Origin of the sequence: Pseudoalteromonas sp. T1lg24, from assembly GCF_002964745.1 — a bacterium.
Taxonomy (GTDB): Bacteria; Pseudomonadota; Gammaproteobacteria; order Enterobacterales; family Alteromonadaceae; genus Pseudoalteromonas; species Pseudoalteromonas spongiae.
Window position 1 is genome coordinate 705192 of sequence record NZ_PQCB01000033.1, and the last position, 57671, is coordinate 762862.

51 protein-coding genes and 1 pseudogene (2 of these 52 cut by a window edge) are annotated in these 57671 nt (G+C 40.6%); 24 read left to right on the forward strand and 28 right to left on the reverse strand.

The features are described from left to right. Positions 1-655 carry the 3' portion of a NupC/NupG family nucleoside CNT transporter gene (locus tag C2M30_RS15265; RefSeq protein ID WP_105172281.1) on the forward strand. It extends 575 nt beyond the left edge of the window, so only the last 655 of its 1230 coding nucleotides appear in the window; the start codon falls outside the window, past its left edge; the stop codon is at positions 653-655. 546 nt (positions 656-1201) lie between these two features. Here the strand turns inward: C2M30_RS15265 and C2M30_RS15270 are convergent. Both C2M30_RS15270 and C2M30_RS15275 read right to left on the reverse strand, forming a co-directional pair. Then, a complete protein-coding gene (locus tag C2M30_RS15270) occupies positions 1202-1924 on the reverse strand; it encodes a substrate-binding periplasmic protein (RefSeq protein ID WP_105172282.1) in 723 nt (240 codons plus the stop codon). A 64-nt stretch (positions 1925-1988) separates the two neighbouring features. Next, positions 1989-3470, reverse strand: a complete 1482-nt coding sequence (locus C2M30_RS15275; protein ID WP_105172283.1) for an FG-GAP repeat domain-containing protein — start codon at positions 3468-3470, stop codon at positions 1989-1991. 90 nt (positions 3471-3560) lie between these two features. On the opposite strand from C2M30_RS15275, the gene C2M30_RS15280 reads away from it, so the two are divergent. From C2M30_RS15280 to C2M30_RS15295, 4 genes are all read left to right on the forward strand, one after another. Then, complete coding sequence (locus C2M30_RS15280; protein ID WP_105172284.1) at positions 3561-5783, forward strand: exonuclease domain-containing protein; 2223 nt, start codon at positions 3561-3563, stop codon at positions 5781-5783. A gap of 225 nt (positions 5784-6008) precedes the next feature. After that, positions 6009-7409, forward strand: coding sequence for a hypothetical protein (locus tag C2M30_RS15285; RefSeq protein WP_105172285.1), 1401 nt, complete (start codon positions 6009-6011; stop codon positions 7407-7409). Then, the gene (locus C2M30_RS15290) at positions 7409-9535 is read left to right on the forward strand and encodes a LodA/GoxA family CTQ-dependent oxidase (protein WP_105172286.1); all 2127 of its coding nucleotides are present in this window, start codon (positions 7409-7411) and stop codon (positions 9533-9535) included. The genes C2M30_RS15285 and C2M30_RS15290 overlap by 1 nt, the downstream gene beginning before the upstream one ends. Positions 9536-9540: 5 nt before the next feature. Then, the gene (locus C2M30_RS15295) at positions 9541-10698 is read left to right on the forward strand and encodes an NAD(P)/FAD-dependent oxidoreductase (protein ID WP_105172287.1); all 1158 of its coding nucleotides are present in this window, start codon (positions 9541-9543) and stop codon (positions 10696-10698) included. Positions 10699-10720: 22 nt separating this feature from the next. Here C2M30_RS15295 and C2M30_RS15300 read toward each other — a convergent pair whose 3' ends face one another. Both C2M30_RS15300 and C2M30_RS15305 read right to left on the reverse strand, forming a co-directional pair. Further along, entirely contained in the window at positions 10721-10939 is a 219-nt protein-coding gene (locus C2M30_RS15300; protein WP_105172288.1) for a TIGR02450 family Trp-rich protein, read from the reverse strand. 48 nt (positions 10940-10987) lie between these two features. After that, positions 10988-11896, reverse strand: coding sequence for a histone deacetylase family protein (locus C2M30_RS15305; protein WP_105172289.1), 909 nt, complete (start codon positions 11894-11896; stop codon positions 10988-10990). Between the two features lie 228 nt (positions 11897-12124). Here C2M30_RS15305 and C2M30_RS15310 point away from each other — a divergent pair, with 228 nt between their 5' ends. Beyond that, complete coding sequence (locus C2M30_RS15310) at positions 12125-13411, forward strand: sensor domain-containing diguanylate cyclase (RefSeq protein ID WP_105172290.1); 1287 nt, start codon at positions 12125-12127, stop codon at positions 13409-13411. An 86-nt stretch (positions 13412-13497) separates the two neighbouring features. Here C2M30_RS15310 and C2M30_RS15315 read toward each other — a convergent pair whose 3' ends face one another. Beyond that, the gene (locus tag C2M30_RS15315; protein ID WP_105172291.1) at positions 13498-15507 is read right to left on the reverse strand and encodes a urocanate hydratase; all 2010 of its coding nucleotides are present in this window, start codon (positions 15505-15507) and stop codon (positions 13498-13500) included. A gap of 10 nt (positions 15508-15517) precedes the next feature. Continuing rightward, positions 15518-17017, reverse strand: coding sequence for a histidine ammonia-lyase (gene hutH / locus C2M30_RS15320; protein WP_105172292.1), 1500 nt, complete (start codon positions 17015-17017; stop codon positions 15518-15520). Between the two features lie 140 nt (positions 17018-17157). Here hutH and C2M30_RS15325 point away from each other — a divergent pair, with 140 nt between their 5' ends. Continuing rightward, a complete protein-coding gene (locus C2M30_RS15325) occupies positions 17158-18051 on the forward strand; it encodes a LysR family transcriptional regulator (protein WP_105172293.1) in 894 nt (297 codons plus the stop codon). 34 nt (positions 18052-18085) lie between these two features. Here the strand turns inward: C2M30_RS15325 and C2M30_RS15330 are convergent, their stop codons facing one another. Genes C2M30_RS15330 through C2M30_RS15365 form a run of 8 tightly spaced genes read right to left on the reverse strand, consistent with a single transcriptional unit; the run spans position 18086 to position 23949 of the window. Continuing rightward, positions 18086-18532, reverse strand: a complete 447-nt coding sequence (locus C2M30_RS15330) for a DUF2799 domain-containing protein (RefSeq protein WP_105172294.1) — start codon at positions 18530-18532, stop codon at positions 18086-18088. 14 nt (positions 18533-18546) lie between these two features. Further along, positions 18547-19005: a DUF2799 domain-containing protein gene (locus C2M30_RS15335; protein ID WP_105172295.1), complete on the reverse strand. Its 459-nt coding sequence runs from the start codon at positions 19003-19005 to the stop codon at positions 18547-18549. Between the two features lie 9 nt (positions 19006-19014). Beyond that, complete coding sequence (locus C2M30_RS15340; RefSeq protein ID WP_105172296.1) at positions 19015-20397, reverse strand: tetratricopeptide repeat protein; 1383 nt, start codon at positions 20395-20397, stop codon at positions 19015-19017. Positions 20398-20400: 3 nt separating this feature from the next. After that, entirely contained in the window at positions 20401-21087 is a 687-nt protein-coding gene (locus C2M30_RS15345; protein ID WP_105172297.1) for a hypothetical protein, read from the reverse strand. Next, entirely contained in the window at positions 21087-21494 is a 408-nt protein-coding gene (locus tag C2M30_RS15350; RefSeq protein ID WP_105172298.1) for an ExbD/TolR family protein, read from the reverse strand. The genes C2M30_RS15345 and C2M30_RS15350 overlap by 1 nt, the downstream gene beginning before the upstream one ends. Then, positions 21482-21886 carry a MotA/TolQ/ExbB proton channel family protein gene (locus C2M30_RS15355; protein ID WP_105172299.1) on the reverse strand — a complete coding sequence of 135 codons (405 nt, stop codon included), beginning with the start codon at positions 21884-21886 and terminating at the stop codon, positions 21482-21484. The genes C2M30_RS15350 and C2M30_RS15355 overlap by 13 nt, the downstream gene beginning before the upstream one ends. 3 nt (positions 21887-21889) lie before the next feature. Beyond that, positions 21890-23152 (reverse strand): MotA/TolQ/ExbB proton channel family protein, encoded by a 1263-nt coding sequence (locus C2M30_RS15360; protein ID WP_105172300.1) that lies wholly within the window; start codon positions 23150-23152, stop codon positions 21890-21892. After that, entirely contained in the window at positions 23152-23949 is a 798-nt protein-coding gene (locus C2M30_RS15365; RefSeq protein WP_105172301.1) for a DUF3450 family protein, read from the reverse strand. Before C2M30_RS15365 ends, C2M30_RS15360 begins: the two co-directional genes overlap by 1 nt. Before the next feature lie 413 nt (positions 23950-24362). On the opposite strand from C2M30_RS15365, the gene C2M30_RS15370 reads away from it, so the two are divergent. Both C2M30_RS15370 and C2M30_RS15375 read left to right on the forward strand, forming a co-directional pair. After that, positions 24363-24803: a substrate-binding domain-containing protein gene (locus C2M30_RS15370; RefSeq protein WP_105172302.1), complete on the forward strand. Its 441-nt coding sequence runs from the start codon at positions 24363-24365 to the stop codon at positions 24801-24803. 11 nt (positions 24804-24814) lie between these two features. Beyond that, on the forward strand, positions 24815-25951 hold the full coding sequence (locus C2M30_RS15375; RefSeq protein ID WP_100914584.1) for a porin: 1137 nt from the start codon (positions 24815-24817) through the stop codon (positions 25949-25951). A gap of 108 nt (positions 25952-26059) precedes the next feature. On the opposite strand, the gene C2M30_RS15380 is transcribed toward C2M30_RS15375, so the two are convergent. Next, positions 26060-27211, reverse strand: coding sequence for a capsular polysaccharide export protein, LipB/KpsS family (locus C2M30_RS15380; RefSeq protein ID WP_105172303.1), 1152 nt, complete (start codon positions 27209-27211; stop codon positions 26060-26062). Between the two features lie 284 nt (positions 27212-27495). Between C2M30_RS15380 and C2M30_RS15385 the strand changes: the two genes are divergently transcribed. Both C2M30_RS15385 and C2M30_RS15390 read left to right on the forward strand, forming a co-directional pair. Then, the gene (locus C2M30_RS15385; protein WP_105172304.1) at positions 27496-27897 is read left to right on the forward strand and encodes an MAPEG family protein; all 402 of its coding nucleotides are present in this window, start codon (positions 27496-27498) and stop codon (positions 27895-27897) included. 26 nt (positions 27898-27923) lie between these two features. Then, on the forward strand, positions 27924-28493 hold the full coding sequence (locus C2M30_RS15390; RefSeq protein ID WP_234004748.1) for a GNAT family N-acetyltransferase: 570 nt from the start codon (positions 27924-27926) through the stop codon (positions 28491-28493). 60 nt (positions 28494-28553) lie between these two features. Here C2M30_RS15390 and C2M30_RS21515 read toward each other — a convergent pair whose 3' ends face one another. Both C2M30_RS21515 and maoP read right to left on the reverse strand, forming a co-directional pair. Further along, entirely contained in the window at positions 28554-28697 is a 144-nt protein-coding gene (locus tag C2M30_RS21515) for a hypothetical protein (protein WP_158683479.1), read from the reverse strand. Further along, positions 28687-29025, reverse strand: a complete 339-nt coding sequence (maoP, locus tag C2M30_RS15395; protein ID WP_010558434.1) for a DUF413 domain-containing protein — start codon at positions 29023-29025, stop codon at positions 28687-28689. Before maoP ends, C2M30_RS21515 begins: the two co-directional genes overlap by 11 nt. Before the next feature lie 312 nt (positions 29026-29337). On the opposite strand from maoP, the gene C2M30_RS15400 reads away from it, so the two are divergent. Beyond that, on the forward strand, positions 29338-30099 hold the full coding sequence (locus C2M30_RS15400) for a hypothetical protein (protein WP_100914580.1): 762 nt from the start codon (positions 29338-29340) through the stop codon (positions 30097-30099). Between the two features lie 206 nt (positions 30100-30305). Here the strand turns inward: C2M30_RS15400 and C2M30_RS15405 are convergent, their stop codons facing one another. The 4 genes and pseudogenes from C2M30_RS15405 to C2M30_RS15420 form a co-directional block, all read right to left on the reverse strand. Beyond that, positions 30306-30596 carry a hypothetical protein gene (locus C2M30_RS15405; RefSeq protein ID WP_105172305.1) on the reverse strand — a complete coding sequence of 97 codons (291 nt, stop codon included), beginning with the start codon at positions 30594-30596 and terminating at the stop codon, positions 30306-30308. 181 nt (positions 30597-30777) lie between these two features. Beyond that, positions 30778-30969: pseudogene (locus C2M30_RS15410) on the reverse strand (DUF3465 domain-containing protein); the annotation flags it as partial. Positions 30970-31223: 254 nt separating this feature from the next. Then, entirely contained in the window at positions 31224-31433 is a 210-nt protein-coding gene (locus tag C2M30_RS15415) for a DUF3465 domain-containing protein (protein ID WP_105172306.1), read from the reverse strand. Positions 31434-31657: 224 nt separating this feature from the next. Continuing rightward, entirely contained in the window at positions 31658-33016 is a 1359-nt protein-coding gene (locus C2M30_RS15420; RefSeq protein WP_105172307.1) for a DNA recombination protein RmuC, read from the reverse strand. A 262-nt stretch (positions 33017-33278) separates the two neighbouring features. Between C2M30_RS15420 and C2M30_RS15425 the strand changes: the two genes are divergently transcribed. Then, positions 33279-33521: a hypothetical protein gene (locus tag C2M30_RS15425; RefSeq protein WP_105172308.1), complete on the forward strand. Its 243-nt coding sequence runs from the start codon at positions 33279-33281 to the stop codon at positions 33519-33521. Between the two features lie 34 nt (positions 33522-33555). Here C2M30_RS15425 and C2M30_RS15430 read toward each other — a convergent pair whose 3' ends face one another. The 4 genes from C2M30_RS15430 to C2M30_RS15445 form a co-directional block, all read right to left on the reverse strand. Then, a complete protein-coding gene (locus C2M30_RS15430) occupies positions 33556-34371 on the reverse strand; it encodes a helix-turn-helix transcriptional regulator (RefSeq protein ID WP_105172309.1) in 816 nt (271 codons plus the stop codon). Positions 34372-34601: 230 nt separating this feature from the next. Then, positions 34602-37754: a DEAD/DEAH box helicase gene (locus tag C2M30_RS15435; RefSeq protein ID WP_158683481.1), complete on the reverse strand. Its 3153-nt coding sequence runs from the start codon at positions 37752-37754 to the stop codon at positions 34602-34604. A gap of 194 nt (positions 37755-37948) precedes the next feature. Then, positions 37949-38917, reverse strand: a complete 969-nt coding sequence (locus tag C2M30_RS15440) for a ParB N-terminal domain-containing protein (RefSeq protein ID WP_105172311.1) — start codon at positions 38915-38917, stop codon at positions 37949-37951. A 13-nt stretch (positions 38918-38930) separates the two neighbouring features. Further along, positions 38931-40166, reverse strand: a complete 1236-nt coding sequence (locus tag C2M30_RS15445) for an AAA family ATPase (RefSeq protein ID WP_100914574.1) — start codon at positions 40164-40166, stop codon at positions 38931-38933. Between the two features lie 857 nt (positions 40167-41023). Here C2M30_RS15445 and C2M30_RS15450 point away from each other — a divergent pair. Then, positions 41024-42241: a hypothetical protein gene (locus tag C2M30_RS15450; RefSeq protein ID WP_010558445.1), complete on the forward strand. Its 1218-nt coding sequence runs from the start codon at positions 41024-41026 to the stop codon at positions 42239-42241. Positions 42242-42247: 6 nt separating this feature from the next. On the opposite strand, the gene C2M30_RS15455 is transcribed toward C2M30_RS15450, so the two are convergent. After that, complete coding sequence (locus C2M30_RS15455) at positions 42248-43111, reverse strand: DNA replication terminus site-binding protein (RefSeq protein ID WP_105172312.1); 864 nt, start codon at positions 43109-43111, stop codon at positions 42248-42250. A gap of 116 nt (positions 43112-43227) precedes the next feature. On the opposite strand from C2M30_RS15455, the gene C2M30_RS15460 reads away from it, so the two are divergent. The 4 genes from C2M30_RS15460 (at position 43228) to C2M30_RS15475 (ending at position 47342) form a co-directional block, all read left to right on the forward strand. Next, positions 43228-44211: a FecCD family ABC transporter permease gene (locus C2M30_RS15460; protein ID WP_010558447.1), complete on the forward strand. Its 984-nt coding sequence runs from the start codon at positions 43228-43230 to the stop codon at positions 44209-44211. Next, on the forward strand, positions 44211-44990 hold the full coding sequence (locus tag C2M30_RS15465; RefSeq protein WP_105172313.1) for an ATP-binding cassette domain-containing protein: 780 nt from the start codon (positions 44211-44213) through the stop codon (positions 44988-44990). Before C2M30_RS15460 ends, C2M30_RS15465 begins: the two co-directional genes overlap by 1 nt. A gap of 76 nt (positions 44991-45066) precedes the next feature. Further along, the gene (locus C2M30_RS15470) at positions 45067-46416 is read left to right on the forward strand and encodes a class II 3-deoxy-7-phosphoheptulonate synthase (RefSeq protein ID WP_010558449.1); all 1350 of its coding nucleotides are present in this window, start codon (positions 45067-45069) and stop codon (positions 46414-46416) included. 203 nt (positions 46417-46619) lie between these two features. After that, positions 46620-47342: a transporter substrate-binding domain-containing protein gene (locus C2M30_RS15475; RefSeq protein ID WP_158683483.1), complete on the forward strand. Its 723-nt coding sequence runs from the start codon at positions 46620-46622 to the stop codon at positions 47340-47342. Here C2M30_RS15475 and C2M30_RS15480 read toward each other — a convergent pair. Both C2M30_RS15480 and C2M30_RS15485 read right to left on the reverse strand, forming a co-directional pair. Then, entirely contained in the window at positions 47339-48148 is an 810-nt protein-coding gene (locus tag C2M30_RS15480; RefSeq protein ID WP_105172315.1) for a sterol desaturase family protein, read from the reverse strand. The genes C2M30_RS15475 and C2M30_RS15480 overlap by 4 nt on opposite strands. 105 nt (positions 48149-48253) lie before the next feature. After that, a complete protein-coding gene (locus C2M30_RS15485; RefSeq protein ID WP_234004749.1) occupies positions 48254-48574 on the reverse strand; it encodes an SRPBCC family protein in 321 nt (106 codons plus the stop codon). Between the two features lie 88 nt (positions 48575-48662). Here C2M30_RS15485 and C2M30_RS15490 point away from each other — a divergent pair, with 88 nt between their 5' ends. From C2M30_RS15490 to C2M30_RS15515, 6 genes are all read left to right on the forward strand, one after another. Further along, positions 48663-49649: an AraC family transcriptional regulator gene (locus tag C2M30_RS15490; protein ID WP_105172316.1), complete on the forward strand. Its 987-nt coding sequence runs from the start codon at positions 48663-48665 to the stop codon at positions 49647-49649. Between the two features lie 99 nt (positions 49650-49748). Next, entirely contained in the window at positions 49749-52250 is a 2502-nt protein-coding gene (locus tag C2M30_RS15495; protein WP_105172317.1) for a TonB-dependent receptor, read from the forward strand. A gap of 97 nt (positions 52251-52347) precedes the next feature. Beyond that, entirely contained in the window at positions 52348-54621 is a 2274-nt protein-coding gene (locus C2M30_RS15500) for a beta-N-acetylhexosaminidase (RefSeq protein WP_234004750.1), read from the forward strand. Between the two features lie 139 nt (positions 54622-54760). Further along, positions 54761-55300, forward strand: coding sequence for an RNA polymerase sigma factor (locus C2M30_RS15505; RefSeq protein WP_234004751.1), 540 nt, complete (start codon positions 54761-54763; stop codon positions 55298-55300). Between the two features lie 12 nt (positions 55301-55312). Beyond that, entirely contained in the window at positions 55313-56320 is a 1008-nt protein-coding gene (locus tag C2M30_RS15510; protein ID WP_105172319.1) for a FecR family protein, read from the forward strand. Between the two features lie 10 nt (positions 56321-56330). Continuing rightward, positions 56331-57671 carry the 5' portion of a TonB-dependent receptor gene (locus C2M30_RS15515; RefSeq protein WP_105172320.1) on the forward strand. 1347 nt of this gene lie beyond the right edge of the window, so the window shows 1341 of its 2688 coding nt (coding positions 1-1341); its start codon is at positions 56331-56333; the stop codon falls past the right edge of the window.

Below are 57671 nucleotides of genomic sequence, written 5' to 3' on the forward strand. Positions count from 1 at the left end.
TGTTGAATTAAAATACTTAATTGCAGCCAGCTTTATGGCGGCACCGGGTGGCTTCTTAATGGCAAAGATGATGGTGCCAGAGACAGAAACACCAAAACAAGATCTAAACGATTTAGATCACGGTGAAGAAAAGCCAGTAAACGTGATTGATGCAGCCGCAAGCGGCGCGTTAAACGGCATGCAGTTGGCAATGAACGTAGGCGCAATGCTATTAGCATTTGTGGCACTAATTGCCCTAAGTAATGGCTTTGTTGGCTGGATTGGTGGTTGGTTTGATAACCCAGATCTAACAATTCAACAAATTTTAGGTTACGCCTTTGCACCAATTGCATGGTTGTTAGGTATTCCTTGGAGTGAAGCACAGCTTGCTGGTAGCTTCATCGGGCAAAAACTTGTAGTAAATGAGTTTGTTGCTTACTTAGACTTTATGAACTATCAAGCGCAGCTGAGCGAGCACACGAAAGCCGTTGTTACTTTCGCGCTGTGTGGCTTTGCAAACTTGAGTTCAATTGCAATTTTACTAGGCGGTATTGGTGGTATGGCACCGAGTCGTCGTAAAGATATTGCGCAACTAGGTTTACGTGCGGTTTTAGCTGGTTCAATGGCAAACCTAATGAGTGCAGCGATTGCAGGCTTTTTCCTGTCAATTGCATAACGGTTACTCGGCTAGAAGTAACTTAACTTAGCAACGTAGTTACTCGTTTTTATTGCAGGCACGATAGAAATGAGTGTGTTGATAAATGTGCTAAATCAACAACTACAGCATGTGGGATGTAGGCTAAGTTAATACCTAAGGGTATAAAGTTACTTGTATAGCCGCTTTATTTAGCAAATAGGCAAAACCTGTTTGCTACCCAAATCCAGGTACTTGATTAACACTCCGGTACTGGAGCCCTGCAAAGGGTTGCCTAATTGTCTTAAGGGGTTAAGACTGGCAAAAAATTTGAACGATACTAGAGAAAACCAAAGGGCCCTTTATGGGCCCTTTTTATTTGTCTCAATTATGTAATCTCAACCAAACGCTATTTGAGCGTTATACCAATTCTGTTAAGTATGAGAGCAGAGATAGCGCTGGATAAATGACATAATAACAAGGCGAGATTTGTCTTATGTAGTTATTCTACATTGATAAACTCTAACGCAGTTAGCATGATACTTAGTCCGCTAGGATGATCAGCTACTTAAGTGAATTGGTATTAAACTATTCAGGCTTAATATATTTAGCGAATACCCGCTTAAATTCACCGTTATCACGCAGTTTATGCGCCGCATCAATTAAACGCTGACGTTTTTCTGCATTGAGCTTAGGTGAAAACGAGCAATGTAAGTCATAGGAGTTCACTTCTAACACATTAAAACGCCTTAGTCGGGTTAAGTAATTCGCTTCGCTATAGGATGCAACAAAACCATCTAATTCGCCTTTAGTAAAGCGCGTTAAGCTGTCTTTAGATGAGGTGCTATTAAAACGTTTAAGATTACCCGCCTCAAAATACTCGGTAAGATTAGGATACTTATAGCCAAGCACTGTGCCTAATTTGAACTGTTTGTGAGAGCTTAGCGCTTGCAGCGAGGCGATAGCCTGATCACTCACAATAATGTCAGCATCAGAATAAAGCACCTCACTCCATATAATAGCGGGCGCATTGTACCAAATAGGGTTAGCATGACATTGTGCATCGATTTTGCCATCAATAAGGTACTGTTCAATACGCTTACGCGGTAAAGGAAGCTGCTTAGCCATAAACCCAGCTTCTTGCGAAATCGCATTACTTACATCAATCACAATGCCCGATACGCTTGTACCCTTTCCATTATTAATCACATGTGGCGCTGAATATTGCTGATTATAGCCAAAGCGAATAGCCCCTGCTGAAGCTGAAAAGGAAAGTGTTATTAAGCTCGCTGTAAGTAATTTTTTTAACACTGTAGTGCCCTTGGAAAAATAATTAGCAAGTGTAGTCTAGAATTTGCTGACTGAATACGAAAACTTAGCTCGTCGCAAACAATATCTTTATGGTTTTACGCATATTTTTATCATCTAATCGACCGTAGCTCATTACCAAATCGTCTTTGCCATCTAAGTTCAAGTCGCTTGTTACAACACGGCGACCTTGCATTGGCAAGGTGGTTTTATACTTGCTCGCGCGACGAGAAAAACTATGTTTATTATTAGCTAAATACACGTTAAACGCTTTTTGTTCATCCGACAGTACCCAATCTTTTTTACCATCACCATTTACATCAGCAAACAGCACTACAGGTGAACCACTGCGCCCTTTCGATAAACTAAAACTTAGTTCAACCTCTCGTGTAATTTTATTTTTGGGGCTAAATTCGCCTTTTTCATTTTGATAAAAAAGATGCACATCTTGAGATACCGACCCCGATAACAACGCACCAATAATTTGTGATACGCCAATATCAAAACCCGACACCAAAGCCTCTAACTGTTTATCGTTATCAATATCCAGCAAGTGCAGATCGGTTAATGTGCCTTCATCTTGAATAAGCGAATTCGTTTGGTTTTGAAAGATAAACTTTCCTTGCTCAATCGCACCTAAGTAGATTTCATAATCATTTTGCCTATCAAGCGCCCCACTACTTCGTGTATAACGCACCACCAAATCAAAAATACCATCGTGGTTAACGTCAACAACACGCTCTAGTTTGCGATACACTAAATTACTTTGGTCAAGTGAATCACCGTCGGCATCTTTGGTATGCCACCAGTCATCCACCATAATATCATCGCGCAATTTTATCGCCTGACCAGGATTACTACCAACACTTGGCAGTAAATTCAATAAGCCATTTTCAAAGCCGATAAGCTCTGAAATGTTATCTTCATTTGTATCAAAAAAGGCAAAACGAGGCGGTTCAATTTCAGCACTGTGCCCTTCTATTTCTAATCGTGCAGGCAAATCAACCTTGGCCATTTGATAGCCAGTCTCATCAGAAATATGCACATAACTGTGATTAAGATCTGTCGTGAAAAAGTCCGCTTTTTGGTCATCATTAATGTTGTAAACAAACTCCATTTTGCTTAGGTGTTGAGCACCACTTTTTTTCAAGTAGGTTTGAGTGTCAACAACCGGTACAACTAACTCAGGCCCTTCAAGCGCCAACTGATAAATGCCATTAGATGAAAATAAATAAACCTGCTGCGTGACATCTTGCCACTTAGTAAAATCAACACCAAGCATAGTATCAGGCACTTTTACACGTTTTATGCGGTTATATAGCTGAGCCTCTGATGCAGCAAAAATATCAATATATTGCTGTCCGCTATGTGTGCCGATAAGCATTAATTCTTTGCCAGGATTAGGCAATAAATCTATTGGATAGACAGGGTGTGACAAGGTGAGATCGGTTTCTATTGCCACCTCATTAAACAAATTTTTTTTGCTATTTGCCAAGCTCGACGTACTGGCAAATCCCAGAGTAACGACTAATGCTGTTATTATTTTCATGTTACTTCCTCGCTGTATGTCATCATAAACTATCAAATACTGGTGCTATCAGTAAAAGCAAATTAGTTAGAAAATGTTAATACGTGCAAAATGATTGATAAGTCGAACGTAGCAACGCAAAATATTAGCTATGCCAATGTTTGTCGCAGCGATGCAATGAAAGAACTGCCAGAAAAATATTATTTAACGCACTTTATCGAATTTGCCGAATTTATAAAATCCACGTCTTCACACCTGTTAGGCGATGACGAGACAGCGTTTTTTGCCGAGTTTGCAACACTACCAGAAGATGCCCAATGTATTTTGGTACGGATTGTAAACCGCAAATCCCCTTTTGTGCGAAAAGATACCCTAGTCTACAGTGAAGTGGCTGACTCTGGCGCGGCAATTAACCTATTAAGAAAAGTTGGTTTTGTATCTCGCATAAATAAACACTGTTTTCACGACTTTATAAGCCAGCTTAATAAGCAAGACTTAATCGACTTAAGCATCTCATTAACGATTGATAAGCCAGCAAAAAGCGCAAATAAAAACAAATGGCTTAATTTTGTGAGCAACGCGCTGTCTAACGCTTTAAGTTACGACCAAGTTAAAAAAAGCCCGGTGCTAACAAGCCATATTTACTTTGCCAAGCAGGACACGTTTCACTATTTATTGTTTTTATATTTTGGCCATTTATCAGGTCGCCTCAATCAATTCTCTATGCGCGACTTAGGCGTAATGCAAACCCAAAGTGTGCAACAGCAACAAGCTAACTTCAGCGATAAAGATGAAGCCAAAAGTGCGTTTTATTACGCAAACCAGTTTAAAGCGATAAAGGAAGCCAATAAGAGCGACATCCCATTATTGCAAACGCTTGCAGAGCAACTTATCGCATCCGACAAACCAATCGGCTTTTTAGCTACGCAAAAGTACCACCACAGTTTATATAAGCTGGCGGTTGTTTTAATCGAACAAGAGCCTACTCTCGGTGAAACATTGCTTAGCCGATCACAACACCCTGCAGCACGAGAAAAATACATTCGCTTACTCTACAAAAGCGACAGAAAAGCACAGTGTGAAGCTTTGCTGCTGGCTATTTTAGATGACCCCGACAGTGAAACCTTATTGCTCTTTGCCGAGGATTTTTATGCGCAAAAGTTTAACCAAAAGCGCACCAGTGTATTGACTGATATGCTCAAAAAATCAGGCGAGCCAATTGGTATTGACGAAGCGTACATAGGCCAGGTCGAAACAGGTGTAAAGGACCGTTACATCAAACAGCATCGTCTGTGCTACTTTACCGAAAACAAGCTTTGGCGCGCGTTATTTGCATTAACTTTTTGGCATGAGCTATTTCAGCATCCAGCATCACAGCGTGCCAATGAATTTTCGTATTATCCAAAAGTACTTAAACAAGATAATTTTTACGACTTGTTGCACACAGAAATTGATCACAAATTGTCGGAACTTACCAGCAATCAGCAATTCTGTGATTATATTAGTGCCACCATTGATCAATATTCGGGTGAACCGAATGGCCTGTTCTACTGGCATGACGAACTAAAAGATGTGTTAACCACCTTTATTCAACATGCGCCATTTGAGTCAATAAAACATCATTTATTAGCAATGAGTAAAACCTTTAAAGCGCTTTGCGATGGCTACCCTGATTTAATGTATATTGAACAGGGTGAGGTGTTTTTTGAGGAAATAAAAGCGCCGAGCGATAGCCTAAGGCGTAATCAGCTGGTCAGTATCAAACAATTAATAAACGCAGGTTTTAACGTATCAATTCAGCGCACCGAATGGCGTTTTAATAGTGAGCAAAATTACGTTGTCGTGGATATCGAAACCACTGGCGGAAAAAAAGATACTCATCGCATCACTGAAATTGGTATGGTAAGAGTTGAACAAGGAAAAATTACCGACAGCTGGCAAACACTGGTAAATCCAGAACGTCATATCCCGAAAATGATTACCGAGCTTACGGGGATCAGTAATGAAATGGTTAAAGACGCCCCCAAATTTGAACAAATTGCCGAAAAGTTAGATACATTTAGCCGAAATGCTATATTTGTCGCGCACAATGTTAATTTTGACTATGGCTTTATTCGACAAGAGTTTGCCCGACTCAATAAAAAATACACGCGCGCTAAAATTTGTACTGTGCAGCAAGCACGTAAATATTTACCCGGCTTTAAATCTTACTCATTAGGTAAACTCTGCTGCGATCTTAATATTGAGCTTAAAAATCACCACCGAGCGCTCGATGACGCTAAAGCTGCAGCCGAAATTTTATTGCGCATAAATCACGTAAGAGCAGAGCAATAAACCTAACTGTAAATGGGGTTTACATCAATGTAAGCCTCATTAATTTCACATAAGCCATCACAAAAAATACTTCTTAAATTTTCCATTGCCCTACCCGCTCCTTCGCCTCAGTGCCTGTAATAAAGTGTGATAACGAAACGCTTACTTTGCGACTTAACTAGAGTAATCGATGTAGCTCAATTTGTGAGCGTTAAGGATTTATCGTTACCGCGCCTAGGAGGCAAAATGAAACACGCAAGTAAATGCATGCTCAGTCGCATCGCACCCGCAGTTATATTGTTCGCCATTTGTTATACGCATAGCAGTTCCGCTCAAACATCAAACACATGTGAAATAGAGCCGAGTTGGTTTAAAAACGGCAAAGTGATTAGGCCTGATGACAGTGCTTTTCCAGCAAACCCAAACAATTGTGATTTCCACCAATGGTCATGGCAAATGTTTTTATGGTTAATGGATGACGACAATGGCCAACCTCGCTTTCTCGGATTTGACTCGCCACAGTCTTTAATCGGATTAGAGCAACGAGGCCTTTCGCCACGCACCCGCAAACAACCACATACAGGCGCATCATTTGACGAATATTTACAAGCGGGTACCGATGGCATCTTAATAGACCAAGACCACCGCGCCATCTATTACTCGCAGTACATTAATCAAACCTTTGCCGACTTTATGCAAGGTAAAAGTGGTGGACCCGATTTAACAATCCCAGCAAATGTGCTCACAATGAACCCGCGCACTGCGTTTCCAATTATCGGCAGCAAAGGCACACTAGAGCTGAAAGCATCGTGGAAAATCGTTAGTAAAGATGACGATACCAGTAAGTTATTTACCATTGAGAAAGACATCGCGCAGTTTGAAAACTCGCCATCGGGTATCAAAATCAATCCTGCAAAAGTCGAAAAGCAAACGCTTGCCTTAGTTGGTTTTCATATTGGTGGCGTCGTTGCCAATCACCCAGAAATGATTTGGGCTACCTTTGAATTTGATAACAATGCACCGGATGTGCCCGACGGCATGACACTTGACCAAATTGTCGCAGATCAAGATTACCTGTTTTATAAAAAAGGCACGCAACTTGGGAATTGCAATAAAAACGCGGCGGTTAGCGGCTTAGCACTCGAGCAATCAACGCAGGAATTTACGCCGATTACCCAAGTGTGTCGTCGCTATGCTTACGGCAATGCAGCGGGCCAAAAACAATCGAATACCGATAATATAAAATCACTGAATGCGAGCGCTAAAAAGCACTTACCAAATAACTTAAGTATTTGGCGAAACTACTTTGAAGTTGGCGCAATTTGGATCAACAACCAAGCAGCTACAGGTAAACCGGATGTATCGCCACTAAAACCTGGGCTCGACTTTGCCACCGATGAATATCTCACAGGTTCTTTAAAACTCTCTAACAGCACCATTGAAACTTACACGCAATCAGCAACCGCAATGAACAATTGTTTCCGTTGCCACAACACGGAACAAGCGTTTGCAAGTAAAGACGGATTAAAACCGCTACCAGCAACAAACTTAAACATTAGCCATGCATTTCAAAATATCTTTTTCTGGTCTCAAGAAAAAGAACAACGTGCTGCAATTGCCTACTTACAATCTCAAGGAGAGAAATAATGAGTTATTTCAGAGTTCACCCAAGTATCAACTTTGCACGTGTTGGCAATAGTGAAGAGTATTACATCGCCCCAGAAACCGCTGCGGGTACAATTGTTGATAAGTGCACCGGCTTATTTGGCGGTTTGCCAATAAAGCCGGGTACAAACAATACACCAATTGACGAACACGATTTTCGTGATAGTCATGGCAATGTAAAACGCCAAGCGGCGCGCTTTCGCATTTTTGCTTATGACGACGAACAAACAACTTACCCATCAAATGACGGTGGCCGTGAAATAAATATTGGCGATAATATCGGCGGTAAAGTGATTAAAGATATTATTTGGCAGGTTCATACCGCTAATAAAAAGAATAACAACTTTACAATCACATCCATTGTTGACGGTGAGCCTCAAGAAGAAGGTATTATTGCCTATCAAAATGAAAACACGCCTCCGGTACGAAACCCACACTTTGGCGATGACCTTAATACAGCCATGCGCCGCCAACAATTAGTGGTTGATCCGGGCCCACGCGCCCTTTCGGTTACAAGTAATTCAAACACCTGCTTAAGCTTCGATAAAAAAACACCAGATAGCTTTATTGAAGAAGGCAAAATAGCAACCGCAGCGTCCTGCTATCCAAAAAGCTTTCCAGATGACTTTTTCGACATGTATAACCCACTTGGCGCAATCTCATCGCTTGGTGAAATGCGTATTGAAGAAAATACCGCAAGACTGATTGTCACGGGTGGCTTTGGAAGAGCCAGCGGCATTACTAGCGATGGCAAACCACCAAAACTAAACGGTGCGATTGATAATGATGATTGGTTTGACGATACATCTGATGGCCCAGTAACCGCCACCATTGTTTTTGATGATGGCTCGTTTGAAGAGGCTGTACACGGATGGTTTGTATGTACAGATCCAAGTTACGCACCACAAACCCGCAATGTAGTATCAACCTGGGATGACGTTTACGATACATGGATACAACATTTAGCTCTAGCGCCAAATATATTTGACAATGGCTTTAATCATGACCATTTAGCCTCGTTCGATGGTGATGTTCAGCCAGTATTTCACGGAGCTTTCTTGCAACAATGGAATACCGCATTACCTGAAAAAGGCATTCAGGGCCATAAGCGCATGAAAGAAATAAAACCAAGCGACACCCCCAGTGAAAAAATCCCGTCATTTACCAGTTTGCTAAGAAAGCCATCAGCCCCGGGCACCAAAGACGAGCCAAACAATGAAGACGGTACGCGTAAAAAAATGCCACTGGCGCTTGGCGATGCAATGAAAAGCTTTTTATCAGTTACTGAGACCCAATATTTTTTATTGATGCAATGGTACAACAATAAGTTTAATGCAACTGCACCGAGCCTAGGCGAGGGGGAGCAACTCGATAAAGTAGTGTTAGAGAACTGTTTAGGCGGACGTTATTCACCGGGCATTGATTTAACCTTTATTGTGCGTGATACCCATTTATATAAAACCGATTGGCACGGTAAAACAGGGCCATTTCGCATTAATATGGCGACGCTGGATTACAGCAAAGCAACTCAAAATGAGCCTTTTTTGCAGGTCGGGTATATTCCTCTGCGAGACAGTAAAGTAGAGCCAGGCGATTTAAGTAAATTTATGTCGCAACCTTGGCATACTGACTACAACAGTTGTGCAACACACACGCCTGACCCAAATCCAACGATGCCAAACCCCAATGGGGAAGGCGAAGCAATCGCTGATAACACTTTGTACTGGTCTTGGCCCGCGCAGCGTCCTGTGACTGTCTACCCTAAGTTTTTGTTTAAGTACGATGCAAATACCGGGCAGGGTAAAGGCGTATCACTTTATAGTGTGCGCGGCGATGAGGGTCATGGTACAAAAACACTCTACCCACAGCAGCAAGGTCGCTTTCAATGCTACTTCGACTTTGTTGAAAACTGGCATAAAGTTGGATTTGTTATTCAAGGTCTGCAAATCAATGATGACAGCACCAAGCAAAATTATGGACCCGATTATTTTCTTGAAGTTGCCAGCCAATTCGAAAGCAAAGGCGATGGTGTTGAAGTATGGCCGCAAGCATCAGAACCAGGTTATAAAGCACCTGATAGCTGTGGTCCAACCCAGTGTGATAAGTAAACTTTATGAGTGACATGCCAAGTGGACATATTATGGCTCAGCCAATAATACAAATAGGCATAATCGGTGGCGGACCTGCGGGTTCAGCCACCGCACTTGCCCTTGAAAAAAAACTCAGCTTAAGTAACAAACGCGTAAAAATAATACTTATTTGCGCGCCACAAGCTACTGCACCAAGTATCGGCGAAACAATCCCGCCCGCCGCGAGTTTTTACCTAAGAGAACTCGATGCTGAACACATTCTAACTAGCAATAAACACTTAGTTTGCCCCGGTAGTAAATCTAGGTGGGCAGATGAAGTAACCGGTTATAATGACTTTTTTATTTCACCAGTCGGAAAGGGCTTTCATCTTGATCGCAAACATTTCGACGCCGATCTTATTGCACTATGCAAAACTAGGGGGATAACAGTTTTCGAAAACACTAAAGTATCGACAATAGATTCATCAAAAAAAGGTTACGTATTACACTGTGATAATCACACCACCAGCATAACATGCGATTTTTTAATTGATGCAACCGGGCAGCACCAAGTTGCAGCAAAGAGCCTAAATATTAGCAATAACGTGTTTGATAACGTGATTTCAGCCTGCGCCTTTTTTGAACTTGAACACACATCGGCTAGTACCACACATACTCTTGTTGCTAGCGACCCAAATGGATGGTGGTACGGTGCTATCTTGCCAAACAACAGGGCTATTATCAGCTTATGTACTGACGCAACGGAGTTAAAAACACAAAAGCTAACTTGCTATGAGAATTGGTTAAATTGTTTAAAAGCCAATAACTGGTTTTTTCAGCAATGCACAACGTTTTTGCAAGATAAAACAAAAACGCCTGTAAAGCTTTACGCTAAAGCGGCACCATCTGCCATTTTATCGAACGTGATTGGGCATAATTGGCTTGCTGTTGGGGACGCAGCATCAAGTTACGATTCGATTTCGTCGGCAGGAATTACGAAATCGCTAAAGCACGCAGGTGTCGCGGCAAAAGCGGTAAAAAAGTGGCTTGAAGCACCACAAAAAGACTCTTTGGAAGACTATCAATCGCTGGTATTTAATGACTTTAATGCATTTATTTCATTGCATCAGCAACATTATCAACGAGGCGCAAATAAATACCCCAACGCCAAATTTTGGCAACGACGCTTAGTTGCTAACTAACCTGAGCTGGCAACAGCTAAACCTATTGCCAACCCATTTTCCACACTTTGGGATCTTTCAAGCTGCGCCAGTTTATACTTTGCTCACGCTTGGTTAAAACCGCTTCAATAATGCATTCAACCACGTTATTTTCTTCATCAAATTCAACACTGGTTACCATAAAATGCTTTTCTTTATTTTGCGGTGACACTGCCGTCCATTTACTGTGTAAGAGTTTATTAGGGGAAAGAGTATGTTGCATAAAATCTCGAAACCAAAATTAAAATTTCCAACTTAATTGCGGTCACTTTTAGAAGCGAGCTGCTTGCTCAACAACTAAAGCGTGACGCTCTGCTAATCGCTGATGATCTTTATCGTAGCCACCACCAATCACTGTGGCTACTGGCACACCTTTTTGCTGGCAAATCTCAAGCACAGCATAATCACGCTCTGCGATACCTTGCCAACTAATATCAAGCTTACCTAAGGTATCTTGTTGCCAAATATCGACACCAGCATCGTAAAGAACCAGCGAGGGATTTAGCTGTTCAATTAAGTCATTTAAATTAGTTGATACGATATTTAAATAATCAAGATCAGTTAACCCTATCTCTAAGCCAATATCTAAGTCGCTGTGTTGCTTACGAAAAGGAAAGTTCTTTTCACAATGAATTGAACAGGTAAACACATAAGGGTTATGGGCAAGCATCGCCGCAGTACCATCGCCTTGGTGCACATCACAATCAAAGATGAGTACGTTTCGCGCTTTACCTTCATTAATTAGCCGTGTTGCTGTGTAGGCCAAATCATTTACCATGCAATAGCCTGAACCAAAATCATAATGAGCATGATGCGTGCCCCCAGCTAAATGACAGGCGATACCGTGTTCAAGCGCAAGTTCAGCCGCCAAATGCGTACCTAACGGTGCGGTAAAGGTGCGTGCCATTAATTGTTCTGACCATGGCAAACCTATGCGTCGCATCGCCTTGCTATCAAGTTGGTTATGAAAGAGGTCATATACATAACTTTCACAATGCACTAATTCCATCGGTTTAAAATCCCCTACTGGCGGCTGATATAAGTTGCGCTGATTGATATACCCTTTGCTATCTAAATATTGATAAAGACGTGCAAATTTACTCATTACAAAGCGGTGTTTTTCATCAAAACTAAATGAATAATTAGGATGGTAAACAAGGGGTAAGTTGGGATTGGTCATTGTGTCTTTGGTAAATTGTTATAATTGATAGTGTAACTGAAACAAGGCACTGCGTCTTTGCCAAAACACTATTATTCATACCTGTTCATCAGAATAATTGCGCAGCAAAGTGGGGGAATTACATGCACCTATTGATTTAAAAAATGCATTAATTGCCACCATAATCTACTGGCAACCACTATCAAATTAAGTAATATATTCTAAACAACTAAATGCTAGAGTCTTTTTGTGTATCAAGATGTCGCTGTCGATCACTTACCAATTATTACATCACCACAGGAACTGGGTGGATTTAACTTTTCGCCCGATATTATTTGGGTATTTGACTTAGACCGTCATGGATTTTGGTGGGGCAATCATCACGCCCTTAACTTTTGGGGACTAAGCGATGTGCAACAACTCATCGACAAAGACTTATCCGCTGATACCGAAGGCGCACGCAAGCGCACCGAACAAACCTTTGTAAAAGCCACACAAGAGGGCTTAACTAACGACCCTTGGACAACTTACCCTAATGGTGAGCCAAAAGTGATGTTAATGCGTCATGTAGCTGTGTTGCTGGGCCCAGAAAAGCACCGCGGCATTATTGCCTTTATTAGCGAACAAATGGATGCCACCAGCCAACCAGAAAACCTGCTTTTTGCAGAAGCGATGCGTTACACCACTGTTGCAGTGAGTTGTTACGATATGCAGGGTAAGCGGCTGTTCGAAAACCCCGCGTTTACGCAGTGGTATTCAACAATAAAACAAGACACTATCAGTGACTTTGAGCTGCGTTTTGCCAATCCAAATGAGGGGAAAAAACGCTTAATTGACTCTCAGCAACACAAAGCAGGTTGCCAAGAGCACATAATGCTTACCAAGCTTGGTGAAAAACGACATAACGTTGATATTCGCATTAGTCGCCATCCCTTAACTGGCGATTATGTGTTTCTTGTTACTGAATATGACATTACCGAGCTTCATGACACTATTGAAGAGCTCAAACACACCAAAAACGAGCTTAAGAAAATTGCGCACTTCGATCCTCTAACTAAATTACCTTCGGTATGGCTCACTAAAGAGCGCCTAGCAAGCGCGCTAAAACAAGCAAAACGCAATGAGTCGCTGTTGGCTGTGATGTTTATCGATTTAGATGGTTTTAAACAGGTAAATGATAGCTATGGACACAGTAGTGGTGATGAATTACTTAAGCAAGTAGCGATTAGACTTAAAAGCACATTCAGAGAATCAGACACAGTAGGGCGCTTAGGTGGCGATGAGTTTTTAATTTGCCTGCCAAATCTTGCAAACAAACAAGACGCGGTTAGGCTCGCTGAAAAAGCCATCAACGAAATCGCGAAAGACTATCAAATTAAAGATGCAGTCGGGCAGGGTAACAAAGTAAATATCAGTGCTAGCTTAGGTATTGCTTATTACCCTGATAGCGGCGATACATTAGAGGCACTTATTCGTACTGCCGATGAAAAAATGTATCAAGCTAAGCGCGCAGGTAAAAACCGCTTTGAAGTTTAGTTTAAATTAGCAAATAGATTTAACATCCGATTAAGCAACAAAAAAGGCCATTTAGAATGGCCTTTTTGCTAAATTTTTAAGCAGTTTTAAAACGCTAGTTTATTTAAAATATCGTCTTCTACATTTTGTGAAAGCGTGACTTTAAGCTTAGGAGTACGCTCCATTTCACGTTTAATTGCAAAGTTAGCTTCTTCGTTACGTGCCCAGCTGCGACGTGCGATACCATTGTTTACATCAAACAGTAGCATTGACTTAAGACGACGCTCGGCATCAATACTACCGTCAAGTAACATACCGAAACCACCGTTGATCACTTCGCCCCAGCCAACGCCACCGCCATTGTGGATAGACACCCAAGTTGCACCGCGGAAACCATCACCAATCACGTTGTGAATAGCCATATCAGCAGTAAAACGGCTACCGTCGTAAATATTTGATGTTTCACGGAATGGTGAATCTGTGCCTGATACATCGTGGTGGTCACGACCAAGTACCACTGGGCCAATTTCACCGCGCGCAATGGCATCGTTAAAGGCATTTGCAATCTTAATACGACCTTCAGAATCGGCATAAAGAATACGCGCTTGTGAACCAACCACTAGCTTGTTTTCTTTCGCGTCTTTGATCCAAGTGATGTTGTCTTGCATCTGCTGCTGAATTTCCTCAGGCGAGTTTGCCATAATTTCTTCAAGCACTTTTGCCGCAATTGCATCGGTTTTATCTAAATCTTCAGGATTACCTGAAGTACACACCCAGCGGAACGGGCCAAAACCATAGTCAAAACACATTGGGCCAAGAATATCTTGCACATATGACGGGTATTTAAAGTCAATGCCGTTCTCAGCCATTACATCGCCACCTGCGCGTGATGCTTCAAGTAAAAACGCATTACCGTAGTCAAAGAAGTAAGTGCCTTTTGCTGTATGTTTGTTCACAGCATCTGCATGACGCTTAAGCGTTGCTTGTACTTTTTCTTTAAATAGCTCTGGTTCTTCACGAATTAAGCGATTTGATTCTTCATAGCTAATATCAACTGGGTAGTAACCGCCTGACCAAGGGTTATGAAGCGACGTTTGATCAGAACCTAAATGAATAAAAATATCTTCAGCTAAGAAGCTTTCCCATACATCAACAACGTTACCAATAAACGCAATCGACACCACTTCTTCGTTTTCTTGCGCTTTACGCACACGGGCAACTAGGTCTGGCATATTATCTACCAGCTCATCTACCCAACCTTGTTGGTGACGCTTAATTGCCGCCTTCGGGTTCACCTCTGCACATACAGTAATACAGTTAGCAATGTTACCGGCTTTTGGCTGTGCACCACTCATACCGCCAAGACCGGCAGTTAAGAAGATCTTACCTTTTGGTGATTCGCCTTTGTTAAGTACTTTACGGAATGCATTCATCACCGTAATGGTTGTACCGTGAACGATACCTTGTGGGCCAATGTACATAAATGAGCCTGCTGTCATTTGGCCATATTGCGTTACACCTAATGCATTGAATTTTTCCCAGTCATCCGGCTTTGAGTAATTCGGGATCATCATACCGTTGGTTACAACCACACGTGGAGCATCTTTAGACGATGGGAATAAACCCATTGGGTGGCCTGAATACATATGTAGCGTTTGGTCTTCTTCCATTTCGCTTAGGTACTTCATCGCAAGTAAGTACTGCGCCCAGTTTTGGAATACCGCACCGTTACCACCGTAAGTGATAAGTTCCTCTGGATGCTGTGCCACTGCTGGATCAAGGTTATTATCGATCATTAGCATGATCGCCGCAGCTTGCTCACATTTAGCAGGGTAGTCAGAGATTGAACGTGCTTTTAGCTCATAGTTAGGCTTAAAGCGGTACATATAAATACGGCCAAAATCTTTTAGTTCTTGCGCAAATTCTTCTGCTAGTTCCGCATGCCACTCTTTCGGGAAGTAACGCAGCGCATTACGTACCGCTAGCTGTTTTTCTTCAACCGATAAAATATCTTTACGCTTTGGCGCACGGTTAGCGCCTGCAGGATATGCTTTAGGCGCAGGCAGTTCGCTTGGGATACCCTGTTTTATGCTATTTTGAAATTCTTGTAAGTTCATTCAGTTATCCTTAATTAAGCGTAACAGTAAATGCCTGAGATGTTACAAACTCAACCATGGCATCAATATCAGGCTTTAATAGTCTGTCTTCTTCTAATTTCGCAACCTTAGTACGAATGAGCGCATGATTTTGTTCAATAATATCTGAACAAGTATTTGGGCGTCTAAAGTCAACGGCTTGTGCTGCGTACATTAGCTCAATTGCGAAGATTTTCTCAAGATTACCAAGAATTTGGTTAAGTTTACGGCCCGAAATACTGCCCATCGACACGTGATCTTCCTGACCCATTGACGTTGGCACACTGTCCGCAGACGGTGGGAAACACAATGATTTGTTTTCGGTTACAAGCGCCGCTGTGGTGTACTGTGGGATCATCATGCCTGAGTTTAGGCCGCCAGATGTAGTTAGTAGGCGCGGTAAACCGTGTAAACCTTCAAGCAATAAATAACAACGGCGGTCTGAAATATTGCCCAATTCAGCAGCTGCAATTGACGCATAGTCAAGAGCCATTGCCAGCGGCTGACCATGGAAACTACCGCCTGAAATTGCTTCTTCTTCACTGATCACAATTGGGTTATCAGTGACCGAGTTCATTTCAATTTCAACAAGTTCTTTTAAGTGGTTATAAGCGTTGCGTGATGCACCGTGCACCTGCGGAATACAGCGCAGCGAATAAGGGTCTTGTACGCGGTCGCAGTCGGTATGATCAGCCATATTTTGCGAATCTTTAAATAGACGACGCATGCGTGTTGCTACTTCAACATTGCCAGCAAAGGCACGAATTGCATGTAGCTCTTCTCTAAATGGCGATTGGCTACCTTGCATACCTTCAATACTCATTGCACCTGCAACATCGGCAAGGTCAAGTAAGTAACGCATCTTAGTTAGACCAGTAATACCATGAGATAAAATAAACTGAGTACCGTTAATCAGCGCTAAACCTTCTTTAGCATGCAGGTCCATTGGCTCTAACCCATTATCAGCAAGCGCTTTTGCCGCAGGCACAATGTCATCACCTACCCAAAACTCACCTTCACCTAAAAGTGGTAAGAATAAATGCGATAATGGCGCTAAATCGCCTGATGCACCCACCGAGCCTTGCTCTGGTACGACTGGAATTAAATCAAGCTCAATAAACTTCAGCATACGCTCAACGGTTTCAAGGCGAATACCTGAGAAACCTTGGCTTAACGCATGCACTTTAGTGATCAGCATTAATTTAGAAATCGATTTAGCAATTGGATTACCAACGCCAACTGCGTGAGTGATCAGCAGATTTTTTTGTAATAGGTTTGTTTCTGCTGGGGTGATTTGCGTATCACACAGTGGACCAAAGCCAGTGTTAATACCGTAAACCGCTTTATCTGATGCAGCCATTTTGTCTACGCGTTGACGGCTGGTATTAATTTTATCAATCGCTTCTTGGCTAAGCTCAGCTTTAACACTGCCATCGGCAATGCCATTTACAATATCAATATTCAGGCGATCTACGCCGTATTTAAACGTCATTGTTGTCTCCTAACGTTTTAGTCATCTAACTGTGATGATTAGTCAATAGGGTAATGTTAGCTTGCGACCCAAGTTTTATAAATGCATAATTATCGATGCTTATTCCGATATTATCGAACTAAAAAACAAGGCTAAAAAAGATGCAAATTCATGACGTTGATCTGCGCCTATTGCGCATATTTGTTGCTATTGTGGAATGTGGCGGGCTCTCTGCCGCAGAATCTCGACTGAACATTGGCCGTTCGACCATTAGCTCACATTTATCAGATTTAGAAGTGCGCCTTGGCATCAAATTATGTAAACGCGGGCGCAGCGGTTTTGAACTCACCGAGCCTGGCCGTATTACCTATCAAGCAAGCCTTGAGCTATTACAACAGTGCGAAGCGTTTGCCACCACAGTTGCAGGCTCTAAGAATGAGCTATCAGGCCGCGTGACAATTTCGGTGATTGATACCATGGTAAGCGATCCACGCTGCGGCATTAGTGAGGTGATCCGCGAGCTTAAGCAAAAAAGCGATAACATTCAATTTGATATCAATGTGTGTGAGGCGAGGGAAGTAGAAACTTCTGTAGTAAATGGACGCTCGCTGGTAGGGCTTGGTGTAAGTCGCCATCATTTGCGTGGTTTAGATTACTTCCCACTACATAACGAAACCAATTATCTTTATTGCGCCAAAGGGCATGCCCTTTTTGATTGTAAACCGAATGAGCGCAATAAGTTATTGAAACAAGCCGAGGTGATTACCTCAAACTATATGCGAGATAAAGAAGTGCGAAATGATGGCCTTAATTATCAAAATAGTGCAACCGCCTATCATGATGAAGGTATCGCACATTTGATTTTATCCGGCGCCTTTATAGGCTATCTACCAGAGCACTACGCTAATTACTGGGTTGATAAAGGCGTGTTTAAAGCAATTCACCCAGAGAAATACCACTATCAAATCCCTGTAATGTTAATCACTAAAAAAATGAGCTCAGTTTCGCCGCTTGCCAAAGCGCTTGTTGAAGAGATTAAACGCTGCCATCGCTAGCGTTTAATCCGTGCTTACCTTTTAAAATGTGATTTCAGCCACCTACAGATGACATAGCTGAGCCTGATGAGATTAGGGCGCGATCTTTCTCTCGTTCAGCAAGCTCTGTGTTTTGCTGTTTTTCACGGCGGTCAAGACTACCTAGTTTAAAGCCCTTATCAAATTCTGCTCTTATTTCTAATGGGCATATTTGCGGATCAGGAATACCTTTTTCACCAAGTTTAAAGCCATTTTCATAACTACAATATTGTTGGATGCCTGCCGTATAACCATCCAAGTACAATGCTTGCGCATTGCTAGGTAAACCATCACCGCAGCTTGCTTTGTATTTATCAAACTCACGCACCGATTTTCCAGCAAGAGCCACTTCACTACCAAGCGATATCCAATCTATTGAGTTATCGCATTCAACTTGGCTAGTGGTGGTATTGCAACCCACTAGAGTTGCAATACCCATTATTAAAACAACGTGTTTATTCATAATAAGCTCTTATCCTATTGCCCTGTAGAAGACTGGCCATTACGGTTTTGTAGTGCTCTTCTTTCCAATTCGCGCTCAGCATAGTCAGCATTTTCTTTCTTTTCACGGCGATCGAGGTAGCCAATTTTATAGCCTTTATCAAATTCTGCGCGAATTTCAAATGGACACACATTAGGGTTTTCAATGTCTTTTTGTGCCAGTTCAAAGCCATTTTCATAGGTACAATACTCTTTAATACCAATGGTAAAGCCATCGAGATATAAATCTTGCGCATTTTGAGGTAACGCATCACCACACTGTGCTTTATAGTTATCAAAAGCACGAACACTTTTCCCTTTTTGCGCAGTAGTTAACCCTAATTGATGCCAATCAGTTTGGGTGCTACAGACAAATTCATTGTCTGTTGGGGTAGATTGACAGCCAGCCAATGCCATAAAACCAATTATTAAACCCAGATTCAGATTGTTTCTCATTGTTCTTCCTTAAATTTCAGCTTGTTGTTTTTTTGTCACAATAATATTTTCAAGCAAGGTAATTTGCTCTGAAATACCACGAGTTTCAGGGAAACGGCTTGTCACACTTTTTAATACGCTAAGCGCAGCATCGTACTTTTGAATATCAACATACAATTGCGCACGACTCAGCATTGCTTGTTTTTGCCAATCGCTTAGCGCTTCTGCACGCAAATACAGTGTTTCGGCTTGTGTGAATAACTTTCTATCAATTAGGAAATCGGCATAAGCAATTAACGCCTGACCATGATTTGGATTTGCATCTAACGCTAGTTTAAACGCTTGTTCGGCACCATTAATGTTGGCAGTTTCGCTATTAAGTAAGGCTTTATGCAAATAAATAACACTTTTGGTTTGTGCATCAAATGTCGCCAGTTTGCTATTAAGGGATGCCAGAATTGTTTTGCTTTGTTGCCAAAGGCCACGCTGTGATAACCAAGTAAGATAAGTATTTAAACTGGTCAAATCCAAATCGTATTGTGATAAATGGGTGTTGATAAGCTCGACTGCGCGCTCAAAACTGTCTTGTTGCAAATGCAATTGTGCTGCGGTTTTTAGATTAGTTTCTCGCTTATCACCAAGTAAAATAGCCATCTCTAATGAGGCCAATGCGGCGCGACCATCATTTTGTTCAAGTGCTAAAATCGCCTGATTTAACCATAACTTACTGTCATTAGGAGATTTTGCAATTAGCTCACTGAGTAATGCTGCAGCCGCCTGATACATTTTTGCTTGAGTAAGCGCCACAAACAAACCTTGTTGCCACTGCTCTTGTTCAGGTTCAATAGCCAGTGCTTGCTGGTAAGCATTAATTGCTGAGTAAGGGCCATAGAGCGTTAAATTAAGATAAGCAAGCTGACCATAAACCACCGCATCATTTGCGCCAAGCGCAATGGCTTTAGCAAAATACTCTCGCGCTTTTTGTTGATCATCTTTGATTAAATAAAGCTGCCCTAAATCACTGTGTGCGCGAACTAACTGCGGGCTTCTTGAAAGAGATGCAAGATAGGTTTTTTCAGCCTTCTCATAATCTTCTAAAGCAAAATAAAGCTGCGCTTTTAACATCAACATAGCAACACTAAGTTCAATGTCATAAAAAGCTTCAAGTTCTTTTAATACTGCTTGCTTGTCGCCACTTTCTAGAAGAGTGCGAAGGCGCTCTGCAGTTTCTAACTCTTCAGGGGCAATATTTGCCTCTTTTTCACTGTAGGGTCCTGCAAATTGAGGCAAGACAAATGTTGGTTGTTCTACTTCAATTTTAAATTTGCTTGTTGAATTACTTGCGTTACTAGGCAAGCTGTTTACAGCAATAAAAGCGCACGAAGCAAAAAATAAGGGGGTTAGTTTATTCATTGTTTATCTGCCGTAATTAAAATGAATGCCATATAAATAAATTGCTTGCACAGGTTGGCCATCTTTTTTTGGAATACTAAAACGTGCATGCTCTACCCAATTGCGGATCACTTCGACCATTTCTGGGTAAACTGGATCGGTGATGCGCTTAATATAAGGCTTACCGGTTTGATCGATTATCAGCTCAACTTCTGTTGAAACTCGCTTAATGCCTTTACGCCGAATTGACAGCGGTGGTGGAAAGTACTTTTGCTTCACAACCTGTGGTACCTGATCAAGTTTCTCTACCGCCATTAAAGGCATGTCGAGTGCCAATCGCTGCTGAATAATATTGGCGTCCATCGTAAATTCAGGTAATGCCAACGACTGCACTTTTGGCAATGTCATTTTAGGTTTATCTGCATAATTCACCTGAGGACCATCACCTAAACCCACAATATTTAAACTGGTTTGTGCAGTGTCACTGCTTTTTGCCTGATTTCGCATTGGCGGTGGTGGCGGAGGTGGTGGCGTTGGCAATGCGACATCTATTTTGCGCACCACAAGTGTTGCCTCGGGTAGTTCTGGTGTTTCTTTAAGCACATGCAGTAAATAAACAAGTGAAGCAACTAATATGGCACTGATACACCAAGGTGCGATAAAACTAAATACAGTGTTACTGGGCGATTTAGCTAAACTGAGTGTTGCCATCATTTCACCTGAGTTGCCAAACTGATGTTTTCAACCCCAGCAAGCTTTGCTTGATCGATCACTTTTACCAAGAGCTCTGTTGGCACGCGCTTATCAGCTTGAATGACTAAAGGGCGCGCTTTAGTTCTACTTGCTTGCATTAAAGTGGCTCTTACACCTGCAACCCCAATATTTGTGCCCGCGTACATCACTTGCCCAGCATCAGTAATGGCGAGCATAAGCACCGATTTTTGTAATTGTTGGCTCGAAACAGCACTGGGTTTATCAACTTCAACACCGGTTTCTTTAACAAATACGGTAGTTACAATAAAAAAGATAAGTAGAATAAACACCACATCCAGTAAGGGGGCTAAATCGATTTCTTGGTTTTTACTGTCTTCTATTTTTTGCTCTATTAACGAACGCATACTGCCTCCACTTGCCAAGCGGCTACCTTGCTTTTTAAAAGGGTATGAAGCAGGACACCTGGCACCACAAATACGAGCCCGAGTTGAGTTGTGTACATGGCGCTTGCAATACCACCACTTACCATCTCTTGCATATCTAGGCCGTTATTAAGCGACATAAAATTGAAAGTGCTTAAAAGCCCACTAATGGTGCCAAGTAACCCCAGTAACGGTAAGGCTGCTAGCATAGTTTTTAATGCTGCTATCCAATAATTACAACGCATTAGCCATGCTTTATTAGGTTTGATAAAAAACAGTAGAGATAACAATTTGCCATAACTGAATATGGCAACCGCCAGTAACGCCCAAACTACAGCGTTAGTGAAAAGTTTTAAATACACAGATAAATCCATGGTTTAAAACTCATATTTACTGAGTTGAATAGCGTTCGCTTCAAGCTTGGCATTATGACTTTTCGCTTTACGGCTCAGTAAGGCACTTAAAATCAGTGAAGGAATGGCAACAATTAAGCCTAGCTCAGTTGTCACTAACGCTTCTGAAATGCCGCCTGAAACAGTTGCTGCATCCCCCGTACCAAAAGTATTCATCATCATAAAGGTATTGATCATGCCTGAAACAGTGCCCAGTAAACCAAGTAGTGGTGCAATTGCAGCTGACGTTGCAACCACACCTAGGTAATTCTCTACTTGATAGCGATATTTCATTAAAAACGCTACTAGCTGGTCGTCACGTTGACTTGAAACAGGGTAATTTTTTGCAATTTCAACAAGTGTTAATTCAGCGCCGCGAAGGTCTTTTGCTGATGATAATCGCGCGGTAAGATCTGCTTTAACGGATGGCAACTTAAGCAGCTGTACAGCTTTAATAAGGGCCACAATCAAGGATAACGCACCAAAAAATAAAATAGGAAGTGCCCATACACCGCCTTTTTTAATGTGTTCTAAAATACCTTGTTGTTTATTTTGTAATTTAGCAGCATTGCCGAGCGTTGGATCAAACATTACTGTACCTAACCCAGTTGAGTTAAGCTGCGCTAATTGGGCAACTTCTCCTTCACTGTAAACCCCCTTGACTAAACTTGGTATTGCTTGGTTTACATGTTTTTCGATAAGCCCGCCCGACGCTCGCTCTTGGTTATACGCAAGTGCTATCGGGCCCATTTCAAGTACATTAAAATGTTCAATTTCACCATTTTCATCAACCACTTTCGATGGTTGCCAACGCGGTACAAGTGCATCAACTAATTGACTTTGTAGGGTATTAAAAACCGATTCACTGATTACTACTTCGCCATTCGCATTTGTAAATTGTCCAAGCGGCGTACCATTTTGCTCAAAGTAGCTTTGCAGTAGTAATTTCTGATAGTTGTCTTGCGCACGCCATTTTTCAACACGCTCTGAAAGTTGTTCAACACTCAAAATCTGCTCGTCAGCAACACGCTGAATTGCTGATGCTTTGACGCGTAAGGCTTTAACATCATTAAGCGCTTGATTAATTTGCTTTTGATAGGAGAGAGATTGCTGATTTACCTGCTTCTCAATAGCCATTAACTGTTGTTTAGATTTGGCAATGCGATCGAGTAGTTGTTGATTTACATTTGTTTCACTGTAACTAAAAGCACTAAAAAACAAGCCCACTAAAATCATAAAACGAACCATCACAGACGCTCCTTATCAATACTCGCAATTGCTAACGGGGCTTTTATAAATGCTGCATTCGTCGGTTTTTCAAGCATCGCTTTTATCGCAAGTAAATCGCTAGGTAAGTCTGCATCATTTAGATTGCCAATCAGTTGTTTTGCAGCCTCACCGTGATGCCACTGCCAGCCTGCTTGTTCAACTCGCCCTAAACCAAAAAACTCGCCATCATTACTGATGTACCATGCTTGTGATAAACCTAAATAGATTTGATTTACTAAACGCTCTGATTCGCCATTGTCTAAAGGTATTCGCATACTGGTATTATGAATCGCAAGGCGTTGGTTAAACTCATCAGCCGATTTATACATACTGAGTAAACGCTCAAGCTTTTCACTGTTTGGAAGCTCAGTCTGCTCTATTTGGCTTGTTTTGTTATGCCAGTCCGTTTGTATTGGAGGAGGTAAGAGTGGCGTTATGCGTTTAACAAATAAATAAGCATTTTTTAATGCCGTATCAATTGTTTGCTGATTTTTTTCAAAAGCTACTTGCTGTTCGGTGAGTGCTAAGCGTTTGGTATCAACTTCACTACGCGCTGCATTTGCTGTTTTAAGCAATGCGTTTAGCGCTTGTTTTTCTTGTTTTAAAAGAGAAAGTTGATTTTTAAGTGCCTGTTCATTGGCCTGCCAATTAAGCTGCAGTTTGCCTTTTTGACTTTCCAAATCTAACCATTGTTGCATTAATTCAGCGTCTGAAGATTGCGCATGCAGCACCGCCGAAGACAGCGCTGTCATTGCAAACACAAAAACGTGTTTCATTGCTTATCCTTGTTGTAATACTTTTCTGCCCTTAATGAAAAAGAATTACAGATGCATAACAATTAAGCAACAACTTTGTGACAAGCGGCATTGAAAATTAAATATATTCACCTAGTACTTGATTTTTAAAAGAATAGATAAAGGTAACCGCGAATAAGCTATCGAGGAAGATAAGCTAACTTTAAGCAAAAGCGTAAACCCCGTTTACATCAAAAGCCATCAATAATTTCCTTTTTCTGACATTAATTTCGCAAAGATTTACGCGAATAATACAAAATAAAAGCATTTCTTATTACAAGTTTAAAAAACGAAATTAACTTCAATTTCTTGATATCAGGGACATGCAAGACTACTTTTTGAATATCGTTATGCGATACGCATAACGCTTAGCGCAGCAATTATAAGGATTAACTATGTCATTACCTTCAACCAAAAAAACGTGGAAAGTTGTTTGTGTAGTATCCACATTGATATTAATGAACATGTCACATGCAATCGCTGATGTCGCGGTTGTTGTCCATCCAACGAATGATTCAACCTTTGATCAAGCTACCATTAAAAAGATATTTTTAGGAAAAACCAAAAGCTACTCTAACGGCCGTTCTGCCATTTTAATTAGTGCAAGCTACAATGACCCAGCTACCGAAGAGTTTAATTCAAAAGTGCTGGGTAAATCGAGCAGTCAAGTCAAAGCTTATTGGTCGAAAATTCTTTTTACCGGTAAAGGGACGCCTCCGCAAGAAATGGATTCAAATGCAGCTGTTATTTCATCGGTAGCATCCAACCCTGATTCAATTGGCTATTTAGACGCTAGCGCCGTAACAGCTGATGTCAAAGTAGTAGCAACCTTCTGAGGAGAGATAATATGAAAAAGCTTTCACTAGTCGCATCAGCATTGCTTATTATTTTCTCTCAATCAGCTAATGCAGAGCTAAAAATAAGTGGTTACGGTTCAATTATCGCAGGTAAAACCCTAGGTACAGTCGATGATCCGCTTAATCCGGGGCAGAAACGAGATGAAATTCTCACGGCTGATTTTTATGATGTTGGTCAGTATAATAATGATCTCACATTTAAAGCCGAGTCAATCCTTGCTGTACAAGGCACCTATAAATTTAATAGTCAGCTTTCAGTTACTGCACAATTGGTTGCTAAAGGTGTAGATGACTTCAAACCTGAGTTCGATTGGTATTATGTTACCTATCAAGCCAATGAAGATTGGACATTTATGGCTGGGCGTCGAAATATCCCGATGTACTACTTCTCAGAGTTTGCAGAAGTAGGTTACGCCTACCCTTGGATGCGCCCACCTTCAAACCTTTACTGGTGGCAAGTAACCCAGTTTGATGGTGCTCATGCCATGTACAACTTCGAAATCGGTGATTACTCAAATACCATTACTGCGTTTTATGGTAATGAATATTCAGACGATAATGTAGAAATGCTATATTACGATAAACTGTATGGTGGTACAGCGCGAACAGTAAATGAATACTGGACCGATATCGCAGGCTTTAACTGGAATATGTCAGGTGATTTCTTTGATCTCCGTTTTGTATACTTTCAAAATGACAGAGACAGAGAAACCATTCAACAAGATGGGAGCATTAGCCCCTATACACCTTTCTCGCAACAGTTTATAGGTTTAGGTGGTCAAGTAAATATAAGTGACTTCACTATTCTTTTTGATATGAACTATGTTGAATATGATGATGCTGTAGGTACAGAATTCCCGACATATCTTATCTCTGTGGTATATAACATTGGTGAATTCCAACCTTACATATCATACTCCAAAGCGGATCATGAACGTTCGAAAGTCCCAACAGAAGATTTAGAAGAGCACTATATGTTGAGCTATGGTTTACGTTATGACTTTTATTCTAATGTTGCCTTTAAAGTGCAATACGATACTTTTGTAGATCAAGGGCATGAACCATCAGGCTGGGCCTATCATGGTGATTCAAGAACAATTAGTATGGGTATCGATTTTATATTCTAATTGAAATAAAAAAGGGCATGGAATTGCCCTTTTATTCTATTAAAGCTCAAGTAATCTATTTTTGTTTGCCAATTATTTAGGTGCGTTTTAAGAACAACTTATCACCATTTAGTGGTTGATTTGTGTTGAAAATTCATCACACCCTAACAGCCTATTCTCTATTGCCTGAATATGATGTTTATCCGCTCGTCGCCATGCTTGTGGAATAGCGTAAACCCCGTTTACATAATCTAGAAAACGTTCAATTAACCGTGTGTTAGGTTGCCAACTGTTGATTTCTTTCAATTGTTCAACAAGTTGTTGCTGCGAATTTGCGGGTAATACCATGCCAGGCAAAGCGTAACAGGCATTACCTAGCGTAATAAGCTTACCGCCTAGCTGCAATGTTTCTAATCCAACGGTTGAATTAATGGTAATTGTCGCCTCGGCCCGTTTTATCAATTCAGACGCTTTTACGCCATTGGCAAATATCGCTTTATCATGGGCTTTATGTAAGTGCGTGAATTTTTTTGGCCAGTTAGGGTGCTCTTTAAATACCACTTTAAGGTTACTTTGTGGCAACGCATCAATCGCTTGCATTACTTGCCAAAACAACTGCTCCATACTCTTGATCCAAGGTGAATGAACCACTACTTGGGTATCGTTTGGTACTTGAAATGGCACAAAAATATAGTGTTCAGAAAGTGCTACTTCCGCGCTATCGCTAGTGCGATTTTTATGGTTTTTTGCTTGTTCTATCGCTGCGAGCGCAACCCCTGAAAGTTCCCGTTCTAAATAAAATTCTGGCAGCTTTGGCAAACTCGATAAATAGTTTACTCCCTTGGGATCTAAGCATGTGGTGTTAGGTACTAAGCCATTTTCAAAGAACATCACCGGAATATTTAAACACTCAGCGGCACATACCACAGTTTGATTTGGTAGCTTTTTACCGTTCCAAACAACCACTTTATCTGGCTGCTCTGCTTGAAATAAATCGATAAATTTTAGAAAGCGTAACGTTTCTATTGCTTTTAAGTACCCACGAAATACCTGACAAACTAGCTTTACTGAAAATAATGCGGGATGACGCGCTTTTTTTCTTAATAAATGATGCGCTAGCATTTCATTACTATCAAAATTTGCCAAATGTTTTGTGTGTTTCAACGCTCCAAAACGCGGCCAACCAGTTACATGAAGTTGCGCGTCTAGGTTCAGCTTACCTACTAATTTTCGGTAATATTTAGCATGACTGCTATTTCGAGATACAAATAAAATACGCATAGACAATAAGAAATCTGACTTTTTAGCGCAGTGTATGAAAGAAGTGTGACGAAATGATTAAGCTACAAACGTATATAACGGAATTACTGTAGCTAACGCGAAAACGCGAAAATTTAAATCACATGGATATACCAAAATACTTATCGCATTTAATATCAAAAGTGTTTCACAGTAAAAAGCGATGTATTTCATAGTCCTCTCTGTGTTACAAAAGGAATCAGAATAAGTAAGATAAACGATCTATCAGATCAGAATTAAATAATTAAACAAATAAAAGGCCCTGTATGATCTATGCAATGTTTGGAATGGTTTTATTAACGTTTGCCGTTGGTATTGTGGCCGTTACCACACGTGTTAAAAGCGTTAAAAATGGCAGCGTGAAAATAAAATACTATCGTACAATGGAAGGCCAAGACGTGCCCGAAAAATTAACCACATCAACGCGTTGTTTTAACAACATGTTCGAAGTACCGGTATTATTTTATGTTGTCTCTACCTTATTTGTGAGCCTAGAAATTACGAATGGCTTAGCGCTCATCTTGGCTTGGAGTTTTGTTACTTTTAGAACGTTACAGGCCTTTGTACACCTTACCTACAACAATGTACTACATCGCATGTTAACGTTTTGGGGGGCTGTGATTTCAGTGTTGTCAATGTGGGTTATTTTGCTCATTCAAATAGCGTAACCCGTGAAAAGAAACAAGAAGTACTAATGCAAACTAATCTGCAATTTCCAAATTTAGACACTGCACGATTAACACTAAACACACTGACAATCGATGATAACGATAGGTTATTTTCGATTTTTTCAGATCAAGCTGTGGTTAAGTTTTATAATATTGAAGCGTTTACATCCAAGCAGCAATCTCTTGATTTAATAGATTTCTTTAATCAACGATTTAAAGAGCAAGAGGGCATTCGTTGGGCTATTCGCCTCAAAGAAACTGGCGAGCTAATTGGCACATGTGGTTTTAATTCGTTTAATTCAAAAATGCACAATGCAGTGATTGGTTATGAATTTGCAAGTGATCATTGGGGTAAAGGGTATGCCACTGAAGCGTTAAACGCGATTATTACACTAGTTTATTCAGACAACTCACCATTTGGTGAACTATATCGCATTCAGGCTGATACCATGCTGGGTAATGACGCGTCTGAATCAGTGCTTAAAAAGCTTGGCTTTAAACAAGAGGGGATCCGCCGCGCAAGTGGCTTTTGGAAAAACCAATATCACGATTTAACGTGCTTTGGTTTACTAAAACCCGAGTTTACACCACGTTAAATAAAGGCGGCCAGAGCGCTAACTCTGGCCGCAATTATCATCAAAGGTTAAGCGCTTTTATTAATCGCGATCATCCCAGTCATGATCATCAAATTTTTTACGCTTATTTTTATTATCAAATTTGGCTTTCGGCTTATCGCGCTTTGATTTTCGGCCAACTTTTGTTTTTTCTAAATAGCTATCTTGTTGCAAACTACGCTTCATCATATCCCTCAAATGAATAATGTTGTTCTGTACGTGAACTATTCGCACTGGCTCTGTGCGTCACGCTGTGCACAGCTTTTATGTATTTTCGCCAGAGCTTTACTTCATAGCTGTTAGAGGCAATATTAGACTGCATACAGGCCACAAATTCCGATTCAGCAGCAGATTCAGGATTTAAATTACCTGCGCTTAATCCATTTAATGTGTCACCGTATTCAACTAAAAAATTAGCCTCAGAAATAGTAAAAAAGCCAGAACGCTCAATGCCACCGGCAAAATGCTCATCGTCATAAAACTTTCGACGTCCAGCGCGGATCGTATTTGTCATAACAATATTCTCTTATATTTGGAGCTGTTATTCGGCGATAAAATTAGCCAACAAATATGAAAGATAAATGACACTTTTAAAAAACATTCAATACAGTAAATATGGCGTGAACGCGCATAGTTGGTCAAAATGACAAAGTTCGAATGGCAAAAATTACTAATAATTCGTTTGATTGTTTTCTTTATTTTATTAAATAAGAATAAAACCATATTATTCAATGAGTTAAATTTTGGCCTAGTGATTGCTTTAAATTGCTATTAGTCACTCAACACGACAATGAATAATAAAAATAATTCATTAGAAGGGAACATCATGTATAAAACATTTTCAGCAATTGCTATGGCAACACTGCTTTCAGGTTGTATTGTGCATATCGGTGGAAACACCAATTCTGCAGATACTCACATCGAGCGAGAATTAGTGCTAAACGCAAGTCAATTGTCTACACTTATCGCCGAAACTGGTGCTGGCTCACTTAAAATAATAGGCTCAGACAGTAGCGATAAAATTACAGTGAATGCCGACATTTATACCAGCGAAGATCTAAATTACGAACTTTCTTTAACTCAATCTGGTGATACTGCAAAACTCGTTGCAATACACGATATTCAAGATGGTTTACGTATTCACATCAACCAAGGGCATAGCATCGACCTTGTCATCACCATGCCAAGCAAGCTAGCACTCGAACTAGATGATAGCTCTGGCGATGTTACAATCAACGGCTTAAGTAACACCATTAAGGTAGACGATAGCTCTGGTGACTTAACCATTGATGGCGGTAAATCAGTATACGTCGACGACAGCTCTGGCTCACTTTACATAAGCAATATTCAAGGTGACGTTGAAATTGACGATGGCTCGGGTGATACCCAGGTTGAAAACACCAAAGGTGCAGTCACCATTGAAGATGGTTCAGGTGATTTACTTGTTAGAAATGTTACGGGCACAGTAAAAGTAGATGATGGCTCCGGCGATATTACCGTAAACGGTGCGGGTGGATTGATTGTTGAAGACGATGGTTCTGGCGATTTAAATATCGATAATGTAAAAGGTGAAGTTAAAATCGATTAAACGGGTTCCACTAACTAGCAGGTGAAGTGTAAACCCCCTTTATACTATTTCATGCCTGTTGTGCTGTTAGGTTTGCTCCATTTTATCGTTCAAACCTAACAGCCAAGTTATTAAAAATATACTAAAGCAAGCGTTTCGTGCACTAAAACAATCCCAAAACGAGTAAGGTTTGATATTAAACCAACACAGTTACATAGTTTGCATTTTTATTGTGTACGTTGTTTTCGTTTCTCTTTTAAAAGTAAAGCCACGCCTGCGCCATAGAATACGGTGAAAAAACAGAAGCCAAAACCCAACATAACATACCTAAAAATATCACTTTCAGCGGCATAACCACTTAAAATCCATGATAAAGAAAAAGGTAACACCACAATAGACACACCTCCACCACGAGCGGCCTTTTCAAACAGCGATTGCAGAGGTGAACAAAAATAAATAAGTACTGGTAAAGCTGTTAAGCCTATCATTACAAGTTCAAATTCTGTAAAGCTATCCATAATTCCCAACTCCTTTAGTGAAATAAATATCTATCAAATGATAAGGTGTTTGTAGTCAAAACCGATGAAAATCACTTTTAAAAAAAGCAAGTGTATAACTAGCTAATATGCAAGATATAATCATAATATCTCGATTTTACAATACATTAGGTCGTTATTAATCCTATTTTCAAGTCTTTTTTTACTCGTAAACTTTGCCTTTATGTTTAAGCCATCCATGAGCATGTTTATTTCGCGGATCTTTGTGTGTCCAGTGCATCACGCCACCTTTTTTTGTCCACTCATATTCACCGTAAAACTCTACCTTATCACCCACTTTTAAGTTCGAAATGCGCGGCGCTAAATCAATATTATGCGCAACGAGTAGGGTTTTTAGAGCGTGGTAACGTTTACAGTCTGTTTCTGCAGCAGTTTGTTTGACATTTAGACAAGGCAGAGCGATTGTGGTGTAGTTATTCTACATAAATGAGCGATAACGCAGCATAAATGCCAAACAAGCGCTGCCTGTAAGGTTCAACCCAAACCGTTATGCTCTTTGTTGTCACTTTTTGACTTAGCCCACTAGGCCTACTAAGCGACGCCGCGATCAAAACGGTTTGGATTTGAACAGAATTTAGACCGTAAATGTCACCACGCTCTAGCTAAACCCAAAATAAATTTTTGGTGTCTTGAGCCATTATTATCATCAGGCAAAACACGTAACACTGTGCCTGAACCTTTAACTTGTATATCACTTTGCTGATTTTTATAAGCGTTACTGAGCTGACGATCATTTGCGTGTAGGTTGATAGCGGTTAAGAAAAAACCAACTAATAAAAGGGCAGTGAAGTGTTTCATTTTCAATCCTTTGAGTTACTACTAGAAAGAGTGATTATAAAATTAATGTGCTTTTTGACGAAGCCTTTTTATTGGCCTTAGCGTTTCAAAAATCCAGAAATTACATTTAAAGTTTAATTTTCAACAACAAGGTAATTTACTGAAAATGACACATTATTGGTGGTTTTGGCAAACCATTTAAAACTGTAAAGGGGATTTACACTTCCCCTTAGTACTTTTAAAACTTACTCACTTTGCTCAAAATTTAATTCAAGTTCGGCCTTCTCAATGAGTTCTTTTGGCAGTTCTTTTTGTACAGCTACGCCTAGTTCTTTAAATTCAGCAGCTTGTTTAATTAAGTTACCTTTACCAGAATAAAGCTGTGCAAATGCACGGTCGTAACCTTCTTTTGCTTTATCAAGAGTTTTACCAACGCCTTGCATACTGGTTAAAAAGCCATTTAACTTAGTATAAAAACGTTCTGCACGCTGCGCCAGTTCAGCACTGTGTTTACTTTGCTCTTCAAAACGCCATAATTGGCGCACAATATTCATGCTTGTTAAGAGGGTCGTTGGCGTAGCCACTAAAATATTCTTTTCGATAGCACGTTGATAAAGGTCAGGTTGGTATTTCAATGCTTCAACATAAGCCGATTCAATTGGCATAAATAAAATCACCACTTCAGGTGAATTTAAGCCTGGTAGTTTGTCATATCCTTTACTTGCAAGCTCCTCGATGCGAGCATTTACGGCCATTACATGTTGTTTTAATGCTTGCTCTGCAACCAGTTCACTCTCTGCATTTACATATTGAGTGTAGGCATTCAGCGACGTTTTAGCGTCAATGACCAAATGACGCTTTTGTGGTAAAAACACCACCACATCAGGCCGGTAATTTCCTTCCAACGCTTTAACATGAAATTCGCGTTGGTAATCGTCACCAACGCGAAGTCCGGCACTTTCTAGTACATTCTCTAGCATTAATTCGCCCCAATTTCCTTGGGTTTTCTTTTGTCCTTGTAATGCAGTTGTAAGTTGCTCAGCCTGTGAAGTAATAGCTTGATTCAATTTTTGTAAATGCACGAGTTCTGTTTTTAGTTCTGAACGCTGTTTTAATTCTTCGCTATGAATGGTTTCAACTTTTTGTTTAAAGCCTCTGAGCTCTTCTTGCATTGGCTTTAGCAAATTAGACACGCTCTCTTGGTTTAACGATTTAAACGCTTGTCCTTTTTCTTCAAATATTTGATTAGCAAGCAATGAAAATTCTTTTTTAAGTTCAGTTTTAGCATCTTGTAAACTCGCTAATTGCTGCTGATAGCTGTGTTCACGCTCAGTAAGACGTGTTTGCAGAGCGCTGTACTTAATACGCAGTTGATTGGTGCGTTCTTGCTCTTGTTGCCAGTTGGTAAAATTTTGATCTGAGGTTTTTGCAAGGTCCACCAGTTTTTCTTGTAATCCTGCTTTTTCTTGTAAATACTGGGCTTGTAGCAATGCAGTTTTGTTTTTAGAACGACCTACAGTCACCAAAATAGTCACTAAAAACACCACAAAAAGACATAAAAACGCTGTGATCACTATTTCAGGTTGGTTTAACAATGCTTGCATAAGCGATTCCTATTTGAAAAGACGTGATTAGTATACCTTTTTTGCCATTTATGCCGCACACAAATCAATTATTTACATCACTACCTGTAAAACTTTTTTACACCCACATTGCCATTGAGTAAGTAAAAAAGTGGTTTATTGGCTAGTAAAAAAGTGATCTGTAAACATCTTTTACAGGTCAAAAATCGGTCTATTTATTTTTAAATAAAAGTTGGCTTTAATAACCTTAAGCAAACGAATTGAATTATAAAAAGGCTTTATTATGAATACATTAGATAATTTTTTAAGCGCACAAAGTGGCTATAAAAAACTCTTAAAAGTAGAGCAGCAATTAATAAAAAGCGATGTAAAAGAGTACCAAATTTCAGAGTTAGTAAAACAATGTTCCGAAGCGAGAGCAGCCCGAAATCAGCAGCTTTTAGCCTTATTGCAGAGTAACGCTCTGGGTGCGGTTACTTTTGTTGGTATATTAATGATCCCATATTTAACCCTTATGGCTTTTTAATATGCGTTTAGAACTAATTTAACCCGAGTTCAGGTTAATTAATGTATGGTGCAAGCAGTTTTCGGCATTCAGGATCGATCACGATTTGCTGTTGCTCAGCGGCCGCTTGGTAAATATCAAGTCGTAAATGTTGTAGCAAATATTTTAACAAAGCGGCGCGAGTTTTAAGTGCTAACTTTTGCTCTGTCATTTGGTAATCGTGTGCAATCACCTTTTTTTGCAACTCAGTTAAACGGTGATCCGGACACACCACGAGCGTAACTTCAGTTTGCCACAGCGTATCATGCGCTTCATCAAACGTGGCTTCTCCCTCAAATGCGAATTCCCCCGAAAAACGCGACAAAACAAAATCGCGATAGTCTTGGTTTTTCTCGCAAAACGCACGAACATGATAACGTGTACCGTCAAATACTAAGCTGTGGGGCTGAATAATTCGGTCTTCAAATTCAGGGCTCGAAAGCGAAATGTAGCCGATATCTAAACGTAATTGATAACGGATTGCTTGCAGGATAGGCCTGACTAATTGCGGGCTAATATTGCGGTGTACCTGCGGCAATGTTTCAACAAGCGATGTCACTGCATGGTCGCCTTGAGTGTTAAAAAGCGCGTGATAGCTTGAGAATTCTAAATCAATAAATTGCGGCGTAAAATCGACATTGGCAATGTGTGCACGTTGCTGGCTCACAAACTCAAATCCAGTTGAATTAAGCTGCTTGTATTCTGAAATGTATTTTTGTGCCGTGGGACGGCTCGTTTCAAAGTAATCCATAAGTTGGCGAGCATTTAGCTTACCTTCCCATAATAAAAGCGCTTCAATTACTTGATAGCGTTTTATATCTTCCCAGCGCATTGTGTATGCCTTTGATGACGCAATTTTTATTATTTGAAACTATTTTGACCAAATAAAATGAAAAAAGCCAGCCACATTGTTTAATGGGGCTGGCCAAAAATTACTAACTTAGTAATCAACGGGAAATCTTTTAATCCAGGGATGGATTGAGACAACAACAGCAAAGTCAATATGTCATCTGTAGTAATAGACTTACCGTTTTTCGTTAAGTTCAAATTTATTTAAAAAAATTACGATCCAATTAATTGCAGTAGATCTTGTTCACTAAAATCAGAAAAACCGTGGCTATTGCTATCGAAAAAGCGCTCGGCTAATGCGGCTTTTTCTTGCTGCATGCGCTGTACTTTTTCTTCAATACTGTTTTGGCAAATCAGTTTATAAACAAAAACAGGTTTATCTTGGCCAATACGATAAGCGCGATCGGTTGCTTGGCGCTCAACCGCTGGATTCCACCAAGGGTCGTAGTGAATAACGGTATCAGCCGCGGTTAAATTAAGCCCTGTACCACCGGCTTTTAAGCTAATTAAAAACACGCTGACATCACCTTGCTGAAACTTATCAATGGCTTTTTGACGGTGGCGAGTTTGGCCTGTTAGTAGGCTGTAATCAATTCCAATTTCGCTAAGCTTTTGCTCAATAAGCGACAGCATGCTGGTGAATTGGCTGAAAATAATGACTTTTCGCCCCTCTTTTAACATTTCTGGCAGTGTATTAGCTAAATAATTTAATTTAGCGCTGTTAATTGCTTCATCTGGATCGGTAGACTTACTGATTAATCGCGGATCGCAGCATATTTGCCTAAGTTTTAATAATGACTCTAAAAACAGTAGCTTACTAGCTTGTTGCTCACCGGCTTCAAAGATCGATTTAACTTTTGATTCAATTTGCTCACTGACTTTTTGATACAGGGATTTTTGGCTATCGCAAAGCTCAATCACTTTTACCATTTCCGACTTAGCTGGAAGTTCTTTAGCAACTTCCGCTTTCGTTCGGCGCAGTACATATCCGGCAATAATGTCGTTTAATTGCTCGGCCCGATATGCATTATTTTCTTTCTCAATGGGTTGTTGAAAATGGTTTTTAAAATATGCGGTGCTGCCAAGTAATCCCGGCATAGCAAAGTCAAATAACGATTTAAGTTCAGATAAATTGTTTTCTACCGGCGTGCCGCTTAAGCACAAGTGAAAATCACCTTTCAATGACTTAGCAAAGCGCGATACTTTTGATTGGTAGTTTTTAATGGTTTGCGCTTCATCCAAAATAATATTGCCAAAGTGCATCTGTAAATAATGTTCATGATCGCGCAATAACAATGGGAAGCTGGTGATGACCACATCGGCCGTTGCCGCTTTAGCTAACAGCTTTTTACGATTCGCGCCTTGAACGGCAACCAGCTTTAAATCAGGTGTAAACTTTTCAGCTTCAAGCAGCCAGTTGTTTACCAAACTGGTTGGGCAAATAATTAAACTAGGCAAAGTACTGCGTTTTGCTTCTTTTTGGCTGAGTAAGAAGCTAAGTACCTGAATCGTCTTACCTAAGCCCATATCATCAGCCAAAATGCCACCTAGACCGTGTTTCTCTAAAAACTGTAGCCAAGCCAGACCTTTTAACTGATAGTCGCGTAGCGTGGCGTTTAGGCCGTTTGGTAAGCTTGCCGTAAGACTGCTCTCACTGTGCTCTAGATAAAACAATTCAGATAGTTGCTTATCTTCGATGATAAACATTGCACTATCGCACACACGCAGCAACGTAAGCGCCGACAATGGCAAGGTAAAACGCTTAGGCCAGCGTTTTTCACCATAATACTGATCAATCACCTGTTTTAGATTTAGCGCATCGCTGCGGCTTACCACAAGCCAACGGTCTTGGTGATAGTTTATGTAATAACCTTTGTTCGCTTTGTTATTGATTAACGCTGCTTTTTCTCGCAACAAATTAAAATCAAGTACTAGCTGATCAACCGAGAAATTAACATCAAGTTGCAGTTTGTTATTTGCAACACGCGATAAATTGGCAACTAACTTTGCCTCTGACGGCATGTGTAACTTTTTAGTCGGCTCGCTTACTTTCCACAAATGACTCTTTAGTTCATCGCATACTTCATTGATAAACCAGTGCCATTGCACTTGGTTTTCATTGGCCGGTGGAAAACGAAAGTATCGCGTATTAGCTTCGCTAGAAACAAGCTCTAAGCCATAGTTGTTAAGCTGATTAATACACGTGTTTTCAAACGCGCCATTGTGCACGGCTGTTTTGTAATTAAAACTAAGCGCAAGTGTTGGCAGTTCGTCCACTAATTCAAAACGGAGGCAAGGCTGTGGGGTGGTTGATTGGCTGTCGCTGTCAACCAAATAGGGCACAAAGCCAAAACCGTACAAACCGTTAAGTTTATCCTGCGCTTGGGCGTAACTGCTTTTTTCAACCGCAGGCATGGTCAGTAATAAGCTCATTTCATCACTGGCAAGACTGGTATCTATTTCACCAACTTGTTTTGTTTCTAAATCAACAAAATAGGGTGGTGTGGTCGGCACTAATACCCAATTTTGGTGAGTATTAATGCTTAATTTAAGCTCAGCACCCAGCTCGTTTTCTTGCCAATCTATAGCCAGTGGCTCTTTATGAATTAAGCTAAGCGGAGTGCGCTCATCGCCCCAATAACAGCGCTTAGTTTCAACGAGTTTTGCCAGTGCCAACGCGCCCCATTCACCATGTAGCGTTAGTTTGCCTAACGTATTTTGCGATCGGATCCAACTAAATAGTCGAAAGTCTTTTTCATCGAGATCTTTTGGTGTGACCTGCGAGCTCAGTTGTTTGGCCGTAAGTGCGCGACCTAGTCCGTACTGATTTTCGCTACGCGGGGCGATTTTAGGCAATAACACGATGTCGTCGCCATTTTTCTCTAAACTAAATAGCAACACATTAGGCGCGTGCTTTTCAGATTTAGATTTCAGCGATTCTAACCGCGTAAACCAGTCATGCAGTAAGTAGTTCTTGCCAAATTCACCCGAGTGCTCAGTTTTTAATGATAAGAACACTGCCGCAATATGTTCGCATTTTTGCCCTAAACGACACGAACACGATGTGGTTACTTTAGGTTGGCCATTAAGTTGTTTGATGGTTGCTTGTGGGTAGAAAGTCTCGCCTTCTTGGTTAGCCACTTCACCATTGATTGATTTAAAGCCTTCGGTGGCCTCACGCCATAAGACAAGGTCATGACTAAGGTAATCTTTCGCTTTATTGAACACAGCAGGCTTAAAAAAACGTTTTAAGAATGACTCAGTTAGTGGAAAACTGGCCAGCTCCTCGTTTTTTATTTCATCAAATAAGGCGAGTAAATCGTTTTTTGACAAGCGCTGTGACATATCGGGGCTATAAAAAATCAATAATTCTGCCAGTATATGGTTATTTAGCTTGCGGGCAAAGCGAATTCTGGCGATTTATGACGAATTTATGATATCGATTAGCGAATGGTTAAAAATTGACATTAAAAAGCGCGCTTACAGGGCTGTAAACACGCTTTTAGTGTAAGTGACTACTCGTTATTGCGAGTCATACTTGGTTAACGTTAGCAACTAACCTAGTTAAAGTTAGCAAGTAGCTTAGTTAATTGCTCCAAACGTTTGTCGGTCAGTACGCGATTATCAATTTTAATCACGACATCACCGCTCTTTTCGTGTTTTTGCGCGCTAATGTAGCTATTGCCCATATCGATATTTTGACGAGCGCTTGATTTAACTGGCTCTGCGTACGTTAATTCACGAGTAATTGCTAGAGCTGTTTTATCATCAGTATCAAGCACTAGCTCAGCTAAACGCTGCTTAACGTCAGCCACTTTTTCTGCAAATTGTTGTGGATCTTTTTCGCGGGCATCAATTAACTTTTTAGCGACTTCGCGGCCTACATGGTTTGCAGTAGGGTAAAGCGATAATACTTCTTGTGGCAGTTTTTCATAGGCTTTCAATGCATCAGCTATCGCTGTGTGCGAAACACCTTCAATTTCAGCCAGTTCACGGTAAGAGCCTTTACGCCCTTCAGCAATTAAATCGTGTTTTGTTTGTGCGTAAGCTTGGCCGAGTTCCCATAAACTTGGCGCAATGTACTGATCAGATGACACCGCTAAAATTTTTGCATCTTCATCTGTAAAATCTGGCGAGCTGAGTACCAGATAATCACTGCCAGAGATCATACAAGCTTTACGACGACGCGATCCTGCAAGTACCACTTCTTGTTCACCTTGTTGCCAACAAAGGGCAGGGTGTTGGTTGCGGCCATCACTTTTGATGCTTGTAATAATATCAGCGACTGACTTTTCGTTCAGTAACGCTTGTACACGGCGGTTTTTACCATAAACGTCTGTACTTTTCGCAATATCAGCATTTTTGATCAGTTTGCAGTACAGTTTAATTTCACGGTTAGGATCCGATGGTGCAGGCATAGTGATCTGATCACCGGCTTGTGCGTTTTCTAATAAAGCGTCTAAACTGCTCGACTCCACTGTTGTTGCAAATGGATCGATGCGAGTATCATTCTTACGTTTCTTTGCCATTGTAAAACCTAAATTAAGCTGTTTCTAACTGACATTGTGTTGACGACCAGTTTGAACGGATCAACATTTCTAGTTCATCAACCACATCTTTGATGTTTTCTTGTGATTTTATTAAAGACTCGCGACTGGCGAGACTGTCAGATGTTTTTTGATCGAAAATTGTATTGAAAGACGAGGAACTTGCGGTAATTGCAGAGCTATGATTAATCGGATAACTCATCACCTGACGGCCAAACGCACTGCGCACATCTTTAACAATATCGCGCTGTGAGTGATTGCCTTTAACATAGTTAGTTACCAAGAACTGCATAAAGTCCCAACCGTTATGACCCAATGCCGCAACCGTATGATAAATTTCACCTAAACGCTTTAAGTACTTGTTGTTAGCGTCAAAATCGACCGCTTCTGGGTGAACCGGTATTAACATCGATGTTGATGCCATTAATGCGTTGTAAAACATAAAATTAAGTGATGGTGCTGTGTCGATCAAAATAATATCGAATTGATCTTCAACGGGCTTAATCACTTTATCGAGCAACTTATGATAATGCTGTGATTCTTCATACCCTTTGCCTTCTTTTAGCTCTGTTGCAGTTTCGTGCTCAAAGTAGAAGTCGTCCATACCTGACGGTAAAAAGCGAATATTGGGAATATGCGTTGGCGCAAATGCACTTGATACTACATCAGCCCATGTTTCACCTTCTTCAAGATCAATACAGTCACGCATCAGATCGCCAACCGTAATTGGCTCAGGCTCTGCTGGTGGAAAGAAGCTTGTAGAGGATCCTTGTGGGTCAAGATCAATAATACCTATGCGGTAGCGTTTAATATTTGTTGTTGCTAATGCAGCAGCAATATTAACGAGACTTGTGGTTTTACCACAGCCACCTTTTAAGGAGTTAACAACAATAACCTGTAATTTATCACCTTCAGCGCGATTATCTGCAGGAATACCTAAGATATCGGCCATTTGATAAATATTACTTAGTGTATAAGCATAATGACCATTTGCCCCTTTCTTAATATCAAGGTGGTCAAAATCGCCTTGGTCATGACGACGTTTAAGCGTGCGATTATTACATCCTAATAAGTCCGCAGCTGCTTTTTGCGTATACGTTCTTAATTCTTTTTCATCTGTCTTAATATGAGCGCGATAATGTTGAATACGCCCTTCAAGAGATTCCTCAGCTACTTTTGCAGTGGCCTTTAATAGCTTATAGGTACTTAACGCATTTTGAGTGATTGTCATAGCTAAACCTTAACACTTACGTGTAATATGCAAATGTCCATTAAATTTGCTGTTTTCACTATTCTATGACGACATCGTTTTAATTGAAAGAAAAAAATACTGTTTTATTGCGTTATAATTTTACTTAAAGAATAAGAAATAAGTTTAAAGGTGGTTAAATACTAAGGTATTTAAGGTTAGAGCTGTGAATAGTTGATCTAACTGTTTGTAAAACATCATTTTATTATTTTTTTTCGGATCGACTTTATACTTGGTAAAGATCCGTTTTATATCTACAGCGAGATCACTCTTTTACTGACTAATTTTTATATTCACCGTTAATGTACAGTTTATGCACAGCACAATTCACAAAAAAGGCCGTTTAGATCAGCTTTTTACTAAGATAACGCTTTGTAATTGTGCAATTTTTTAAGGAATTACTTAGATCGTGTTAATTAAGATCGGATCCTAACTTGGTTGAGATCAGATCCCTACTAATTCGATCTTGAGTTATCCACATTTTAAATTTTGAGTGCCCATTTTTACTGGCTCAGAACCGATTTTTACCAACTCGGGGCCTGTTTCTCTAAAAAAAACGCTATTTATACTAATAAATCGTGCTTTGAGTTGGTAAAATATCGTTCTGAAAACGATTTGTTAGTAAAAAAGTGATCCCAGTACGTCAAAATTTGATTTGTCTGTGTGTTTTTTACACGAAACAGCCATGTTTATTTCGTTTTATCTAGTTTTAGTTGGTAAAAATTTGATCTGAGCAAAAAAAACGAGGGCAGATCACAATTTTACTAACTAATTTAATTAACTTTAGTAATGATCTGTGATGATATTAACAGATAATAAAAATTTAGATGGGAACTTGAATGTCTAACAAAGTAAATATCTCGGTTGAGAATTTGCCGGATACCTTACGTGGGCAGATCCATGGCGTTGAAAGCGCTATTGATAATGAAAATTTGGCATTGTTTACCGATAATAAAGATGTTCGTGTTCCTATTGAAAACGCTCGCCACGATCTTCGCGCGTATTCAAACACCTTTAATCATTATGATCTTTGGGGCCGTTTTGTGCGATCGGGTCATAAAAAACTGCCGGTAGAAGAAGCGCCGGGTAGAACGATTGTTACTCGACGTATCTCTGAACGCATTGATGGTATTCAATATGAAGGTGAATTAAAAATTACACCAGCGGTTGTTAGTACCAAGCAGCAGGGTGAAGAAAAAGAATTTTTAGTCTGGCCATCTGATCGCGAAGAAAAAGTAGAGCGTGCACTTATCCGCCTTGCTTCAAAAGGCAAAATTGTAAAAATTAACTTTAAATCGGGTATTCAATACGCGGTTGTATTCTCTATGAACGAGCTGGCACAAGAACTTAAAAGTGTTGGTCAGTCAATGCCTTACCCTCAAATTAAAGAGGCGTTAGAGGCGCTGCAAGGCTCTAAGCTGAGCTTTAAATATTCAGCGAAAGATACCAAAAATACTGATGTTGATGACTCGTTTTATGAGTCGAATATGAACTTTTTATCGTCGTTACATTTTAGCGGTAAAAAAGGTCAAGGCGGTAACATTAAGTGTGTTGCTTGTCTTAATGCCTTCGTTCACAACATGATCGATAACCTTGAATACAAAGGCTATTACTTTAACCGAGCACAAGAGCTTAAACGTGGCTTATCACGTTGGATGATGCTACGTCTTTACCATTTGTGGCGTTATGCTGCTCCAGGAAAAACACATCACTTCCGTTTGTTGTCGATTATGGAAAAGTACGGATCAATTACAGGTGATGAAGAAATTACTGAGAACAAACTTAAAGCTTTGCGTCGTGATATGACGACAACGATGAAAGATTTGATCAGTAAAGGGGTAATTTCAGACTACACCATTGATAATGTTAAAGATGATAAGTCTGGCAAAATTGTTGATTACGTTTATGAAATGTTCCCAACAGATGATTTCTGTGAAGAAATGTTGAGCCTGAACAAGCAGAAGAAACGCTTGGAAATTCAAAGTGGTAAACGCATCGCCGATGACGCTATTGTCATTGACAACGAAGAAGATATTGTACAAATCGTTGAAGATTAAATGCTTTTACGGTGTTTCTAAGAAAAGTCGCTCAATTAGGTAGCGACTTTTTTTTGCGCGTGTATCTGGCTTTTTAGCATAATCTGTAAGCTTGCCAATTTTTGTAACCTTTTCAGCGTTAAATAAAATAAACGGTAGCGCTGCACTAACATGATAGCGATCGCTGGCGCTAAACCGCACGTTTACTTGGGGTGACACCCGAATAGGGCGACGAATACGTAGCTTTTTATTTTCACTTAAACCTACTATCCGTTGTTTTTCTTGTTCAACCATTGCTTGCCATGTTGCTTTATCTTGCGTGATCATTGGTTTATGGCTTTGGTTTTGCTGTAAAAAGGTAAGTGCCTGTTTTGCGCTTAAGTGTTGAATTGAATGTTTATGCATCCAAGTAAATCGTACTGAATACGCGCTGCGGCTTTCACAAAAGATCTGGCGATAAAACGCTAGGGTGATCAAGTTGGGAATTGTACTGTGAACCAGTTCAAAACGGGCATCTTTGCTTTTTTCTGATAATACAATTTGCTTAAAATTCTGTTTTTCTTGATTAATTGCGCTAATAAGTGCTCGTATTTCGGGATCATCCCCTTTAATACCAATCACTCCAGGATGACGAGTCAATAATTTTCCGCTTAATTCGGGTTGTTTAAATACATCTTTAAATGCCGAGCAACTTTTATTGAGCGCATCTAGTCCTTCAAATGGAGTGACGGGAATCTCATCGGGAGGACGGTGGTTTTCCGCTTCTTTGACTTTTGGCAGTTGATAATAATGACAAAATGCGAGATCTGAATTAACTAACGCGTGTTGTAATTGTTCAATTAGTTGAGTGCACTTATCAAAGTGGCTGCGCAGTAAAAAACGTTTATTCATTCTTTGATCTCTAGCGATACTGAGTGTTTGATGGTATTTACTGTTGCTGACAAGCACAAGCTTTATGCGCCATTTTCTGATATAAACGCAGTATTACCAATCAGTTAAATTGTTTCATGCGCAAACACGCTATTTTTACGTACGGTGTTGGGTTTATTGCTATTTTATTGAGCCTTTTTATTGGGCTCAATGGCGGTAAAACCATTCTGCCTTGGCAGCTAAGCGAAATTGATAAAGTGATTTTATTTGATTTACGTTTAGCAAAAATTATTACTGCTATAACAGTAGGGATCTGTTTGGCGATTGCTGGGCATTTGTTTCAGTTACTGTTAGCTAATCCGCTTGCTGAACCCAGTTTACTTGGCATTTCAGGTATCGCATCGCTTGCTGTCATCTTAGGTGCGGCGGGGCTGATATCAAGTGCCTTTGATTTTAGTGTGTTCTACATGTTTTTATTTGCCTTATGCGGTGCTGCATTGGCAATAAGTGTGATCTTTTTGATCGCGAAAAAGCTCGGAAATTATGCCAGTCTCGCAATTATCTTGGCAGGCATTTGTATAACCACAATTACATCAGCGATTTCTAGTTGGTTTATTTTTTATTCAGATAACGATCAGTTACGCATTTTTAGTGTATGGATGCTCGGAAGCTTTGAACATGTCACTATGACCAGCGCACTGGTAACACTTGCAGCAACCGGTGTAATTGTTTCTTTATTAAAGCGTCGCAGTCGCGCACTTAATTTTGTCTATCTCGGTGATAGAAACGCACAATTGCATGGTATCGACGTAAAACGCTTGCGTTTAGAGTGCTTGTCAGTTGCTGCTTTATTAACGGCGATAGCGGTATCGCTAGGTGGTATTGTGGCATTTTTAGGCTTGTTGGTTCCTCATGCGTGCCGCATGATTTTCGGAAATGACAACAAGCATTTAATCACTAAACTATGCTTCGTTGGCGCTACGACTATGGTGTTTATCGAGTTTTTATCTCGTTCATTAATGAGTACCAACTTACCTTTAGCGCTTGTTAGTGCAACACTTGGTGGTCCGTTATTTATTTGGGTGTTGTTTAAGCACTTTGCGCACAGGAACCATATGTAATGACAGCGCCTATCAGTTTAAGCATTAACGATTTATTGTTAAACCCGTTTAATGGTTTTACGGTTCAGGTATCTGAGTTGTCGTTAAGCCCTGGTTTTTATCATTTATTAGGTGCAAATGGGGCGGGAAAATCAACCTTACTTGATTGTATTGCAGGCCTCTACAGCGAGGTTTATGGCGCGATTACTATTTCTGGAAGTTGCTACTCATCGTTATCGCTTCAACAATTAGCGCATAAGCGGGCGTACTTAACTCAGCAAAACCAAGCTCATTTTTCAATTACTGGTTATGAAATGCTGGCAATTTGTTTTGATAGCGAGATAGAGAGTTTAAAAGTGCTACTTGAAAATAATGCGGTAGTGCGTGGCTTAGAAGTGGCTGATTTACTTGAAAAACCGCTGCAGTTTTTATCCGGCGGCGAACGTCAACGCTGTTATCTAACGGCTACCTTGCTTGGTTGTGATGAAGAACTAAAGCCTCACGCTAACTTATTATTGTTGGATGAGCCTTTCACCGGGTTAGATATTAAACATACGTTATGGTTAATCGATTACTTAGAACATATTAGCAGTCGAATTTGTGTTTTATCTTCTCATCATGAGGTGAATTTCGCCTTAAAATCGCAAAACCCCTGTTTATTAATGAAAAAAGGTTCGCTAATAGGCGAATTTAAAGCAGGTCGTGATATTAAAATTTCGAATCTTGTTGATTGTTTTGGCCTTAATTCATCGCAAATAAGTTATGAAAATAATGCTTATTACCAAATATCATGGAATTAAACAAATTATCACTTGAAATTTAATTTTAGCCCTGTAAATTCGGAACTGAGGTTATATTGGAATGAGGAAAAATGTAGTGAAACCTTGGAGCCCGAATAGCTGGAGAGATCTCCCTATTCAACAACAGCCGAATTACAGAGACGCTGAACAATTATCAAACGTAGAAGCACAGTTAAATTCAGCACCACCACTGGTGTTTGCAGAAGAAACACGTAGTTTATTTAAGTATCTTGAGAATGTGTGCGAAGGTAAAGCCTTCTTACTACAAGGTGGTGACTGCGCAGAAAGCTTTTCAGAGTTTAACGCGGCGAGCATTCGCGATACGTTTAAAACGCTCATGCAAATGGCGGTTGTTTTAACTTACGGCGGTAAGTGTCCTGTCGTTAAAATTGCGCGCATGGCTGGTCAATATGCTAAACCGCGTTCAGCTGATCTTGAAACGATTGATGGCGTTAGCCTACCGTCTTATCGCGGTGATATCGTTAATAGTTTCGAATTTACAGAAGATGCACGTATTCCTGATCCGCAGCGTTTAATGCAGGCGTATCATCACAGTGCGGCAACATTAAACTTATTACGCGCATTTGCTCAAGGTGGCTTAGCAGATTTACATCAAGTAAACCGTTGGAATATGAGCTTTGTTGCGGCAAACCCACTTAAAAACAAATACCAAGAGCTTGCTGATCGCATTCAAGATGCACTTCAGTTTATGGAAGTGTGCGGTATTACATCAGGTAACTCTGCAAATATTCGCGAAACTGAATTGTTTACATCGCACGAAGCACTACTACTTGGATATGAAGAAGCATTAACACGTCGCGATCACTTATCGGGTGATTGGTACGATTGTTCTGCGCACTTTGTATGGATTGGTGAGCGTACACGTCAATTAGATCACGCTCATATTGAGTTCTTCCGTGGCATTAAAAACCCAATCGGTGTAAAAGTGGGCCCTGGCATGGATCCTGACGAACTGATCCGCTTAATTGATGCAGTAAACCCAGATAACATCCCTGGTCGCTTAACGCTTATTACACGCATGGGTGCGGACGTATTACCTGAAAAACTACCTGCGTTGGTACGTAAAGTACAGCAAGAAGGCCGCAAGGTGATTTGGAGCTCAGATCCAATGCATGGCAATACTGAAAAAGCCAGCAATGGTTATAAAACGCGTAGCTTTGATAATATTATGCGTGAAATAAGCCAGTTCTTTGCGGTTCATAAAGCTGAAGGCTCATACCCAGGTGGTATTCACCTAGAAATGACAGGCCAGCACGTAACGGAATGTACCGGTGGTGCATATGGTTTATGTGAAGAAGACTTGGCACAGCGTTATCGCACTCAGTGTGATCCGCGCCTAAACGCTGATCAGGTACTTGAGCTTGGTTTCTTAGTGGCTGATTTATTGAAAGACGCTCGCAAATAAGCAGTGTTTTTTATCACCATAGAAATACATTAAAGGCCTAAATATGGGCCTTTTTTTATGGCTAAATGGATCGATTTTATATTCATTATCGTTTAATTTTATTTACGCAGTTAGGCTTATTTACGCTAAGCTTAACGATAGGTTGTTAATATTTATCGCTTTTGTTGTTTTGAGTTATCGATGGTAAGGAGATTGGAGGCATTTTGATACGGATTTTACTGCTTACATTGAGTTTGCTTACGTTTTCAGCGTTTGCGGAGCAAAACAGCTTGCGTTACAACATGTCTGGTTCTAACAACTGGGTGCCTTACTACATGCCCGATAAAGCAACGCCAGGCATTCTTGGTGAGCTTATTCCGCTTATTCTAGTAGAGGCAAAAATCGAAGGCGTGCAGCTTAATTTACCGCCCAAGCGTACCAACCAAGCATTATTAGAAGGCAAACTCGACTTTGATACTGTGTGTGCTGAATGGTTTCCAAACCAAGAAGTTGGCCCTGAATTTGTGTTATCAAAGCCCTTGTTTACCGTAAAAGAATATTTTGTTGGGTTAAAAGATGCGGATAAAACTGCGCACTTAAACCACGACAACATCGGCACCGTTCTTGGTTACTATTACTACGATGATAGCTTGTTTAATCGCATTGATTTTAAATCAGAAAGAGAATTGGTGTTAGCACTTAAAAAAGCGCGTGTTTCGCGCATTCTTATTGGCGATTTAACGGCGAGTTATTGGGGTAAACGTTACGATGTAAATCTCGATTTCCAAAAGCTACATACTGAAGGGCTACTGAGATTACGCCTTAATAAACAAAAGCAGCACTTGTTACCAAATCTCAATGCTGCTATTGATGCGCTTACAGAGCGCGGTGTGATAGCGCGTATTGTATCAAAATACACCCGTCTTTATTCGACTAACCTTAACTAGTGACTAGGATACCCAAATAATACGCTGAGCTTTGCTCGTAGGGTTTTAGTTTGCTTTATCTGCCTGCTTAAAACACCTAATTGTTTAAAATTCGCGCTCAGTGGGTTGTCTTTTGGTAATTCACCAACAATGCCATATTTAATGGTAATTGCCTTATCTTCTGGTGCAAATGTGCCAAATAGTTTATCCCAAACAATTAATACACCAGCGTAATTTTTGTCGATGTACGGCCTGTTAGTGGCGTGGTGAATACGATGATGGGTCGGTGTGTTAAATACCTTTTCAAACCAGCCTAAATTACCTATCACTTGAGTATGAACAAAAAACTGATATGCCAAATTAATTGCCACAATTGCGAACACTAAACTCGGTGAAAAGCCAATTAAAATCATCGGCAACCAGAATAGCCACATGCCAACAATCGGATATAAGATGCTTTGTCTAAATGCCGTAGTAAAATTCATGTGGGTTGAACTGTGATGTACAACATGAGCCAACCAAAACCAATGAATATTGTGGGATGCACGATGAAACCAGTAATATAAAAAGTCTTGTAAAATAAAACCAAATAACAAAGATGTGAAGGTGAGTTTAATGTCGAATAAAGCATACTGATGTAGCCATAAAAATATTGGCATTAACACCAGTAATATCACGGCATCTGATGCTTGGTGTAACAGCGCCAGCAAGGTGTTATTAATGCTGTCTCTCATATTGTAGTGTTGTCGCGCTTTTTTAAACTCTAACGCGACACAAATAATAAAAACGGGGCTCAACCCCAGTAAAATAAGTTCAACTGGGATCATAATATGCTCCTAATTTATCAAGGCAATTGCGAATGTCGTTGGCCAAAATGCGGCGCAATAAAACACCAGGTAAATACCAAGGTGAATTACATTGTATGGTGTAAGTTACGGTTGTGTGTTACCATGTGGTAGCAAGGTAATAACGCCCAAATGCTTTTTCACAGGAAAGTCGTTTAATACGCGATAACGGATCTCATGTTCACTGGCATGGATAATTTCTTCTAAAAACGTAATACCCAACAGACTTATTTGCCTCACGCAGCCTTTTCCACCTATTGGTTCGTTATTATCTTGTGGCTTTACAACCTTGAATGACGCATTGAAAAACTGATTAAGGTTTTTGTGATCAATCAACTTAGTAAAAATTTGATCTGGCGTGGCCTGTATTGTTTTTTGATATTGAACAGAAATCATAAAAAATGACACTAATGAACACCTGTTAGCAGCATAATTTGACTTTAGCTGTTTATCTTGCGCTAATACGTCATAGTTTTTGTTATTTTACGACAATATTATGGCATCGGTTTCAATTGCGTATTTGCAAAGCGTTTTACACTACTTACATGATTTAGGCATAGAACCACCAGCGCATAACGCAAGTGTTGCGCTGAGTAATAGCGATCGCGCGCACCAAGTTTCAATGGAGCACTATGTTGATTTGCTTAATAGCGGCGCGCTTTTAAGTGAGCAAAGCTTATTCGGTTTTGAACTAGGTAAACGGATTCAAGCCAAAGATTATGGTGTGCTCGGCTATTTGGTTGAAAGCTGTGAAAATTTAGAACAAGCGATTGAGGCACTTATTCGTTTTGATTCGTTAGTTGCGGATATTGGCGAAACTAAGGTGAGTCATTTGGATCAACAAGTTCAGCTAGACTGGCATGTTAAAAGTGACGATTGTAAGCAAATGGTGCTAAGAAACACGACTGCTTGGGTTGCCACTGTGCGCAAGATTCTTGGTGAACACTACCAACCTGATGAAATAACATTTACCTTTAATTTAAGCCAAAATGAACGGCTTACGCTGAGTAATTGGTTTAATTGTAATGTGACAACAAACGCACTTAAAAACAGTATCGTTTTTTCTAAAGCGTTACTGTCAATCCCCTTTACAAGTGAAAACAAGGCAATGTTTCAGGCCTTAATACAGGTATCTGAAAAAGAGCTACAAGCACGCCAACCCAATGAAAATATAAAAGAGCAGGTAATATTGCTGCTAAAAGCAAAAAGCAGCTTAAAAAACTGCGATCAAAATCGGATCGCAGCTGCTTTGTTTATGAGCCCAAGAACTTTGCAGCGCAAACTAAAACAGCAAAATACCTATTTTATTGAATTATTAACAGATGAGCGAAAATCGCGAGTCGATTTTTTACTAACTCAGCACACTATTGCTGAAACCGCCTACGAGCTTGGTTTTCAAGAACAATCTTCGTTTACGCATGCGTTTAAAAAGTGGTTTTCGACAACACCGCTGCGCTATCAAAAGTTACTTTTAAAAAAATAATTTTCTTTTTTATTCCCAATATTTCATCTTGCTTCGTTATTTAGCTATAGGGTCAGCGTTGCTGGCAATAATAAAAATAACCTGGAATGAGGGAATACTATGGCGAAGGCTATTAGATACACATCGCTTGCTGCTGCGATTGCAGCATGCTTATCAACAGGCGTAAATGCAAACCAACAATCAAGTGAAGAAAAAGCCAATGACTTACTTGATATGGAACGAATTATTGTTACGGGTGGCACAGGACGAGGCTTAACCAAGCTAGAATCGTCGGTCTCAATCACTACACTTAATGCGGATCAACTATCGCGAGAACAAGCCTTAGGTACTGCTGATTTGCTCGAAGTTGTTCCCGGCTTTTGGGTTGAAGATTCTGGCGGTGAAACTAACAATAATGTTGCTCCACGAGGCTTACGTGGCGGTGAGGGGTTTCGTTACATTGGTGTGCAAGAAGATGGCTTGCCTGTGGTCTACGATGGAGTTTGGGTAGACTTTTACCAACGTCAAGATATCACAATAGAGCATATGGAAGCGGTGCGCGGCGGAACGAGTGGTTTGCTCACAACTAATGGCCCTGCCGCTATGGTTAACTTTATAACGCGCAAACCAGATGATATGGAAGAAGCGACGCTTCGCTTTACAGCTGCAGATTATGGTTTGTATCGCACTGACTTATACTATGGCACGCCAATAGGTGATGATTGGAAAATGGCTGTGGGTGGTTATTATCGCGTGTCAGATGGGGTGCGTAATACCGAATTTACCGCCGACCAAGGTGGTCAGCTTCGTGTAACCTTGATGCGTGAATTTGACAAAGGTAGTTTGACGTTATCAGCGAAACATTTAAATGACCATACCACTTTTTTTGTACCTATCCCCTTGCAAAATCAGCAAAATCCAAAAGGGATCCCCGGTGTAGATCCGAAATTTGGCACGCTAATTGGCAACGACCAACGTCGCTTAGATTATTTACAAAAGGACGGCAGTTATTTAACCCGTGATTTAAAAGATGGACAACACACACAGTTTTCTACCCTAGGCTATAACCTTGACTGGGAACTTAACGATAATTGGTTATTAAACGCCGCAGGACGTTATTCATCATTTGAAAATGATATGTATGTTTTGCTTAACTTTGATAATTCTACGTTAGTTGATGCAAATAGTAGACTCGAATATCAAGATGTACAAAACATGCTAACCACATTTGCCGATGACGGCGCTGTAAAAGCGATGTATCGCTTCGTTGGTTCCGATCAACTGTTACAAAACCCAGAAACGCTAAATGGCAATGGTTTAGTTACCACCAGCTATCCACTTTATTCACGCTACGATGCTGAGCAGTTCGTTAATAAATTAAGTGTTACCTATGAGGGAGAGCAACATAGTTTAACCATGGGTTGGTTATTTGCTTATGTTGACGCTGATTCATTACCAGTTGATAAATGGGAATCACAGTTTTTAACTGAAGTGCGTGACAATGCACGACGCCTTGATATTGTGGCGGTTGACAATAACAACAATGTAGTTGGGCAATTGACCGACCGTGGCTCAACGGGCTATGCACCTGGTTGGGGTCAAGCTACTGCGTTTGGTACCACAACGTCACATTCATTTTTCATTAACGAAGAGTTTCAAGTCACCGACGATTTACGACTTGATGGCGGCTTACGTTACGAAATTTTAAGTCTAGATAGCACGGCATCAGGCACTTTATTCGCCCAACCTGTGAATGGGGCATTTGATGAAAACGGCAATGATATCGACAATAATCTTGCTAACAACTATGTTGATATGCCATCGCATAAATTTTACAACAAGCAAAGTGATGAGTCGGAACTCGCATGGACACTTGGTTTTAATTACACCTTAAATGACACGACAGCGTTTTTTGCACGCTATGCCGATGCTTTTGAAATGCCTCGACTATTGAGTCATGGCCAGACAATTCATAGCGGCGACAATGCGACATTTAACGAGACGGTCAATTTAACCTTTAGTGAATTCGGCGCACGCTTCAGTGGTGATACTTTCAGTACATCAGCAACGTTATTCCAAACGAAATTTAAAGATCTCACAGAGCGCAACTTCACAGGTGATGATGGCGCTGTTGCAAATCAAACTATCGATACAGTTACCACAGGCATTGAGTTTGAAGCAGTGTGGCAACCAATTAGTGACCTGCGCTTTGACTTAACCGGCGTGGCGCAAAACCCTGAAATGGAAGGGTTTGATCAAAATTACAGTCATTGGGAAGGCAATCAGGTAAAGCGTACACCCAAAGTGCAACTGCGTTTAACACCGACTTATTACTTTGACAATGGTGATGTGTACCTAACCGCACATTATCTTGGCGATCGCTTTTCTGATGGTGAAAACAAGTTTGAATTACCTGCGTACATGACAGTTGATGCAGGTATTAACTACCATTTTAACGACCATTTAAAGCTGCACGTTAAAGCCACAAATCTGACCAATGAAATTGGTTTAACAGAGGGTAACCCTCGCGCGATTAATGATCAGCAAGCGGGATTTGAATACTACTACGCCCGCCCTATTTTAGGGCGTACTGTATCGGCGTCGATCACACTCGATTTTTAGTTAGCTAACCGTAGGGGTTGATGTTCTGCCGCCCCTATACTTCCCCCAAATGGCCTTTGCGGTGAATCGCTTAGGCTATTTTTTCTTTGGATATGTTATGAAAATAGTATTACGCCTTTTATTTTTAGCATTTTTTGGTTGTGGCCAAGTGCTTGCCAATCCCGTTATCGTGCCAAAACCTAATCACCTTGTTTGGCAAAATGACCAGTTTACACTCAATAAAAATACCACTTTGGTTTATCTTGATGATGCAAGCCAAGCCAGTGCGGAAGCTTTACACTTTTGGCTAAATAAAACGTCAGGGTTTCCGGCGACAGCCGCAACGCGAAAAAATGACATGCAGTCGGGCATTGTGCTGCAAATCGATAGTACGGATTTTAGTCAAGATGAATCATATCGCATCGAAGTATCGCGCCAACAGGCAAGACTGATTGGTGCTAGTAAAGCCGGACTTTTTTATGCGGTTGAAACATTTAAACAGTTATTTGATCATAGCTTTTTTGCCAATGCACCGGTAAACCAATCACAGTGGGTAATTCCTACTGTGCAAATTAGCGATCAACCGCGCTTCGCTTATCGCGGCATGCATTTAGATGTAAGCCGGCACTTTTTTGATATTGAATTTATAAAGAACTACATCGATTGGCTCGCTGCACATAAATTTAATGTGTTTCAGTGGCATTTAACCGACGATCAAGGTTGGCGCATTGAAATAAAAAAATACCCTAAACTAACCAGTGTTGGTGCTAGGCGTTCGCAAACGGTGGTTGGTCATACATACGATTATCAACCTTTATTTGATGGTAAAACGGTATCTGGTTTTTATAGCCAAGCGCAAATTAAAGAGGTAATTGAATACGCCAAAGCACGTCATATTGAGGTGATCCCTGAAATTGATATTCCAGGACATAGCACAGCCTTGCTTGCGGCCTATCCTGAATTTGGCTGCAAAAATCAAACCCTAGCAGTGGAAGATAACTTCGGTATTTTCGAGCCGGTATTATGTCCTACCGAACAAACCTTTGCGTTTTTGAAAAATGTATACAGCGAGGTAGCGGCGCTATTTCCCTCTCAGTACATTCACATTGGTGGTGATGAAGTGATAAAAACGCAGTGGTTAGAAAGTGCCTTTGTGAAACAATTAATGACTGAACAAGAACTGACATCAGGTGAGCAAGTACAAAGCTACTTTATTAAGCGTGTTAGCCAAATTATTAAACAGTTAGATAAGAAAATGATTGGCTGGGATGAGATTTTAGAGGGCGGCTTAGCGCAAGACGCGCTTGTGACAAGTTGGCGCGGTGAAGAAGGGGGAATAAAAGCTGCAAAACTTGGTCACAATGTCATTATGAGCCCATATCAGCATATTTATTTCGACGCGTATCAGTCCGAATCAAGTGAGGAACCAAAAGCGATTCATGGGCTAACTAGGTTAAAGCAGGTGTATCATTATGAGCCTATTCCTAAACAGCTAACAAAAGGCCAACAATCACTTGTATTAGGTGCTCAAGGCGCACTGTGGACAGAGTATATCAAAACTCCACGCCACGCCGAATATATGCTGTTTCCAAGGCTTGCCGCACTTAGTGAAGTACTGTGGAGTAAGCAAAAAGATTGGCAAGCGTTTAACAGTGCACTGCCTCAGTTAATATCGCGCTACCGCCAACAAGGTATTAATGTTTCAACGTCACACTATAATCCGCATATTGACGTTTCGTTTAATGCCACGCCGCGAATAACACTTAACGCAGATGGGTATGATGGCGCGTTACGTTACACGCTAGACAATAAATTTATTGATTTTAATTCAGCAGAATATCAAAAATCGCTATCGGTATTCGCAACCAATAAAATTTACACTGTTAGCGCGAAACAGCAATTGAATTCGCTCGGCGAGTTTTCAAAGCGAAGTCATTTGACCTTTGCGCAACATAAAGCATTAAACAAAAAAATTAGCTTTGTAGATGCGCCTGCAAAGGGCGGAGCAAAGACGATTCTTGATGGGCGTTTTGCATATGATCAGTTTTACGATGTAAATAAATTTGCGGTGTTTTATGGCAATAACATGGATGCCACTATTGATTTTATTGAACCAACAGCGTTTTCAAAAATTGTAATGGGGGTTGACACGGGACGACATCGTCAGTTCCATCCACCGTTGTCGGTATCAGTCAGCGTTAGTAACAATGCAAGTGATTGGCAAGAGGTGATAACACTATCACAAGAGCAAATAACCGGGCCATTGCTCACCCTTAGTTTTGAGCCGCAAAAGGCCAAATACCTACGTGTAACGGTCATCAATGCCGATAACTCACAAGATCCGCAAATACCTAAGTTACCTCTGTATATTGACGAAATTGCGGTTTTTTAATGAAGGAAGCGCTAACAGTAAAGCTTGCTATAAGGCTATTGGCTTATTGTTGACTAGCAAAAAAAATTGCAGCATTGGATTCCCAAATAGTAACGCTAATTCGTTTACTAATTGAAAGGGAGTTTTTTAGGGATCCGATTTGCGCGCCAGTAACGTTAAAAATATAACCGATGTCACTCAACATGGTGAGATGAAAAAGCTTTATGCTGAACATCACAGTAAATTGCTGATCCATATTATGAAAAAGGGCATGACAAAGGCTGAAGCTGAAGATATTGCACACGAGGCCTTTGTAAAATTACTCGGTTTAGATAACCCAAATATTGCCAGTTATATCAATGCGTATTTGTATCGCATTGCGACCAATTTAACCATAGATAAATTGCGCCGCCGAGCGCGCAGTCCTGAGGTAAGCGGTGATGCTGCATTTGATATCGCACATTATGCCTCGCACTTAAAACCTGAAGATAACACCCAACACACTCAGTTACTTACCAAGATGGCTGCGCTGGTGGAATCTCTGCCATACAAGTGCCGCCGTAGTTTTTATCTATACAAGATAAAAGGAAAAGAATATGAAGAAATTGCCCAAGAACTGGATATATCAAGCAGTATGGTACGTAAACATGTACTAAAAGCCGTGCGCTTTTGTTTCGCTAACTTAAAAGATGAGTTGTAGTAAGGAATTGAAATGCAAGATGCGAACGTAAGTAACGAATTAATAGAAGCGCAAGCCGCTGAATGGTTAGTTGCGCTGGACGAAACAACAGATATTGATGATTTAGAGGCATTAAACACAGCGCTGTCTGATTGGCTTGCAACAAGTGAAGATCATCGAGTAACGTTTGAAAAAATGTCTTCAATGTGGCTATTAGCAGACGAGCTACCCATGCCTAGTGAATTAGAGAATACGCAACCAGTAAGCAATGTTAAAAGGCAAAGTAAATGGCGCTATTTTGCATGGGCTGCAAGTTTTGTATGTATTGCGCTTGTTTCGTCGCGTTTTTGGCAAAGTGAAGTCGTTCCCACAAACAGTACCTTGGCTGCTGAAAAACCAGCTGAGGTAACACGTTTTAAAACGCTGTTTAACCAGCCACGCACCATAACGCTTAATGACAGTAGTGTAATTGATCTTGCGCCAAGCTCTGAACTCTTAGTGCAATATCAGGTTGATAAACGGGTGATCCATTTAATTAAAGGTGAAGCAGTTTTTAACGTCGCAAGCGATAAAAATAGGCCATTTACCGTAACGGATGGTAATCGCGAAGCAACTGCTGTGGGGACGGTTTTTAATGTTAAATTAGGTCTTAGAGAGTTAGTTGTGAGCGTGTTGGAGGGTAAAGTTCGTGTTAATAACCAATCGCATAATGCTCTTTTAAACGCAGGGCAATATGCCGCAATTGATGCAACGAACAGCAATGCGCTTATTGTTAAACAACAGCCGCTAAAAATGCACACAGCAGATTGGCAAAATCAACAAGCACAGTTTATTGATGCACGCTTAGCCGACATCATTTTTGATTTAACCCGATATTCGCCACTGACAATTTACTTGGCTAACGACTCCATTTCAGATCTGCGCTTCACCGGCACAGTGCATTTCGACAAAGTAGAGCAGTGGTTGCAAAGTGTCGCATTGCTTTACGATTTAGAAGTACAGAAAAATGGCGATGTGCGAGTGCTGAATATGAAGCAATAACCAGAATTGTATGGGGCGAATACCGATTAAACATCAGCTTGGAATTTTATTAGTTATTGGTCAGCTACTCATAGGTAGCTGGCTGTGCCCTGTTTATGGATCTGAAAATGCCTCGTTTAAACTTAGTCAAGCATTGATCCGAATAGCAAATCGTGCCGATTACCAACTCACCATGATGCCTCTAGTTGATGAACCCAATGTTGTATTACCTGCCCACCAATTACCGCTTCGCCAGCAACTCGAAAAGTTACTTAAAAATACGCAGTATAGCTTTGCAATTTATCCAGAACTACAAAGCTTAGTAGTGTTTAAACGAAACGCTGACGTGGAAAATGACAAAACATGGGAGCGGGTAACGATTACCGGCCACGGTGCGAATCATCGCTCAATTTTAGATTCTTCGGTTTCAATTTCACATTTATCACAACAGCAATTAAACCAACATGTACCCTACAGCACTGCCGAATTATTTAATCTTGCCAGTGGCTTTTGGGTTGAGGACTCGGGCGGTGAAACGAACAATAATGTTGCGCCTCGTGGGCTGAGGGGCGGTGAGGGATACCGTTTTATATCATTAATGGAAGACGGGCTTCCGGTGGTTTACGATGGTATTTGGCCTGATTTCTTTTTGCGTCAAGACCTAACGACAGAGTCGGTGCAAATTGTAAAAGGGGGTTCTAGCGGTATTTTTACCACCAATGGCCCTGCCGCGATGGTGAATTTTAATACGCGAAAAGGCGGTGATACGGCACTATTTGAAGCGAAATGGACTCAAGGATTAGATTACGGTTATCAGCGCATTGACCTATTTGCATCGGGGCCACTTACAAAAAACATGTACTATAGTACCGGCGGCTTTTATCGCACGAGTAATGGACTGCGTGCGCCGGGATATACCACAGATCACGGTGGCCAAGTTAAGACACGAGTTGATTATCTATCCGCTGAATTTGACTTAGCTGTTGAACTGAAACATTTGCGAGATACTACCGGATTTTATGCACCGATCCCGATGCAAAACCCAAGTAATCCAACTGGCATTTCACCTATTGATGCGGGCCGAAGCACTTTATTAAGCAATGAGCTGCGTTTTTTATCATATCCGAGTGAAAACGGCTTTAAAACGCGTGATCTGGCCGATAGCCAAGAAACCTCGCTTAATTCCCTCAAGCTATTTTTTGCTAAGCAGCTTAATCCACATATTTTTATCGACAACAAGCTGAGCATTAGCCACTTAAAGAATGATTTTTATACCTTGGTCAATCAGGGTAATGAAACCCTGATGTCGGTGCAAACACTGTTGGCACGAGAGGATATTACGGCGTTTATGGCGCAATACCCGACAGCGCGA

Bases quoted from the DNA above. Each gene is read 5' to 3' on its own strand.
- C2M30_RS15445 (WP_100914574.1), bottom strand. From the start codon at position 40,166: ATGACAATCACTCAAAATGCGTTAAGTACCTATAAGCTATTAAAGGCC.
- C2M30_RS15290 (WP_105172286.1), top strand. From the start codon at position 7,409: ATGAGTTATTTCAGAGTTCACCCAAGTATCAACTTTGCACGTGTTGGC.
- C2M30_RS15460 (WP_010558447.1), top strand. From the start codon at position 43,228: ATGCGCAAACACGCTATTTTTACGTACGGTGTTGGGTTTATTGCTATT.
- C2M30_RS15465 (WP_105172313.1), top strand. From the start codon at position 44,211: ATGACAGCGCCTATCAGTTTAAGCATTAACGATTTATTGTTAAACCCG.
- C2M30_RS15500 (WP_234004750.1), top strand. From the start codon at position 52,348: ATGAAAATAGTATTACGCCTTTTATTTTTAGCATTTTTTGGTTGTGGC.
- C2M30_RS15420 (WP_105172307.1), bottom strand. From the start codon at position 33,016: ATGCAAGCATTGTTAAACCAACCTGAAATAGTGATCACAGCGTTTTTA.
- C2M30_RS15405 (WP_105172305.1), bottom strand. From the start codon at position 30,596: ATGGATAGCTTTACAGAATTTGAACTTGTAATGATAGGCTTAACAGCT.
- C2M30_RS15455 (WP_105172312.1), bottom strand. From the start codon at position 43,111: ATGAATAAACGTTTTTTACTGCGCAGCCACTTTGATAAGTGCACTCAA.
- C2M30_RS15490 (WP_105172316.1), top strand. From the start codon at position 48,663: ATGGCATCGGTTTCAATTGCGTATTTGCAAAGCGTTTTACACTACTTA.
- C2M30_RS15360 (WP_105172300.1), bottom strand. From the start codon at position 23,152: ATGGTTCGTTTTATGATTTTAGTGGGCTTGTTTTTTAGTGCTTTTAGT.
- C2M30_RS15430 (WP_105172309.1), bottom strand. From the start codon at position 34,371: ATGCGCTGGGAAGATATAAAACGCTATCAAGTAATTGAAGCGCTTTTA.
- C2M30_RS15335 (WP_105172295.1), bottom strand. From the start codon at position 19,005: ATGAGAAACAATCTGAATCTGGGTTTAATAATTGGTTTTATGGCATTG.
- C2M30_RS15380 (WP_105172303.1), bottom strand. From the start codon at position 27,211: ATGCGTATTTTATTTGTATCTCGAAATAGCAGTCATGCTAAATATTAC.
- C2M30_RS15330 (WP_105172294.1), bottom strand. From the start codon at position 18,532: ATGAATAAACACGTTGTTTTAATAATGGGTATTGCAACTCTAGTGGGT.
- C2M30_RS15345 (WP_105172297.1), bottom strand. From the start codon at position 21,087: ATGGCAACACTCAGTTTAGCTAAATCGCCCAGTAACACTGTATTTAGT.
- C2M30_RS15325 (WP_105172293.1), top strand. From the start codon at position 17,158: ATGCAAATTCATGACGTTGATCTGCGCCTATTGCGCATATTTGTTGCT.
- C2M30_RS15440 (WP_105172311.1), bottom strand. From the start codon at position 38,917: ATGGCAAAGAAACGTAAGAATGATACTCGCATCGATCCATTTGCAACA.
- C2M30_RS15280 (WP_105172284.1), top strand. From the start codon at position 3,561: ATGATTGATAAGTCGAACGTAGCAACGCAAAATATTAGCTATGCCAAT.
- C2M30_RS21515 (WP_158683479.1), bottom strand. From the start codon at position 28,697: ATGAAGCGTAGTTTGCAACAAGATAGCTATTTAGAAAAAACAAAAGTT.
- C2M30_RS15295 (WP_105172287.1), top strand. From the start codon at position 9,541: ATGAGTGACATGCCAAGTGGACATATTATGGCTCAGCCAATAATACAA.
- C2M30_RS15450 (WP_010558445.1), top strand. From the start codon at position 41,024: ATGTCTAACAAAGTAAATATCTCGGTTGAGAATTTGCCGGATACCTTA.
- maoP (WP_010558434.1), bottom strand. From the start codon at position 29,025: ATGACAAATACGATCCGCGCTGGACGTCGAAAGTTTTATGACGATGAG.
- C2M30_RS15355 (WP_105172299.1), bottom strand. From the start codon at position 21,886: ATGGATTTATCTGTGTATTTAAAACTTTTCACTAACGCTGTAGTTTGG.
- C2M30_RS15315 (WP_105172291.1), bottom strand. From the start codon at position 15,507: ATGAACTTACAAGAATTTCAAAATAGCATAAAACAGGGTATCCCAAGC.
- C2M30_RS15300 (WP_105172288.1), bottom strand. From the start codon at position 10,939: ATGCAACATACTCTTTCCCCTAATAAACTCTTACACAGTAAATGGACG.
- C2M30_RS15415 (WP_105172306.1), bottom strand. From the start codon at position 31,433: ATGAAACACTTCACTGCCCTTTTATTAGTTGGTTTTTTCTTAACCGCT.
- hutH (WP_105172292.1), bottom strand. From the start codon at position 17,017: ATGACGTTTAAATACGGCGTAGATCGCCTGAATATTGATATTGTAAAT.
- C2M30_RS15425 (WP_105172308.1), top strand. From the start codon at position 33,279: ATGAATACATTAGATAATTTTTTAAGCGCACAAAGTGGCTATAAAAAA.
- C2M30_RS15400 (WP_100914580.1), top strand. From the start codon at position 29,338: ATGTATAAAACATTTTCAGCAATTGCTATGGCAACACTGCTTTCAGGT.
- C2M30_RS15385 (WP_105172304.1), top strand. From the start codon at position 27,496: ATGATCTATGCAATGTTTGGAATGGTTTTATTAACGTTTGCCGTTGGT.
- C2M30_RS15340 (WP_105172296.1), bottom strand. From the start codon at position 20,397: ATGAATAAACTAACCCCCTTATTTTTTGCTTCGTGCGCTTTTATTGCT.
- C2M30_RS15375 (WP_100914584.1), top strand. From the start codon at position 24,815: ATGAAAAAGCTTTCACTAGTCGCATCAGCATTGCTTATTATTTTCTCT.
- C2M30_RS15390 (WP_234004748.1), top strand. From the start codon at position 27,924: ATGCAAACTAATCTGCAATTTCCAAATTTAGACACTGCACGATTAACA.
- C2M30_RS15305 (WP_105172289.1), bottom strand. From the start codon at position 11,896: ATGACCAATCCCAACTTACCCCTTGTTTACCATCCTAATTATTCATTT.
- C2M30_RS15510 (WP_105172319.1), top strand. From the start codon at position 55,313: ATGCAAGATGCGAACGTAAGTAACGAATTAATAGAAGCGCAAGCCGCT.
- C2M30_RS15365 (WP_105172301.1), bottom strand. From the start codon at position 23,949: ATGAAACACGTTTTTGTGTTTGCAATGACAGCGCTGTCTTCGGCGGTG.
- C2M30_RS15285 (WP_105172285.1), top strand. From the start codon at position 6,009: ATGAAACACGCAAGTAAATGCATGCTCAGTCGCATCGCACCCGCAGTT.
- C2M30_RS15370 (WP_105172302.1), top strand. From the start codon at position 24,363: ATGTCATTACCTTCAACCAAAAAAACGTGGAAAGTTGTTTGTGTAGTA.
- C2M30_RS15495 (WP_105172317.1), top strand. From the start codon at position 49,749: ATGGCGAAGGCTATTAGATACACATCGCTTGCTGCTGCGATTGCAGCA.
- C2M30_RS15480 (WP_105172315.1), bottom strand. From the start codon at position 48,148: ATGATCCCAGTTGAACTTATTTTACTGGGGTTGAGCCCCGTTTTTATT.
- C2M30_RS15275 (WP_105172283.1), bottom strand. From the start codon at position 3,470: ATGAAAATAATAACAGCATTAGTCGTTACTCTGGGATTTGCCAGTACG.
- C2M30_RS15350 (WP_105172298.1), bottom strand. From the start codon at position 21,494: ATGCGTTCGTTAATAGAGCAAAAAATAGAAGACAGTAAAAACCAAGAA.